General features: G+C 72.2%; 45 protein-coding genes, 1 tRNA gene and 3 pseudogenes (1 of these 49 running past the window's edge). 32 read left to right on the top strand and 17 right to left on the bottom strand.

Annotated features, from left to right (window positions below; genetic code table 11):
• The 7 genes and pseudogenes from DDW44_RS08850 to DDW44_RS08820 all read left to right on the top strand — a co-directional run.
• Positions 1–91, top strand: partial view of an amino acid ABC transporter permease gene (locus DDW44_RS08850; RefSeq protein WP_108906084.1) — the final stretch only. 356 nt of this gene lie to the left of the window's left edge; only the last 91 of its 447 coding nucleotides appear in the window; its start codon lies beyond the left edge, outside the window; it ends in the stop codon at positions 89–91.
• Positions 88–1,973: pseudogene (locus DDW44_RS08845) on the top strand (alpha/beta hydrolase). The gene DDW44_RS08850 and the pseudogene DDW44_RS08845 overlap by 4 nt, the downstream one beginning before the upstream one ends.
• Before the next feature lie 98 nt (positions 1,974–2,071).
• A complete protein-coding gene (locus tag DDW44_RS08840) occupies positions 2,072–2,575 on the top strand; it encodes a hypothetical protein (protein WP_108906083.1) in 504 nt (167 codons plus the stop codon).
• Between the two features lie 208 nt (positions 2,576–2,783).
• Positions 2,784–3,692, top strand: a complete 909-nt coding sequence (locus tag DDW44_RS08835; protein ID WP_108906082.1) for a serine hydrolase — start codon at positions 2,784–2,786, stop codon at positions 3,690–3,692.
• Positions 3,693–3,979: 287 nt separating this feature from the next.
• Entirely contained in the window at positions 3,980–7,771 is a 3,792-nt protein-coding gene (locus DDW44_RS08830; protein ID WP_244223986.1) for an ABC transporter ATP-binding protein, read from the top strand.
• 204 nt (positions 7,772–7,975) lie between these two features.
• Positions 7,976–8,356: a hypothetical protein gene (locus DDW44_RS08825; RefSeq protein ID WP_027731346.1), complete on the top strand. Its 381-nt coding sequence runs from the start codon at positions 7,976–7,978 to the stop codon at positions 8,354–8,356.
• Positions 8,357–8,456: 100 nt separating this feature from the next.
• On the top strand, positions 8,457–9,911 hold the full coding sequence (locus tag DDW44_RS08820) for a S28 family serine protease (RefSeq protein ID WP_108906080.1): 1,455 nt from the start codon (positions 8,457–8,459) through the stop codon (positions 9,909–9,911).
• 348 nt (positions 9,912–10,259) lie between these two features.
• Here DDW44_RS08820 and DDW44_RS08815 read toward each other — a convergent pair whose 3' ends face one another.
• The 3 genes from DDW44_RS08815 to DDW44_RS08805 all read right to left on the bottom strand — a co-directional run bounded on the left by DDW44_RS08815 (position 10,260) and on the right by DDW44_RS08805 (position 14,143).
• Positions 10,260–10,877, bottom strand: a complete 618-nt coding sequence (locus tag DDW44_RS08815) for an LppU/SCO3897 family protein (RefSeq protein ID WP_108906079.1) — start codon at positions 10,875–10,877, stop codon at positions 10,260–10,262.
• Positions 10,878–11,110: 233 nt separating this feature from the next.
• The gene (locus DDW44_RS08810) at positions 11,111–12,955 is read right to left on the bottom strand and encodes a glycoside hydrolase family 3 protein (protein ID WP_108906078.1); all 1,845 of its coding nucleotides are present in this window, start codon (positions 12,953–12,955) and stop codon (positions 11,111–11,113) included.
• 681 nt (positions 12,956–13,636) lie between these two features.
• A complete protein-coding gene (locus tag DDW44_RS08805; RefSeq protein ID WP_108906077.1) occupies positions 13,637–14,143 on the bottom strand; it encodes a hypothetical protein in 507 nt (168 codons plus the stop codon).
• Between the two features lie 272 nt (positions 14,144–14,415).
• On the opposite strand from DDW44_RS08805, the gene recD2 reads away from it, so the two are divergent.
• Both recD2 and DDW44_RS08795 read left to right on the top strand, forming a co-directional pair.
• Entirely contained in the window at positions 14,416–16,644 is a 2,229-nt protein-coding gene (gene recD2, locus DDW44_RS08800; protein WP_017944819.1) for an SF1B family DNA helicase RecD2, read from the top strand.
• A 168-nt stretch (positions 16,645–16,812) separates the two neighbouring features.
• Positions 16,813–18,102, top strand: coding sequence for a citrate synthase (locus DDW44_RS08795; RefSeq protein ID WP_108906076.1), 1,290 nt, complete (start codon positions 16,813–16,815; stop codon positions 18,100–18,102).
• A gap of 837 nt (positions 18,103–18,939) precedes the next feature.
• On the opposite strand, the gene DDW44_RS08790 is transcribed toward DDW44_RS08795, so the two are convergent.
• The 3 genes from DDW44_RS08790 to DDW44_RS08780 all read right to left on the bottom strand — a co-directional run bounded on the left by DDW44_RS08790 (position 18,940) and on the right by DDW44_RS08780 (position 20,933).
• The gene (locus DDW44_RS08790) at positions 18,940–19,254 is read right to left on the bottom strand and encodes a heavy-metal-associated domain-containing protein (RefSeq protein ID WP_108908773.1); all 315 of its coding nucleotides are present in this window, start codon (positions 19,252–19,254) and stop codon (positions 18,940–18,942) included.
• Positions 19,255–19,597: 343 nt separating this feature from the next.
• Complete coding sequence (locus DDW44_RS08785; RefSeq protein ID WP_017944822.1) at positions 19,598–19,795, bottom strand: helix-turn-helix transcriptional regulator; 198 nt, start codon at positions 19,793–19,795, stop codon at positions 19,598–19,600.
• 226 nt (positions 19,796–20,021) lie between these two features.
• Complete coding sequence (locus DDW44_RS08780; RefSeq protein ID WP_108906075.1) at positions 20,022–20,933, bottom strand: sugar phosphate isomerase/epimerase family protein; 912 nt, start codon at positions 20,931–20,933, stop codon at positions 20,022–20,024.
• A 130-nt stretch (positions 20,934–21,063) separates the two neighbouring features.
• On the opposite strand from DDW44_RS08780, the gene iolC reads away from it, so the two are divergent.
• Genes iolC through DDW44_RS08755 form a run of 5 tightly spaced genes read left to right on the top strand, consistent with a single transcriptional unit; the run spans position 21,064 to position 27,595 of the window.
• The gene (gene iolC, locus DDW44_RS08775; protein ID WP_108906074.1) at positions 21,064–22,224 is read left to right on the top strand and encodes a 5-dehydro-2-deoxygluconokinase; all 1,161 of its coding nucleotides are present in this window, start codon (positions 21,064–21,066) and stop codon (positions 22,222–22,224) included.
• Positions 22,221–23,111, top strand: coding sequence for a Cgl0159 family (beta/alpha)8-fold protein (locus DDW44_RS08770; RefSeq protein WP_108908772.1), 891 nt, complete (start codon positions 22,221–22,223; stop codon positions 23,109–23,111). The genes iolC and DDW44_RS08770 overlap by 4 nt, the downstream gene beginning before the upstream one ends.
• A 16-nt stretch (positions 23,112–23,127) precedes the next feature.
• The gene (iolB, locus tag DDW44_RS08765; RefSeq protein ID WP_108906073.1) at positions 23,128–24,174 is read left to right on the top strand and encodes a 5-deoxy-glucuronate isomerase; all 1,047 of its coding nucleotides are present in this window, start codon (positions 23,128–23,130) and stop codon (positions 24,172–24,174) included.
• Positions 24,171–26,069: a 3D-(3,5/4)-trihydroxycyclohexane-1,2-dione acylhydrolase (decyclizing) gene (iolD, locus tag DDW44_RS08760; RefSeq protein WP_108906072.1), complete on the top strand. Its 1,899-nt coding sequence runs from the start codon at positions 24,171–24,173 to the stop codon at positions 26,067–26,069. The genes iolB and iolD overlap by 4 nt, the downstream gene beginning before the upstream one ends.
• A 23-nt stretch (positions 26,070–26,092) precedes the next feature.
• Positions 26,093–27,595 (top strand): CoA-acylating methylmalonate-semialdehyde dehydrogenase, encoded by a 1,503-nt coding sequence (locus tag DDW44_RS08755; protein ID WP_108906071.1) that lies wholly within the window; start codon positions 26,093–26,095, stop codon positions 27,593–27,595.
• 329 nt (positions 27,596–27,924) lie between these two features.
• On the opposite strand, the gene DDW44_RS08750 is transcribed toward DDW44_RS08755, so the two are convergent.
• Positions 27,925–29,094 carry a S8 family peptidase gene (locus tag DDW44_RS08750; RefSeq protein ID WP_108906070.1) on the bottom strand — a complete coding sequence of 390 codons (1,170 nt, stop codon included), beginning with the start codon at positions 29,092–29,094 and terminating at the stop codon, positions 27,925–27,927.
• Positions 29,095–29,596: 502 nt separating this feature from the next.
• Between DDW44_RS08750 and DDW44_RS08745 the strand changes: the two genes are divergently transcribed.
• From DDW44_RS08745 to DDW44_RS08725, 6 genes are all read left to right on the top strand, one after another.
• Positions 29,597–32,461: an alpha/beta fold hydrolase gene (locus DDW44_RS08745; RefSeq protein WP_108906069.1), complete on the top strand. Its 2,865-nt coding sequence runs from the start codon at positions 29,597–29,599 to the stop codon at positions 32,459–32,461.
• Positions 32,458–33,351, top strand: coding sequence for an ABC transporter permease (locus DDW44_RS08740; protein ID WP_108906068.1), 894 nt, complete (start codon positions 32,458–32,460; stop codon positions 33,349–33,351). The genes DDW44_RS08745 and DDW44_RS08740 overlap by 4 nt, the downstream gene beginning before the upstream one ends.
• Before the next feature lie 399 nt (positions 33,352–33,750).
• Positions 33,751–35,268: a vWA domain-containing protein gene (locus DDW44_RS08735; RefSeq protein ID WP_244224194.1), complete on the top strand. Its 1,518-nt coding sequence runs from the start codon at positions 33,751–33,753 to the stop codon at positions 35,266–35,268.
• A 23-nt stretch (positions 35,269–35,291) separates the two neighbouring features.
• Positions 35,292–35,435, top strand: a complete 144-nt coding sequence (locus tag DDW44_RS32005; RefSeq protein ID WP_166802814.1) for a hypothetical protein — start codon at positions 35,292–35,294, stop codon at positions 35,433–35,435.
• An 84-nt stretch (positions 35,436–35,519) separates the two neighbouring features.
• Positions 35,520–35,906 carry a lipocalin-like domain-containing protein gene (locus tag DDW44_RS08730; protein WP_244223985.1) on the top strand — a complete coding sequence of 129 codons (387 nt, stop codon included), beginning with the start codon at positions 35,520–35,522 and terminating at the stop codon, positions 35,904–35,906.
• Positions 35,903–36,967, top strand: coding sequence for an ACP S-malonyltransferase (locus DDW44_RS08725; RefSeq protein WP_108906067.1), 1,065 nt, complete (start codon positions 35,903–35,905; stop codon positions 36,965–36,967). Before DDW44_RS08730 ends, DDW44_RS08725 begins: the two co-directional genes overlap by 4 nt.
• A gap of 429 nt (positions 36,968–37,396) precedes the next feature.
• Here DDW44_RS08725 and DDW44_RS08715 read toward each other — a convergent pair whose 3' ends face one another.
• The gene (locus tag DDW44_RS08715) at positions 37,397–37,888 is read right to left on the bottom strand and encodes a cupin domain-containing protein (protein WP_108906066.1); all 492 of its coding nucleotides are present in this window, start codon (positions 37,886–37,888) and stop codon (positions 37,397–37,399) included.
• Between the two features lie 459 nt (positions 37,889–38,347).
• Between DDW44_RS08715 and DDW44_RS08710 the strand changes: the two genes are divergently transcribed.
• The 3 genes from DDW44_RS08710 (at position 38,348) to DDW44_RS08700 (ending at position 41,393) form a co-directional block, all read left to right on the top strand.
• Complete coding sequence (locus tag DDW44_RS08710) at positions 38,348–39,235, top strand: alpha/beta hydrolase (protein WP_108906065.1); 888 nt, start codon at positions 38,348–38,350, stop codon at positions 39,233–39,235.
• 3 nt (positions 39,236–39,238) lie between these two features.
• Positions 39,239–40,567 carry an MFS transporter gene (locus tag DDW44_RS08705; RefSeq protein ID WP_108906064.1) on the top strand — a complete coding sequence of 443 codons (1,329 nt, stop codon included), beginning with the start codon at positions 39,239–39,241 and terminating at the stop codon, positions 40,565–40,567.
• A 313-nt stretch (positions 40,568–40,880) separates the two neighbouring features.
• Positions 40,881–41,393 carry a flavoprotein gene (locus DDW44_RS08700; protein ID WP_108908770.1) on the top strand — a complete coding sequence of 171 codons (513 nt, stop codon included), beginning with the start codon at positions 40,881–40,883 and terminating at the stop codon, positions 41,391–41,393.
• Between the two features lie 320 nt (positions 41,394–41,713).
• On the opposite strand, the gene DDW44_RS08695 is transcribed toward DDW44_RS08700, so the two are convergent.
• The gene (locus tag DDW44_RS08695) at positions 41,714–42,037 is read right to left on the bottom strand and encodes a hypothetical protein (protein WP_108906063.1); all 324 of its coding nucleotides are present in this window, start codon (positions 42,035–42,037) and stop codon (positions 41,714–41,716) included.
• The gene (locus DDW44_RS32000; RefSeq protein ID WP_166802813.1) at positions 42,034–42,243 is read right to left on the bottom strand and encodes a hypothetical protein; all 210 of its coding nucleotides are present in this window, start codon (positions 42,241–42,243) and stop codon (positions 42,034–42,036) included. The genes DDW44_RS08695 and DDW44_RS32000 overlap by 4 nt, the downstream gene beginning before the upstream one ends.
• 347 nt (positions 42,244–42,590) lie before the next feature.
• On the opposite strand from DDW44_RS32000, the gene DDW44_RS08685 reads away from it, so the two are divergent.
• Positions 42,591–42,818, top strand: coding sequence for a GntR family transcriptional regulator (locus tag DDW44_RS08685; RefSeq protein WP_108908769.1), 228 nt, complete (start codon positions 42,591–42,593; stop codon positions 42,816–42,818).
• 290 nt (positions 42,819–43,108) lie between these two features.
• Here the strand turns inward: DDW44_RS08685 and DDW44_RS08680 are convergent.
• From DDW44_RS08680 to DDW44_RS08665, 4 genes and pseudogenes are all read right to left on the bottom strand, one after another.
• Positions 43,109–43,385, bottom strand: a pseudogene (locus DDW44_RS08680) (VOC family protein); the annotation flags it as partial.
• Between the two features lies 1 nt (position 43,386).
• Positions 43,387–43,500, bottom strand: a pseudogene (locus DDW44_RS32650) (VapC toxin family PIN domain ribonuclease); the annotation flags it as partial.
• Entirely contained in the window at positions 43,490–43,759 is a 270-nt protein-coding gene (locus DDW44_RS08670) for a prevent-host-death protein (RefSeq protein ID WP_166802815.1), read from the bottom strand. The gene DDW44_RS08670 and the pseudogene DDW44_RS32650, both read right to left, overlap by 11 nt.
• A 144-nt stretch (positions 43,760–43,903) precedes the next feature.
• Positions 43,904–43,976: transfer RNA gene (locus DDW44_RS08665), tRNA-Arg, on the bottom strand.
• A gap of 310 nt (positions 43,977–44,286) precedes the next feature.
• Here DDW44_RS08665 and DDW44_RS08660 point away from each other — a divergent pair.
• From DDW44_RS08660 to DDW44_RS08645, 4 genes are all read left to right on the top strand, one after another.
• The gene (locus DDW44_RS08660) at positions 44,287–45,906 is read left to right on the top strand and encodes a dynamin family protein (protein ID WP_018890066.1); all 1,620 of its coding nucleotides are present in this window, start codon (positions 44,287–44,289) and stop codon (positions 45,904–45,906) included.
• Positions 45,903–48,029, top strand: coding sequence for a YfjP family GTPase (locus DDW44_RS08655; RefSeq protein ID WP_108906060.1), 2,127 nt, complete (start codon positions 45,903–45,905; stop codon positions 48,027–48,029). The genes DDW44_RS08660 and DDW44_RS08655 overlap by 4 nt, the downstream gene beginning before the upstream one ends.
• Positions 48,030–48,189: 160 nt before the next feature.
• A complete protein-coding gene (locus tag DDW44_RS33500; RefSeq protein WP_425275626.1) occupies positions 48,190–49,209 on the top strand; it encodes a single-stranded DNA-binding protein in 1,020 nt (339 codons plus the stop codon).
• Between the two features lie 261 nt (positions 49,210–49,470).
• The gene (locus DDW44_RS08645) at positions 49,471–50,829 is read left to right on the top strand and encodes a Cys-Gln thioester bond-forming surface protein (RefSeq protein ID WP_244224193.1); all 1,359 of its coding nucleotides are present in this window, start codon (positions 49,471–49,473) and stop codon (positions 50,827–50,829) included.
• Positions 50,830–50,914: 85 nt separating this feature from the next.
• On the opposite strand, the gene DDW44_RS08640 is transcribed toward DDW44_RS08645, so the two are convergent.
• A complete protein-coding gene (locus tag DDW44_RS08640; protein WP_108906059.1) occupies positions 50,915–51,445 on the bottom strand; it encodes an HAD domain-containing protein in 531 nt (176 codons plus the stop codon).
• A gap of 229 nt (positions 51,446–51,674) precedes the next feature.
• On the opposite strand from DDW44_RS08640, the gene ettA reads away from it, so the two are divergent.
• Genes ettA through DDW44_RS08625 form a run of 3 tightly spaced genes read left to right on the top strand, consistent with a single transcriptional unit; the run spans position 51,675 to position 54,454 of the window.
• Positions 51,675–53,339, top strand: coding sequence for an energy-dependent translational throttle protein EttA (gene ettA, locus DDW44_RS08635; RefSeq protein WP_017944848.1), 1,665 nt, complete (start codon positions 51,675–51,677; stop codon positions 53,337–53,339).
• 12 nt (positions 53,340–53,351) lie between these two features.
• On the top strand, positions 53,352–53,789 hold the full coding sequence (locus DDW44_RS08630; RefSeq protein ID WP_108906058.1) for an acyl-CoA thioesterase: 438 nt from the start codon (positions 53,352–53,354) through the stop codon (positions 53,787–53,789).
• The gene (locus DDW44_RS08625; protein ID WP_108906057.1) at positions 53,786–54,454 is read left to right on the top strand and encodes a DUF8010 domain-containing protein; all 669 of its coding nucleotides are present in this window, start codon (positions 53,786–53,788) and stop codon (positions 54,452–54,454) included. Before DDW44_RS08630 ends, DDW44_RS08625 begins: the two co-directional genes overlap by 4 nt.
• 334 nt (positions 54,455–54,788) lie before the next feature.
• Here DDW44_RS08625 and DDW44_RS08620 read toward each other — a convergent pair whose 3' ends face one another.
• Positions 54,789–55,193, bottom strand: a complete 405-nt coding sequence (locus DDW44_RS08620) for a globin (protein ID WP_017944851.1) — start codon at positions 55,191–55,193, stop codon at positions 54,789–54,791.
• Positions 55,194–55,375: 182 nt separating this feature from the next.
• Between DDW44_RS08620 and DDW44_RS08615 the strand changes: the two genes are divergently transcribed.
• Positions 55,376–56,383 carry a methyltransferase domain-containing protein gene (locus tag DDW44_RS08615; RefSeq protein ID WP_108906056.1) on the top strand — a complete coding sequence of 336 codons (1,008 nt, stop codon included), beginning with the start codon at positions 55,376–55,378 and terminating at the stop codon, positions 56,381–56,383.
• A 6-nt stretch (positions 56,384–56,389) separates the two neighbouring features.
• Here DDW44_RS08615 and DDW44_RS08610 read toward each other — a convergent pair whose 3' ends face one another.
• Positions 56,390–57,574 carry an FHA domain-containing protein gene (locus tag DDW44_RS08610; protein ID WP_108906055.1) on the bottom strand — a complete coding sequence of 395 codons (1,185 nt, stop codon included), beginning with the start codon at positions 57,572–57,574 and terminating at the stop codon, positions 56,390–56,392.
• Positions 57,575–57,671: the final 97 nt, after the last annotated feature.

Genomic DNA, 57,671 nt, shown 5'->3' with positions numbered 1-57,671 from the left:
GGCGGGCGGAGAGCTCGTCGGGGCGGACCACGGGGTCGCCGCCAGGACGACGAACGCCGTGCGGGTTCCCCACGGCGGTGACGCCACGTGACGTCGTCGCTGACCTGGCAGCAACTGCGGGACCTGAGGCTCGACGAACTGGATGACGCCGCCGACGGCTGGGGCGCCGTGTCACGATACGCCGACGCGGCCGAGGAGCGGATCAACGGCGACATGAGCGGCGCGCTGTCGAAGACACAGGAGAGCCAGTCCGCCGAAGCCGCCGTGAAGCGCCTTCAACGGCTGAGTCGCAACTTCGACTACATCAGGACCGAATGCGGTCTGCTGCGGACCACGGTCAGCGGACTGGCGGCCGAACTCGCCTCGCCGCAGCGCCGGGTGAAGGAGGCCCTGGCCGACGCCGCCGCCCACGCGTACACGGTCCACGAGGACGGGAGCATCGGCTATCCGGCCGCCGGCACGAGCGAACTGACGGGACCGGAGATCCCGGGCGGCCGGGCCTCGGGACACAACGGCCTGATCGGACCCGGTGCGGGTCTCCACGGACCCGTCGGCGGTCCCGGCCTCCTCGACTCGGCCGAAGGCTACCGAGGACCGAGCCTGACCAGCACGAACCCTCATCACGCCAGGGCACAGCACATCGCCGACCGCATCGCCCGGGCCCTGCGCGACGCGCAGGAGACTGACAGCCGCTACCAGAGCACGCTCGCCAGGCTCAGGGCCGCGCCGGGACTCACCGTGGACACCACGTCCTGGGCCGACGCTGCGGCCGACATGGCGGCGGTGCGCGAGGCCGCCCGCGGTCAGATCGATCGTGAGATCCCGCTCGACAGGTCGCCCGCCGACCGCAAGAGGTGGTGGGACGGGCTGACCGACGCACAGCGCGAGGACTATCTGGCGAGCTATCCGGACGTCATCGGGAACCTCGACGGCATCCCTGCCCTGGTGCGCGACGAGGCGAACCGGGAGAACCTTCAGCTGCTGATCGCGAAGTTCTCGGGCGAGGAGGGCGAGGTGGCCAACACCCGGTTAAGCGGACTGAAGGAGCTCCAGCACCAACTGGAAGTCAACGCCGCCACCCGGCTCACTGACCCCAGCGAGCCTCCGATGTACCTGCTCGGCATCGCCGACGAAGGCACGGGCCGGGCGATCGTGACCTACGGCAACCCGGACACCTCCCGCAACGTGGCGGCGTACGTCCCGGGGCTGGGTACGGCACTCGATGATCACTTCGCGGTGAACGACCTCAAACGGGCCCGGGACACCGCCATCGGTGCTCGTATTAACGACCCATCGAGCGCCTCCATCGTCTGGCTCGGATACGACCCACCCCAGCTCGGTGAGGTGGATGCCGAAACCCTGCTCTCCAACACCGAGGTCATGTCCGCCGTGCGGGCCGAGCGAGGAGCTCCCGCCTACAACTCGTTCATGAGCGGCCTGGGGGCCACGAACGAGCACGAAGAGCCGCATCTCACCGCGATCGGCCACTCCTATGGCTCCCGCCTCGTCGGCGCCGCGCCCAGGAGGACGGCGGAATTCCGGGCGCGGACGACATCGTGCTGCTCGGCAGCCCCGGCGTCGGCGTGGACAGGGCGGAGGATCTGGGTGTCGGCAAGGGCCATGTGTTCGTGGGCGCGGCTGAGAACGACCCGGTGAGCCGTCTGCCGTCGAAGAAGGAAACGATCGCCGGAGGTGCCTTGATGGGCGGCGGTCCTCTGCTGTCGTATCTGGCAGCCGATATCGCCGACCAGGGTGACGACGACATCTGGTTCGGCAGGGATCCAGCCAGCAGGGCCTTCGGCGCACACCGGTTCACGGTCGACGACGGGCCGCGACCGTTCATCGACGGTCAAGGCCCGACGCCCGCGCACTCCAACTACTTCGATCCCGTCAAGGACGAAGCGTCCGCCGCCAACATCGCCGCAGTCGTTTCGGGGCGATCCGATCTTGTCACCTCCGAGAGGCACCGATGAAACAACGCATGTTCGCAGTGGCCCTCAGTGCCGCTGTCGTCTCAGGCTGCGGCTTGATCGGGGACGGGGATAGGGCACCGAAGGGAAAGGTACCCAGCATGAACATGCAGGAGGCCGGCGAACGAGCCGAGCAGATGCTCGACGGCATGATCGGGTCCATCAAGCCGGGCGTCGATGTGCAGCGGGGACCGTCGAGTGATCCGATCTGCACGGACTTCAAGAACGACAGCACCGGGACCGGGCAGATCACACGCCGTCGCCATGTGATGACGATCATCTCGGAGGAGCGCCGCGGTAGCTTTCTCGGCGTCGTCGAGCGCCAGTGGAAGAGGGAGGGGTACGCGATCACATCCGTCCGCGAGCACAAGGAGATGCCGGCGATGTTCGCGACCAGTCCGGAAGGCTTTCGGGTAACGCTGCAGTTCGGCTTCAAGGGTCAGGCACACTTCAGCATCACCTCCCCCTGCGTCACCGAGTCCGAGGTCACCGAGCCCCCCAGGCAGCCGCTCGACCCGAGCTCGCCCGCGGCCGAGGGCTTCCCCTACATCCGCTCCGACTTCTGGTCGGCCGAAACCCCGGCGCCGATCCCGTCGGCGCGATGAGGTCCGCGTGAGCGCCCTCGGCCGTGCGGACGGAGGGGCGTGGGCGCACCGCCCACGCTCCCGTCCCGGCCGCAACCTCTCCCTTCCGTACAACCTTTGGGGGCCCGTACAACCTTTAAGGGCCCGCGGAGTCATGTGAGGCGTGAAGAGACACTCCATACCCCGCCGCCGCAGACGTGGGGCTCTCTGCGCGGCTGCCGCCCTCGCCGTGCTCGTACCGGTCACCGTCAGCACCACCATGGGTACGGCGGGCGCGGCCACCCCCGCCGTGGCCTGTACCTCGCAGAAGGCCGGACTCGCGGCCAAGCTCGTCAAGGACATCACCGCGGCCCTCAAGGGGCGCGTGTCGACGACCGCCGTGCTGGTCAACGACCGGGTCACCAGGACCAGCTGCGTGCTTCGCCCGGACCAGGCGTTCGACTCCGCCAGCGTCGTCAAGACGACGGTTCTCGCGGCCCTGCTCTGGGACGCTCAGAAGACCGGCCGCCAGCTGACCAGCACCGAGAAGTCACGTGCCACGGCCATGATCACCAAGTCGGACAACGACGCCACCAGTGCGCTGTGGCGGCAGCTCGGTCCGACAAGGATCAAGGGCTTCCTCGCCGCCGCCGGCATGACCAAGACCGTGCCCGGCGCGAACGGCTACTGGGGACTCACCCAGATCACCGCCCGTGACCAGCAGAGGCTGCTGGCGATCCTGACGGCCAAGAACCACGTCCTGACCGACGCCTCGCGCGGCTATGTTCTCCAGCTGATGAACGCCGTCGTGCCGGACCAGCGCTGGGGCACGCCCGCCGGCTCCCCCTCCACGGCGAGGATCCACGTCAAGAACGGCTGGCTCCCACGGGCCACGCACGGCTGGCGCGTCCACTCGATCGGTGCCTTCACCGGTACGGCGCACAACTACCAGATCACCGTGCTCACCCATGGCAACAAGACCATGGACGATGGCGTCGCCACCATCCAGGCCGTCGCCCGCGCCGTGCACCGAAACCTCAACCCCACGGCTCCCGCGCGCCTCGGCTATGTGCCGACGGGCACCCCGGAGGAGTCCGTTCCCGCCGTTCCGGGCCGCCCGGCCCAGGACGCGGCGCCGGCGAACCCGGCGCTCCGCTAGTCGCGGCGTCCGGCGCCCGGCGCCCGGCGCCCGTGAGCCCGGGCCCATCCGCAGCCCGGGCCCATCCGCGCGCAAGCGCACAAGCGCACAAGCTCGCGAGTGGGTGCGTGGGTGCATTGGGTGCACTGGGTGCATGGGCGAGCACACGAGCAGGCGCGTACCCGCGTACGGTCGCTGGTCCTAGGACCAGCGACCGTACTTTCCCCGCCCCGCCCCGCACCGGGATGAAATCGGGCCCGGTCCGCGTTGGTGCCTTCCGGCAGCTCAGGACGATGGGGAGGCATCTGGTGACGGCGGCGGCAGAGCGATCGTGGGCGCGGAGACTGGCCGGTTACGCCTGGCGGTACCGGCGGAACGTCGTGCTCGCGCTCGGCTCGTCACTCGCCGGCATGGCGGTCATGGCCATCGTTCCGCTGATCATCAAGGTCGTGGTCGACGACGTCATCGGCGATCACTCACGGTCACTGCACGTCTGGACCGGCCTGCTGATCGCCGCCGCGCTCGTCGTCTACGCACTCACCTACGTACGCCGCTACTACGGCGGGCGACTCGCCCTCGACGTACAGCACGACCTGCGTACCGACATGTTCCGGACGATCAGCCGACTCGACGGGCGCCGTCAGGACGAGCTGTCCACGGGCCAGGTCGTCGGGCGTGCCACCAGCGACCTGCAGCTCATCCAGGGCCTGCTCTTCATGCTCCCGATGACCATCGGGAACTTCGTGCTGTTCTTCGTCTCCCTCGGTGTGATGGCCTGGCTGTCGCTGCCGCTCACCCTCGTCGCCCTGGCCGTCGCCCCCGCCCTGTGGTTCATCGCCAGACGCAGCCGGGTCAGGCTCCACCCGGCCACCTGGTACGCGCAGCAGCAGGCCGCCGCCGTGGCCGGGGTCGTCGACGGAGCCGTCTCCGGGGTGCGCGTCGTCAAGGGTTTCGGCCAGGAGGACCAGGAGACCGGCAAGCTGCGGGACGTCAGCCGCAGGCTCTTCGCCGGCCGGCTGCGTACGGTACGGCTGAACGCGACCTACACCCCCGCGCTGCAGGCCGTGCCCGCGCTCGGCCAGGTGGCGATGCTCGCGGCAGGCGGCTGGCTGGCCACCCGCGGGCAGATCACCCTCGGGACCTTCGTGGCCTTCTCCACCTACCTCGCGCAGCTCGTCGGACCCGTGCGGATGCTGGCCATGGTCCTGACCGTGGCCCAGCAGGCGCGGGCCGGTGTCGAGCGGGTCCTGGAGCTGGTCGACACCGAGCCGGCGATCAAGGACGGCACCAAGGAGCTCCCGGCCGACGCCCCGGCGACCGTCGAGTTCGACGACGTCGGTTTCTCCTACGGAAGCGGAAACGGAAACGGAGACGGAGCGGGGGGTGGGGACGGCGATGGAGACGGGGACGGGAAGGGCACCCGGTCCGTCCTCGACGGCTTCTCCCTGGAGATCCGGCCCGGCGAGACCGTCGCCGTCGTCGGCTCATCGGGCAGCGGCAAGTCGACCGTCTCGCTGCTGCTGCCGCGCTTCTACGACGTGTCGCACGGCGCGGTCCTCGTCGGCGGTCACGACGTACGCGAGCTCACTCTGGAGTCGCTGCGGGCCGCCGTCGGGCTGGTACCGGAGGACAGCTTCCTGTTCTCCGACACCGTCCGCTCCAACATCGCCTTCGGGAAACCGGACGCGACGGACGAGGAGATCACCAAGGCCGCGCGTACGGCCCAGGCGGACCGTTTCATCAGTGAGCTGCCGGACGGCTACGACACCAAGGTCGGCGAGCAGGGCCTCACCCTCTCCGGCGGCCAGCGGCAGCGCATCGCCCTCGCCCGCGCGATCCTCACCGACCCCCGGCTGCTGCTGCTCGACGACGCCACCTCCGCCGTCGACGCCCGGGTCGAGCACGAGATCCACGAGGCGCTGCGCGGCGTGATGGCCGGGCGCACCACCCTGCTGATCGCCCACCGGCGGTCCACGCTCGGCCTGGCCGACCGTATCGCCGTCCTCGACGGCGGCCGGCTCGCCGACATCGGCACCCACGAGGAACTGCAGGAACGATCCGCGCTGTACCGGCGGCTGCTCACCGACCCCGACGAGCTGGGCGGGGTCTCCCCGGGCCACACCCTCCCCGTCGAGATCCCGGAGGACCGCACCCTCCGGGCCGAGATGGATGCCGAGTTCGACGCCGAGCGCGGTATCACGCCCCCGCTGTGGGTCCGCAAGGAGGAGGGAGAAGAGGACGAGGCGGTCGGTGCAACGCCCGAACTCCTGGCGCAGGTCGCGGCGCTGCCCCCGGCGGACGACACCCCGCAGGTCGACGAGGTCCGGGCGGTGACCCCCGAGGACGACGGGTACGGCCTGCGCAGACTGCTGCACGGCTTCCGGCTGCCGCTGCTCCTGAGCCTGCTGCTGGTCGCCGTCGACGCGGGTATGGGCCTGCTGCTGCCGGTGCTGATCCGGCACGGCATCGACGACGGCGTCGAGCAGGCCGCGATGTCCGCGGTCTGGGTCGCCTCCGCCCTGGCGCTGCTGACCGTGGTCGTCCAGTGGGCCGGCCAGATCGGTGCCACCCGGATGACGGGACGTACCGGCGAGCGGATCCTCTACGCCCTGCGCCTCAAGATCTTCGCCCAGCTCCAGCGCCTCGGCCTGGACTACTACGAGCGCGAGCTCACCGGCCGGATCATGACGCGCATGACCACGGACGTGGACGCGCTGTCGACCTTCCTGCAGACGGGCCTGGTCACCGCCTTCGTCTCCGTCGTCACCTTCTTCGGCATCATGGTCGCCCTGGTCGCGCTCGACCTCCAGTTGGCCCTCGTGGTCTTCGCGACCCTGCCCGTCCTGATCGTCGGCACGTACTTCTTCCGGCGGCAGTCGGTGAAGGCGTACGAGCTGGCACGGGAGCGGATCAGCGTCGTCAACGCCGACCTCCAGGAGTCGGTGAGCGGGCTGCGCATCCTGCAGGTCTTCCGGCGCGAGCGGTCAGGCCGCCGGCGGTTCGCCGAGCGCAGCGAGAGCTACCGCGATGCGCGGGTGCGCGGCCAGTGGCTGATCTCCGTGTACTTCCCGTTCGTGCAACTGCTGTCCTCGGTGGCCGTGGCGGCCGTGCTGATCGTGGGCGCGGGCCGGATCGAGGCGGGCACCCTCACCACCGGTGCGCTCGTCGCCTACCTGCTCTACATCGACCTGTTCTTCGCCCCGGTGCAGCAGCTGTCCCAGATCTTCGACGGCTACCAGCAGGCCACCGTGTCGCTCGGCCGGATCCAGGAGCTGCTGCGGGAGCCGACGTCGACGAAGCAGTCCACCGAACCGGCGCAGGTGTCGTCGCTGCGCGGCGACCTCGCCTTCGAGAACGTCTCGTTCGCGTACGGCGGCGGCAGGGCCGACGGTGCGGACAGCGCGCTCAGCGGCGTCGACCTGCGGATCCCGGCCGGGCAGACGGTCGCGTTCGTCGGTGAGACCGGCGCGGGCAAGTCCACCCTGGTCAAGCTGGTGGCACGGTTCTACGACCCGACGAGCGGACGGGTCACCGCCGACGGCACCGATCTGCGCGACCTGGACCTCACCTCCTACCGGCACCGGCTCGGTGTCGTGCCGCAGGAGGCGTACCTCTTCCCCGGCACCGTCCGGGACGCCATCGCGTACGGGCGGCCCGGGGCGAGTGACGCGGAGGTGGAGGCCGCGGCACGTGCGGTCGGCGCGCACGAGATGATCGCCACGCTGGAGGGCGGCTATCTCCACGAGGTCGCGGAGCGCGGACGCAATCTCTCCGCCGGACAGCGTCAGCTCATCGCCCTGGCCCGGGCCGAACTGGTCGACCCGGACGTGCTGCTGCTCGACGAGGCGACCGCCGCGCTCGACCTGGCCACCGAGGCACAGGTGAACCAGGCCACCGACCGGCTCACCGGCCGCCGCACCACCCTGGTGGTCGCTCACCGCCTCACCACCGCCGCCCGCGCGGACCGTGTGGTCGTCATGGCGGACGGCAGGGTGGTCGAGGACGGCACGCACGACCAACTGCTCGCGCGTGGCGGGCGGTACGCCGAGCTGTGGCGGACCTTCATCGGCGAGGCGGAGCCGGCCACGGCCCGGACCTGAGCCCGGAGGCCCGGTGCGCGCGACCCCGCCGGGTTCCGCCGGATCGCGCGCGACCCTGCCGGGTTCCGCCGTATCCCGTGCGCGATCCCGACGGATCCCGACGGATCCCGTGCGCGATCCCGCCCTCCCGGGCCCGGGCGGGCAACCGTCCGGGCCCCCACTGCGTCGTACGTCAGTACGGCTCGGCGCGGGAGGGGAGCAAGTGTGTTCGGGATGCTGGTGAGGCGAGTGCTCGCCGTGCTCATGGTCGTCGGCGCGGTGTCGCTGACGGGGCCGGGGGGTCAGCGGGCGGAGGCCGCATCCGTCTGCTCCGGCCGTCCCGCGAAGGCGGTCGGGTTCGCCACGGGAGAGCTGCGCGTCTACAAGAAGCGTCAGTACGTCTGCGCCCTCACGGTCGCCAAGCGACCCGGCTCCGTACGGCCGATGTCGGTCTCCCTGCAGCCGCGCGGCGGTCGCGCGGCCGTCGACAGCGGGCGATTCACCCGGCAGGCGGGTCCGGTCACCGTCTACGCCCTCAACCGCTGCGTCCGGGTGTCGGGGGCCGTCGCCGGGAAGCGCGCCTCGACCGGCTGGATGCTCTGCTGAGAGAGCCGGATTCCGCACCGCCCTTCAACTCACCCTGGCCATAGCGACCTTGCCCCGCTAGGTTCACCGCGACCGCTGTGAACCAAGGGGAGTGTGTTGCATGCGGAAAACACTCAGATGGCTGCTGTCGCTCGTGGTGCTCATAGGTGGCGCCGGGACGACGGCGAGCGCGGCCACCGCCGCCGAACCCGCCATCGGCTCGCCCGTGGCGTCCGAGGACGCCACGTCCCGGGACATCAAGGACCGGATCCTCGCGATCCCGGGGATGAGCCTCATCGAGGAGAAGCCCCACCCCGGCTACCGCTACTTCGTGCTCGGCTACACCCAGCCGGTCGATCACCGGCGCCCGGCCAAGGGCACGTTCCAGCAGCGCATCACCGTGCTGCACAAGGACACCACCCGGCCGACCGTCTTCCACACCAGCGGCTACCACGTCGGCACGACCCCGCGTCGGCGTGAGCCCACCCAGATCGTGGACGGCAACCAGGTCGACCTGGAGTACAGGTTCTTCAGCCCGTCGCGGCCCGACCCGGCCGACTGGTCCAAGCTCGACATCTGGCAGGCCGCCAGCGACCAGCACCGCGTCTTCACCGCGCTGAAGAAGATCTACGGCAAGAAGTGGATCTCCACGGGCGGCTCGAAGGGCGGCATGACCGCCACGTACTACGAGCGCTTCTACCCGCGGGACATGGACGGTGTCGTCGCCTATGTCGCGCCGAACGACGTGGACAACAAGGAGGACTCGGCCTACGACCGGTTCTTCGAGAAGGTCGGCACCGCCGAGTGCCGCGACAGGCTGAACGCGGTGCAGCGCGAGGCGCTCGTCCGCCGTGAGTCGCTGGAAGCGCGGTACACCGCGTACGCGGCCGAGAACGGCTACACCTTCCGTACCGTCGGCTCGCTCGACAAGGCGTTCGAGGCCGTGGTCCTCGACTACACCTGGGCCTTCTGGCAGTACAGCCTGGCGGCCGACTGCGCGTCGGTCCCGGTCGCGGCGACCGCCACCGACCAGGAGATCTGGGACAGCGTCGACGCGATCTCCGGCTTCTCCTTCTACACCGACCAGGGCCTGGAGCCGTACACGCCGTACTACTACCAGGCGGGTACGGAACTCGGCGCGCCGACCATCGCTCAGCCCCACCTCGAGGGCCTGAGCCGCTACGGCTACCAGGCGCCGCGCGACTTCGTGCCCCGGGACATCCCCATGCGCTTCAAGCCGTGGGTGATGGACGACGTGGACGGCTGGGTCCGCCACCACGCACGGCAGATGCTCTTCGTCTACGGCGAGAACGACCCGTGGGGTGCGGAACCGTTCCGGCTCGGCAAGGGCGCGCGGGACAGCTACGTCTTCACCGCTCCCGGCGCCAACCACGGTGCCAACGTCGCCGGCCTGAGAGCGGACCAGCGGGCGAAGGCCACCGCCCGGATCCTGGAGTGGGCGGGCGTCGCCCCGGCCGCCGTCCAGGAGGACCCGGCCAAGGCGAAGCGGCTGACGAAGCCCGACACGAAGCTCGACAGGCAGGACATCGAGCGGGAGCCGACGCTCCGTCCGTGACCGCCGTACCCGGTGACCGCCGGTGACCGCCGGTGACCGCCGAAGCCGGTGACCGCCGGTGGCCGCCAAACCCGGTGGCCGGTGGCCCTGGTGGCCCTGGTGGCCGGCGGTCACCGGGCCCCGGTGCCTGCTGACTCCGGTGCCTGCTGACTCCGGTGCCTGCTGAGGGACGGTCCCGACGTCCCCGGTGGCCGGTGGCCCGGTGACTGGTGGCCCAGCAACCCGTGACCCGTCAACAGCGACCCGGCGACAGGCGATCAGCGACCGGCGAGGGAGGCCCGTGGTCGCCGGGCCGTGCCCCGTCATCGGGGGCCGTGTCCCGTCGGCGACGACTCGCGATGCGCCGGGTCACAGACGGCGGGCACACCCCACCGGGGCTTCGCCGGCGGGCAGTTCCACGAACAGATCCGTCGACGCCGGGCACCGGGACCGGTCGCCCACGGCCGAAACCACCCTGAACTCCGGCCGGTGTGCGCCGGACCCGTCGCAGGCGGTCTCCTTCACCTGCCCCTCGCGGGCGGTGCGGAGGCAGTCGCCGACGACCGTGTGCGGGCCGCCGCCGCCCCCGGGATCGCCGGGGTGCGGCGGCTCCAGGTTGCGCATACAGGCGTATCCCCGCGGCACCGAACCGTCGCCGTCCTCGTCGCGCTCCGGGCGGTGCTCCGAGATGTGGAGCACGAAGTCCGTCACGGCGGGGCAGGAGGGTCCGTCCCTCCGCCGTCCGTCGTGGCGGGCGATCACGCGCGCCGCCGCCTTCTCACTGGTGCAGGGCACCTCGCGGACATCGGTGCGGCCCCGGCCGCTGCAGTCCCCCGGGCCGAGGAACAGCGCCCCGTGCGAGGCCGGTGCCGCGGCCGAGGTCTCCCGGGTCTCCGCGGGGACTTCGCTCCCGGTGCCGCCCGAGGCCGGCCGGCAGGAGACGAGCACCGCGCACACCACTCCCGCCCAAAGACGCCGTACATGCATGGATCCCCCTGCTCGGTTCCTCCAGGGTGACCCGCCGGGGCGGGCGCACGCCAGGGGAGCAGGGGGCTTTGGGTCGTGTGGGGGAGCGGGGCCGGTAGCGCGGCGTACAGCGCGCTACCGGCCGGGCGTGTCCGACGGCGGCTCCGCCGGTTCGCCGCTCCGTCGTTCCGCTGCTTCGTGGGTTCACTGCTTCGTGGGTTCACTGCTCCATCGGTCCGCGGCGCCGGGCAGGACTATCGGCGGGTGCCCCGATAGCTCAGTCCGTGTCCGACCGGGTACAGCACCCGCGCCGGGTCGTCCGCGCGCTGCACCGGGACGGGAAGCCGGCCGCGGGGGTCGGCCCCGCCCGTCATCACCCGTACCGCGGCCCGAAGTTCGACATCCGTCCAGCTGTACGTGGCGAGTGAGGCGGCGACGCCGGCACCGGTCAACTGTGCGACGTCGTACGGGTTTCGGATGGCGACCGTGACCACCGGGACGCCGGTCGCCACCAGCCGGGACACCAGGGTGCGCTGCGGACTGGTCGACGAGACGTTGTACGTGCCGACGACCACGACGTCCTTCCCGGCCGCGGCAGCCACCGCCTGCTCGATCCGGGCGGCCGTCGGAGTGATGCCGGTGGACAGTGCGGTGGCGGTGAAGCCGGCTTCGGTGAACGCCTTCGCGAGAGTGCCGGTCGGGGGTCCGGTGGTCCCGGACGGGGAGGCGGGGTCCGCGCCCACCACCAGCACGTCGCGGTGACCGCGGAGGGAGAGCGGCAGCAGACCGGCGGGATCGGCGAGCAGGGTCGTGGTCTCCGCGGCGATCCGGTCGGCGGCCGCCAGATGGGACGGCTTGCCCACGGTGCGGTCCACGCCTCCTGGGGTGACGAACGGGTTCCTGAACAGCCCCAGTTCGTACTTGAGCAGCAGAATGCGCAGGATCGATTCCTCGATGCGCTGCTCGGTCAACTCGCCGCTGCGCACGGCCTGGAGGACGGCGTTCCAGGCGACGCCCAGGTTCGGTGGGTTGAGCAACTGGTCGCAGCCGGCCTTCAGCGCCAGCACCGGAACCCGGTCGTCGCCGTACTTCTGCCGCACGCCCGCCATGTCGAGGGCGTCGGTGACGACGACTCCGTCGTAGCCGAGTTCCTCGCGGAGCATCCCCGTGAGGATGGGGCGGGAGAGCGTCGCCGGGTCCCCGCTCGGGTCGAGTGCCGGGACGACGATGTGCGCCGTCATGATGGAGCGGATACCCGCGGCGATCGCGGCCCGGAAGGGCGGGGCGTCGAGCTCCTCCCACTCCTCGCGGCTGTGGTGGATCGTCGGCAGCGAGTGGTGGCTGTCCGACACGGTGTCGCCGTGCCCCGGGAAGTGCTTGGACGTCGCGGCGATGCCCGCGCCCTGGTAGCCCCGCACCTGGGAGGCGACCAGCCCGGCCACCGCCTGGGGGTCGGAGCCGAACGAACGCACACCGATGACCGGGTTGGCCGGGTTGACGTTGACGTCGGCGACCGGCGCGTAGTTCTGCCGAATGCCCATCGCGGCGAGCTCGGTTCCCGCGATCCGGGCGGCCTTGCGGGCGTCGGAACGGGATCCGCCCGCCCCCAGCGCCATCGCGCCCGGCATGAGGGTGGCGGGCCTGCCGACCCGGGCGACGATGCCGTGCTCCTGGTCCGTGGAGATCAGCAGCGGGACGGGGGTGGGCTGGGCCAGGCCGGCTCGCTGGATTCCGTTGGAGAGCTCGGCGATCTGGTGCGGGTCACGGGTGTTGTGGGCCCAGACGAAGTAGATGATGCCGCCGACGTGGTAGCGCTCGATCAGCTCGGCGGCCGTACGGACCCCGATCTCCCTGAGGTTGGCGTCGATGTCCGCCTGGTCGGGCGCGGTGGCGGAGTGTCCGTACACCCGCATCACGAAGAGCTGGCCGACCTTCTCCTCCAGACTCATCCGCGAGATGAGCCGCTTGAGGCCGGCGCGGGTGGCGCCGCGGTCGGCCGGGCTCGCGTGCGCCGGGCTGGAGGCGAGCGCCGCCACCGCCGCACCTGCGGCGGTGGCGGCGAGAACGGAACGTCTGGACGGAGTGGTCCGGTCGGACACTGGTGCTCCTTCCCTGAAGGAAACTTCCAAGGGTCACGGATATCCGGAAAGTAACTGCCAGTCAAGGGATTCGTACGGATGGGCGCCCGATCGGGAGAGCGCCGACGGGGGCGGTGCGAGGCGCCACGGGGGTCGCGAAGGGTCGCCAAGGTTGCCAGGGGGGCGCGAAGGGACGCGAGGGGGCGCGAGGGCGCCGGATCGCTTGAGGTCGCCAGAGCTCTGGGGGGCTCGCGGGAGGAGGTAGGGGGAACGCACGGGAGGTCGGGGGAGCTCGCCGGAACGCACGGCAGGTCGGGGGAGGCCCGGGAACGCACGGGAACGCAAGCGAACGCACGGCAACCCACGGCAGCTCACGGCAACTCAACGGGAGGCACAAGGACTCGGGGAGGCCGCGGGAGAGAAGGGGCCGCCACCGGTGCTGGGAGGGGGCGCACTGGTGGCGGCGTGCCGCGGCCGCAGGCGGCCAGGGAGGGAGTCGGCGATCGCGGCCGGCAACGAGGGCCACGACGAGGGCCGACGACTCCGCTCTGCGGTGACTCGTCCACGGCACGGCCCTTGGACGCCGCGCCCTCGTCCCGGGTTCCCCGCCCGAGCGGAACTTCCCCGACCGACCCGCCGGGCCGACCGACCGACCCGCCGGGCCGTCGGTCCCACGGCTGCCCGCGGCGGGCGGTCACCCGCTCAGCGCCACTCCTGCACGTCCACGACCGTGCCCGACGCCAGATCCGGATGGCCCCAGAAGTCGCCGACCAGCGTGGCGACCACCAGCACCGGGCGCCCCCGGGCATCCAGGTGCGCGGTGAAGAACCCGAACACCCATGACGGCTCGGCGACCAGGTCGCGCGGGGGCGCCAGCCGGACCAGCTCCGTCCCGTCCGCCTCGTACACCACCGCGTTGTCCGTGGGTGTGTACGGAGCGTCGTCCAGCGCCTCCACGACGAGCACCCGGCCGGCCCAGGCCAGCGCCGCCTGTGTCGGCCCCGCGAAGTCCTTCCGCACGGTCCGGTCGCCGTGCGTCCAGCGGACGACGCGGTCGCCGTGCCTCCAGCCGGTGATGACGGGATCCCGGCCCTCCCCGGCCCGGATGCTCGTCGCCTCGCCGCTCGTCGCCCGGGAGCCCGCGCCTTCGGCGCTCGTGGCCTCGGCGCTCCTGCCCCGGGCGTTCGGGTCCTGAGGGTGCCGGCTCATGGGCGGTCTCCACGGGCTCCACGCGTCTGCCGATGCGTTCCAGCCTACTGCGGACGAACCGTCGGGTGATCTCTCCGGGCCCGGAGGCGGCGCTGTACGGGGCCGTCGTACGGTGTCGCCGCACGCGGCACCCGTCCGGGGCGGCCGGTGCTCTCCGCGAGCCGCGAGCCGCGAGCCGGGAGCCGGGAGCCGCGAGCCGCGCATCGGACGACAGTCCGCGGGGTTTTCCACAGGCCCGGCACGCTGTCCGAGCGGGGCGGTAGCGTCGGTGCATGTCCAATCTGGCAGTGCTCGAAGGGGTCCTGGAGCGGATCACCTACGCCAACGAGGAGAACGGCTACACCGTCGCCCGGGTCGACACCGGGCGCGGCAGTTCCGACCTCCTCACGGTGGTCGGCTCGCTCCTCGGCGCGCAGCCGGGGGAATCGCTGCGGATGGAGGGCCGCTGGGGTTCCCACCCGCAGTACGGCAAGCAGTTCAGCGTCGAGAACTACACCACCGTCCTGCCCGCCACCGTCCAGGGCATCCGGCGCTATCTCGGCTCCGGTCTCATCAAGGGCATCGGGCCCAGGATCGCCGAGCGCATCGTCGACCACTTCGGCGCCGACACGCTCGACGTCATCGAGCGTGAGCCCGGCAAGCTCGTCGAGGTTCCCGGCCTCGGCCCCAAGCGCACCAAGATGATCGGAGCCGCCTGGGAGGAGCAGAAGGCCATCAAGGAGGTCATGGTCTTCCTCCAGGGAGTGGGTGTCTCCACGTCCATCGCCGTGCGGATCTACAAGAAGTACGGGGACGCGTCGATCTCCGTCGTGCGGAACCAGCCGTACCGGCTCGCCGCGGACGTCTGGGGCATCGGGTTCCTCACCGCCGACCGGATCGCCCAGGCCGTGGGCATACCCCACGACAGCCCGGACCGGGTCAAGGCCGGTCTGCAGTACGCCCTGTCCCAGTCCACGGACCAGGGGCACTGCTACCTGCCGGAGGAGAGGCTCATCGCGGACTCCGTGAAGCTCCTCCAGGTCGACACCGGTCTGGTCATCGACTGCCTGGCCGAGCTCGCGGCCGAGGAGGAGGGAGTCGTCCGGGAGCAGGTCCCCTCCCCGGAGGGCGGGGACCCGGTCACCGCCGTCTACCTGGTGCCCTTCCACCGCGCGGAGCTGTCCCTGGCCGCCCAGCTGACCCGGCTGCTGCGCACGGACGAGGACCGTATGCCGGCCTTCCAGGACGTGGCCTGGGACAAGGCGCTGGCCTGGCTCGCCGACCGCACGGGCGCGGAGCTCGCGCCCGAGCAGGAGCAGGCCGTCCGTCTCGCCCTCACCCGGAAGGTGGCCGTCCTCACCGGCGGCCCCGGGTGCGGCAAGTCGTTCACGGTCCGCTCCATCGTCGAGCTCGCCCGCGCCAAGAAGGCCAAGGTGGTCCTCGCGGCGCCCACGGGGAGGGCGGCCAAGCGGCTCGCCGAGCTGACCGGCGCCGAGGCGTCCACCGTGCACCGGCTTCTGGAGCTGAAGCCGGGCGGTGACGCGGCCTACGACAGGGACCGGCCGCTCGACGCCGACCTCGTGGTGGTCGACGAGGCCTCCATGCTGGACCTGCTGCTCGCCAACAAACTCGTGAAGGCCGTGGCGCCCGGCGCTCATCTGCTGCTCGTCGGCGACGTGGACCAGCTGCCGAGCGTCGGCGCCGGTGAGGTCCTCAGCGATCTTCTCGCCGACGGCGGTCCGGTTCCGTCCGTCCGGCTCACCCGCATCTTCCGGCAGGCCCAGCAGTCGGGAGTGGTCACCAACGCCCACCGCATCAACTCCGGAGCGCAGCCCCTCACCCAGGGGCTGAGCGACTTCTTCCTGTTCGTCGAGGAGGACACCGAGGAGGCGGGCCGGCTGACCGTCGACGTGGCCGCCCGGCGGGTCCCGGCGCGGTTCGGGCTGGACCCGCGGCGCGATGTGCAGGTCCTGGCGCCCATGCACCGGGGGCCCGCCGGCGCGGGCACCCTGAACGGACTGCTGCAGCAGGCGATCACCCCCGCCCGCCCGGATGTGCCCGAGAAGCGGTTCGGCGGCCGGGTCTTCCGCGTCGGCGACAAGGTCACTCAGATTCGCAACAATTACGAGAAGGGAAAGAACGGAGTCTTCAACGGCACGGTCGGCGTGGTGACCTCACTCAATCCCGTCGATCAGCGGCTGACGGTGCTGACGGACGAGGACGAGGAGGTGCCGTACGACTTCGACGAGCTGGACGAGCTCTCCCACGCCTACGCCGTCACGATCCACCGCTCCCAGGGCAGCGAGTATCCGGCCGTGGTGATTCCGGTCACCACCGGGGCCTGGATGATGCTTCAGCGGAACCTGCTCTACACGGCCGTGACCAGGGCGCGGAAACTCGTCGTGCTCGTCGGTTCGCGCAAGGCGATAGGGCAGGCGGTCCGCACCGCCTCGGCAGGCAGGCGCTTTACCGCGCTCGACCACCGGCTGATAGGTGGAGGCTTCGTGGGAAAGATCACCTGACACTTCCGGAACCGGGGCGAAGGGGGCAGGATGGGCGGGCTGGGCGGCACTGAGTGCCGCTGACCGGGCTAATGGTCGACCCCGAGTGCACTCTCCTCAGCCAAATGGGGGATGGTAGAGACAGTCAGGGCACCTCGAAGAAGAGGCACTACGTCGGTGAGGGATGACGTGAGCGACAACTCTGTAGTACTGCGGTACGCGGACGGTGAATACACCTATCCGGTGGTCGAAAGCACCGTCGGCGACCAGGGCTTCGACATCGGGAAGCTCCGGGCGCAGACCGGTCTGGTGACCCTGGACAGCGGCTACGGCAACACCGCCGCCTATAAATCCGCGATCACCTACCTCGACGGCGAGCAGGGCATCCTGCGCTACCGCGGCTACCCGATCGAGCAGCTGGCCGAGCGCTCCAGCTTCCTGGAAGTGGCCTACCTGCTGATCAACGGTGAGCTGCCCACCGTGGACGAGCTCGCGGCGTTCCGGGGCGAGATCACCCAGCACACGCTGCTGCACGAGGACGTCAAGCGCTTCTTCGACGGCTTCCCGCGCGACGCCCACCCGATGGCCATGCTGTCGTCCGTGGTGAGCGCGCTCTCGACGTTCTACCAGGACAGCCACAACCCGTTCGACGAGAAGCAGCGCCACCTCTCCACCATCCGGCTGCTGGCGAAGCTGCCGACGATCGCCGCCTACGCCTACAAGAAGTCGATCGGCCACCCGTTCGTCTACCCGCGCAACGACCTCGGCTACGTGGAGAACTTCCTGCGGATGACCTTCTCGGTCCCGGCGCAGGAGTACGAGCTGGACCCGGTCGTGGTGGCCGCGCTCGACAAGCTGCTCATCCTGCACGCGGACCACGAGCAGAACTGCTCGACGTCCACCGTGCGTCTGGTCGGCTCCTCGCAGGCGAACATGTTCGCCTCCATCTCCGCCGGCATCTCCGCCCTGTGGGGCCCCCTGCACGGTGGTGCCAACCAGTCCGTGCTGGAGATGCTCGAGGGCATCGCGGCCGGCGGAGGCGACGTCGACACCTTCATCCGCAAGGTGAAGAACAAGGAGGACGGCGTCCGCCTGATGGGCTTCGGCCACCGGGTCTACAAGAACTTCGACCCCCGCGCCAAGATCATCAAGGCTGCCGCCCACGATGTGCTCTCCGCCCTGGGCAAGTCCGACGAGCTGCTGGACATCGCCCTCAAGCTGGAGGAGCACGCGCTGTCCGACGACTACTTCGTCGAGCGCAAGCTCTACCCGAACGTGGACTTCTACACGGGCCTGATCTACCGGGCCATGGGCTTCCCGACCGAGATGTTCACCGTGCTCTTCGCTCTCGGCCGGCTTCCGGGCTGGATCGCCCAGTGGCACGAGATGATCAAGGAGCCGGGCTCCCGCATCGGCCGCCCGCGCCAGATCTACACGGGTGAGGTCCTGCGGGACTTCGTCCCCGTCGAGGCCCGCTGAGGCGGCCTGACCGCAGTTCCGGCGGGACGGGCCCGGCATCGGCCCGGTACGGCGAGAAGCGCCCCGCTGCCGATCCCCCCACGGGTCGGCAGGCGGGGCGCTTCCCATATCCCCGGTGCGGATTCCCCCCACGGGATCCGGCCGGGCGTCTGCTGGTGTCCAGCAGAAGCTCTCCGCGAGGCGGTCTGCCGGGGTACGTATCCACGGGAGGGCCGCTCAAAGCTTCCCGGTCGTACGTGCCCCGGCCAACGCTTGCCTGGGACGTCCCCCAAGACATCCCATGAGCGTCCCCCAAGACGCTCTGGCATCGCCCACTTAGACTCGCGAAGAGCCCGAATGGTTACCCATCAATATCTGTGATCTGGGTCTCGTTGTGAAGGTCCTGTGTACCACGTGAAGGATCGCAGACGCAGCCTCCCGCTGGCCACGGAAACGGATGAGTAGGTCCCGGCAATTCCCGAGGTCGCCGGATTCCCGGCTCCGGGGGCGGGTCGCGGTGGGGTTGACGGCGGGGCGGGGCGCACCTCGGAGGATTTGGCCGGGGCCCCGCGGCGGCCGCCAGGGGCAGGGCGGAGCCCGGTGAGGGGCCGGGGCCCGGCCGCACGGGCCGGTGGGACGCCGAAGGCCGCCCCGGCGAGGCCTGGGGCGGCGAGTGGCGTGCTGGCGGGCCTTCCGGTCCCTCTGGTCCCTCCGGTCTTCCGTCCGAACCTCTGCGGCCCTTCCGGGCTCCTGTCCGGCCGTCTCCTGTCCGGCCGTCTCTTGTACGGCCCGGTCCCGGTCTCCGGGGTCGGGCGGGGGCTCTTCCCCGGGGGAGTCGACCGCTGGAGTCCGCGACGGTCAGGCCCGCCCGGCGAACTCGTAGCCCGCCTCGTCGACGGCCGCGCGTACGTCGGCCTCGTCGAGCGGTGCGGCCGAGACCACGGTGACCTGCCCGGTGGCGGCGAGGGCCTTCACCGAGGCGACGCCGTTGATCGCGGAGATCTCCTCGGAAACGGCGCCCTCGCAGTGGCCGCACGTCATGCCCTTCACCAGGTAGACGGCGGTGGTGCCGCCCGGCTCCGCGCCGGCCGTGCCGCCGCTGTGGCCCGAACCGGTGGGCGAGCAGCGGGATCCGGTGTCCTCGACGGTGCCGGCATTCGTCTCGGCGGTCATGGCGTTCTCCTCTGTGCGGATCTGTCGCTTGGCGAACACTTGGTACGGCGTCGTGTCGTGCGCCGAACTCATGGTGCACCGGGCCGCCCGTGGCTGCGCAGGGCCTCCCCGGCGCCCACTTTATACCCCTAGGGGGTATCCATGGGAGCCCTCGGCGGGAGACCGTGCCACGGCCGGTGGCCCGCGTCGGAGGTACGCCATGGTCCCGAGTCCGTCCGGTCCGTCTCGGACGCGTCCCGCACGGGGGCGGAGTCGCTGACCGGGGCGAGCGCTCCTTCGCTGGCCGGCGTGGAGCCGCTGACCGGCCCCGCAACCGGGAGCCCGGTGGTGCGGGGCCGCGGATTCAGGTTCTGCCTCCCCTGTTGCCCGGCCGGTTCGCCACCCAGACCCGGATGGTGTCGGCATACCAGTAGGGCTTGCCCGCCTCCACATGGTCCGGCGGGGGCAGGAGTCCGTGTTTGCGGTACGAACGGACCGTGTCCGGCTGCACCTTGATGTGCGCGGCGATGTCCTTGTAGGACCAGAGTCTTCTGTCGGTCATCTGTGGCACCTCCCTGCACGCGCCGCAGCGGCGGCCGGGGGAGCCGTCGGGGGAGCCGGGGCGCGTGCGCTGGCGATCACTCAGCCTGTGCCCGTTGAACGACGCAGAGTGACGGCAGGGGAGGGGCTGTCGAGGTCCTGTGACGTAAGACCCGCGTAACGAAGACATCTGTGACGCGAAGGCCACGCTTGTGACGGGGTGGGGTCGAGGAGGCGGCGGGCGCGGGTCACGCGCCGCAGGAGCGGAGGAAGCGCCGGGTGCGCTCGGCGATGGGGAAGGGCTGGTCCGCGGGGCAGGGGTACATGTCCTGCTCGACGATGGCGAAGAGCTCGGCGCCGAGTCGCCGGGCGGCGGCCAGTACCGGCTCCAGCGCGGGCACTCCGGCGGGCGGTTCGCACATCACCCCGCGCGCCACCGCGGGGCCGAACGGCACCTCGTTCGCCACGACGTCGGCGAGGATCTCCGGGTCCACCTGCTTGAGGTGGAGGTAGCCGATCCGCTCTCCGTAGGTCTCGATGAGCTTGACGCTGTCGCCGCCGCAGTACGCGTAGTGGCCGGTGTCCAGGCAGAGCGAGACCAGGTCCGGGTCGGTGGCGTCGAGGAAGCGGCTGACGTTCTCCTCGCTGTCGATATGGGTGTCCGCGTGGGGGTGGACCACGATCCGCAGCCCGAACCGGTCTCCCACCTCCTGCCCCAGGCGCTCGGTCTGGCCGGCGAGATGGCGCCACTGCCCGGGCGTGAGGGTCCGGTCCTCCAGCACCTCGCCGGTCTTGTCGTCGCGCCAGAAGGACGGGATGACGACGAGGTGGTCCGCGCCCATCGCACGGGTGAGCGCGGCGACGCGGGCGACATGGGCCCAGGTCCTCTCCCACACGGCCGGGCCGTGGTGGAGTCCGGTGAAGACCGTGCCGGCCGACACCTTCAGTCCCCGGGAGGAGGTCTCCTCGGCGAGCCGTGCGGGGTCCGTGGGGAGGTAGCCGTACGGGCCGAGTTCGATCCACTCGTACCCGGCCCGTGCCACTTCGTCGAGGAAGCGCCGCCACGGGACCTGCCGGGGATCGTCGGGGAACCACACGCCCCAGGAGTCCGGGGCCGACCCGATCCGGATGCGGTTGAGCGAGGCTGCGGAGGAGGTCATGGCGGCCAGCTTCCCGGCCGCCGGAGAAAGGTGTCAAGCTTTCGTCCGAATGTAAGGACAAAATGTTGACAGTGTTCCGGGCGGGGGGCTAGACCAGGGGACAGTCGGACGTGGAACCGAAGGGACCCGTATGCCTCAGCCGTACGACCTCATCACGATGGGCCGGATCGGAGTGGACCTCTATCCCCTGCAGACCGGGGTACCGCTGGCACAAGTCCAGACGTTCGGGAAGTACCTCGGCGGCTCCGCCTCGAACGTGGCGGTCGCGGCGGCCCGGCTCGGCCGGCGCACCGCGGTCGTCACCCGCACCGGCCGGGACGCCTTCGGGGACTACCTCCACCAGGCGCTCCGCGAGTTCCGGGTCGACGACCGCTGGGTGACGGCGGTGCCGGGGCTGCCCACCCCCGTGACGTTCTGCGAGATCTTCCCGCCGGATCACTTCCCGCTGTACTTCTACCGGCAGCCCAAGGCCCCCGACCTCGAACTGCGCGTCGGCGAACTGGACATGGACGCGATCGGCGGGGCGGGTGTCTTCTGGGCGACCGGCACCGGGCTGTGCGCCGAGCCCAGCAGGGAGGCCACGCTCGCCGCGCTCGAGCACCGGGCGAAGTCCGGGACGACCGTCCTCGACCTGGACTGGCGCCCCATGTTCTGGGAAAGCCCGACCGGTTCGGCGGCGGACGAGGCCCGGCCGCACTACGCGAAGGCGCTCGCGCACGCCACCGTCGCCGTCGGCAACCTCGAGGAGTGCGAGATCGCCACCGGGGAGCGGGAACCGCACGCCGCCGCCCGGGCGCTGCTCGACTCCGGGGTCGAGCTGGCCGTGGTCAAACAGGGGCCCGGGGGCGTGCTGGCGGTGCGCCGGGACGGCACGACCGCGGAAGTGCCGCCGGTGCGGGTCGAGGTGGTCAACGGACTCGGCGCGGGGGACGCGTTCGGCGGCGCCATGGTCCACGGGCTGATCGCCGGATGGGAGTTGGAACGGGTGATGCGGTTCGCCAACGCCGCGGGGGCGATCGTCGCCGCCCGCCTCGCATGCTCATCGGCCATGCCGTACGCCACCGAGGTGGAAGCCCTCCTCGACGGCCACGCGCCCGGTCCCGAGCCCCGCAGTGAGCCCCGCTCCGAGCCCCGTTTCGAGCCCCGCGGTGAAGCCCGTCCCGGTCCCGGTCCCGAATCTCGCCCCGATGCCGGTCCCGATCCCCGTCCCGACTCGTGGCCCGGGCCGGATGGCGGCCCCGGACCGGCAGGCGGCCCCGGACCGGCGGGCGCGCCCGGAGCGGTGCGGTGACCCGCGTCGACCCCACCGACCTCGTCAGGATCAGGGTCCGCCACCCGGAGGCCGTGGCCGAGGCGGCGGCCCGCCGCCGGCGGCGGCCCCTGGTCGGAAGCAGCGGACGAATGATGATCGTCGCGGCCGACCACCCCGCCCGCGGCGCGCTCGCCGTCGGCGACCGGCCGTACGCGATGGCCAACCGGCTCGACCTCCTGGAGCGCCTGTGCACCGCCCTCGGGCGTCCCGGCGTGGACGGCGTCCTCGCCACCGCCGACATCCTGGAGGACCTGCTCCTGCTCGGGGCGCTCGACGGCAAGATCGCCATGGGGTCCATGAACCGCGGCGGACTCGCCGGTGCCGCCTTCGAACTCGACGACCGGTTCACCGGTTACCGTGCCGAGGATCTCGCGCGGCTGGGCTTCGACGCCGGCAAGCTGCTCCTGCGCATCGACTACGACGACCCCGGCTCCCTGGCAACCCTGCACTCCACCGCCCGCGCCATCGACGCGATGGCCGCCCACCGGCTGCCGGTCTTCGTCGAGCCGTTCATCTGCCGCCGCGTCGACGGCGTGCTGTGCAACGACCTGTCGGCCGAAGCGGTCACCCGCTCCATGGCCATCGCCTCCGGCCTCGCCGGCACCTCGGCCTACACCTGGCTGAAGATCCCCGTCACGGAGAACCCCGACGACATGGCACGGGTGATGGAGACCTCGACACTCCCCGCGGTGCTCCTCGGCGGCGATGTGGACGACACCGCGGGCGGGCGGGCGGCGGTGTACGGGAAGTGGCGCGGCGCGCTTCGGCTGCCCACGGTCCAGGGCCTGGTGGCGGGCCGTTCACTGCTCTATCCGGCCGACGGCGACGTCACGGCTGCGGTCGACACGGCCGTGGGCCTGCTCTAGGGGGTACGCAAGACTCATGGACCACAAGCATCACAGGGCCCCCGAGAACCACGAGGCCCACGAGGACCACAGGGACCACAGGGACCACGAGGACCACGAGACCCACGAGGACCATGAGGCTCGTAACGATCACAGGCACCACGGGGATCGCGCGGACCACGGGGATCGCGCGGACCACGGGGATCGCGCGGACCACGGGGATCGCGCGGACCACCATGACCACAGGGCCCACGGGGATCGCGAGAACCGGACCGCACACGACCGGCACCTCCCGGCCGGGACCGCGGCCGACGGTCCGTACGCGCTCGCCGTCGACCCCGGGAGGGCCGGCTGGGAGTACTCCGCGCTGCGGATCCTGGAGCTGGCCCCCGGCGCCTCCCACCGACTCGACACCGGCGACAGCGAGTGGATCGTGCTGCCGCTGGCGGGCGGGTGCACGGTGCGGACCGAGGACACGACCATGGAACTGGCCGGCCGAGCAGGCGTGTTCGCCGGAGTCACCGACTTCGCGTACGTCCCGCGCGACGCCCGGGTGCTGATCGCCTCCGCCGCCGGAGGCCGCTTCGCCCTGGCCGGAGCGAGGTGCGAGCGGCGGCTCCCCGCGCGCCGCGGCCCCGCGCCGGACGTCCCGGTCGAGGACCGCGGTTCGGGCGGCTGCGCCCGCCGCGTGCGCAACTTCGCCGCCGCCGACACCTTCACCTGCGACCGCCTCATCGCCGTCGAGGTGCTGACCCCGGGCGGCAACTGGTCCTCGTACCCGCCGCACAAGCACGACGAGCACCGCCCCGGCGAGGAGACCGAACTCGAGGAGATCTACTACTTCGAGATCGAGGGCGACCACGGCTTCGGCTACCAGCGGGTGTCACCGTCCCGTCCAGGGGGCACCGATCTGCTCGCCGAAGTCCGCAGCGGTGACGCCGTCCTCGTCCCGGACGGCTGGCACGGCCCGTCCATCGCCGCCCCGGGCCACGACATGTACTACCTGAACGTCATGGCCGGCCCCGGGCCGGAGCGCGCCTGGCGGATCTGCTTCCACCCCGACCACACGGAGGGCTACCGATGAGCGGACGGACACTGACCGTCGCCCAGGCACTGGTGCGGTTCCTGGCCCGCCAGTACACCGAACGGGACGGCCGCAGGCAGCGGCTCGTCACAGCCATGTGGGGCATCTTCGGCCACGGCAACGTGGCCGGGATCGGTCAGGCCCTCGTCGAGTCCGGGGACATGCCCTTCGTCCAGGGACGCAACGAGCAGGCGATGGTGCACGCGGCCGTCGGCTACGCCCGCCAGTCGAACCGGCTGTCCACGCACGCCGTCACCACCTCCATCGGCCCGGGCGCCACCAACCTCGTCACCGGAGCCGCCCTCGCGACCGTCAACCGGCTCCCGGTCCTGCTCCTCCCCGGCGACATCTTCGCGACCCGCCCCGCCGACCCCGTCCTCCAGCAACTGGAGGTCCCGTACGCGGGCGATGTGTCGGTCAACGACTGCCTGCGCCCGGTGTCCGCGTACTTCGACCGGATCACCCGGCCCGAAGCGCTGATCCCCGCCGCCCTCGCCGCCGCTCGGGTCCTCGCCGACCCGGCCGCCACGGGGGCGGTCACGCTCGCGCTGCCCCAGGACGTGCAGGCGGAGGCGTACGACTGGCCCGAGGAGTTCTTCGCCGAGCGCGTCTGGCACGTGCGCCGGCCGCAGCCGGATCCGGAGGAGCTCGCCGCGGCCGTGCTCGCCGTGCGGTCCGCCCGGCGGCCCCTGCTCGTCGCCGGCGGGGGAGTCCACCACAGCGGGGCCGAGGGCGCGCTGCGCACCCTCGCCGAGGCCACCGGGATCCCCGTCGCCTCGACCCAGGCCGGGAAGGGCTCCCTCCCCTACGACCACCCGGCGGACGTGGGCGGCATCGGCCACACCGGCACCGCCACCGCCGACGAACTCGCCAGGACCGCGGACCTGGTCATCGGCGTCGGCACCCGGTACACCGACTTCACCACCGCCTCGTCGACCCTGTTCACGCATCCCGGTGTCCGGTTCCTCAACCTCAACATCACCGGCTTCGACGCCCACAAGCTCGCGGCGCTCCCGCTCGTCGCGGACGCCCGGGCCGGACTGGACGCACTGACCGGGGCGCTGCGCGGACACCATGTCGACCACGGCTACGAGTCGGAGTACGCGGAGGACAAGGAACGCTGGGAGCACCGGGTCGACGCCGCCTACGACGCGCCCGACGAGAACGTCCGCCCCACCCAGACCCAGGTCCTCGGCGCGCTCGACCGCCTGGTCACCGGCGACGACATCGTGGTCAACGCCGCGGGCTCGCTCCCCGGCGACCTCCACAAGCTGTGGCGGACGCGCTCCCGGGACCAGTACCACGTGGAGTACGGCTACTCCTGCATGGGCTACGAGATCCCCGCGGCGATCGGCGTCGCGATGGCCGCGCCCGGGCGTCCGGTCTGGGCGCTCGTCGGCGACGGCACGTATCTGATGAACCCCACCGAGATCGTGACGGCGGTCCAGGAGAACGTCCCGATCAAGCTGGTCGTGCTGCAGAACCACGGGTACGCGTCGATCGGCGGTCTCTCCGAGGCGGTCGGCGCCGAGCGGTTCGGCACGGCCTACCGCCACCGGGAACCGGCGCCGTCGCGGGCCGGGGAACCCGGAGGGGGCGTTTACACCGGGGCGCCGCTCCCGGTCGACCTCGCCGCCAACGCGGCCTCCCTCGGGATGCGGGTGATCCGCGCCAAGACCGTACGTGACCTGCGCGAAGCCCTGGCCGAGGCCCGTACGGCCGACCGCCCCACATGTGTCTACGTCGAGACCGAAACGGCAGACACAGTGTCGGGCGCGCCCCCGGCGCAGGCGTGGTGGGATGTTCCCGTGGCCGAGACCGCGACCCGGCCGTCGGCGGTCAAGGCCCGGGAGGAGTACGACCGGCAGGTCGCAGCCCGGCGCCGCCATCTCTGAGGGACCCGAAGGAGCTATCCGTCATGACGAAGACCGTCCACCACTGGATCGGTGGCAAGACCGTCGAGGGCGAGTCCGGCGACTGGGGACCGGTCACCGACCCGGCGACCGGTGCCGTGACCACCCGGGTCGCGCTCGCGTCCGTCGAGGAGGTCGACCGTGCCGTGGCCGCGGCCAGGATCGCCTTCCAGACCTGGGGCACCTCCTCCCTGGCCCAGCGCACCTCGATCCTCTTCCGCTTCCGCGCGCTGCTCGACGCCAACCGCGACGCGATCGCCGAACTGATCACCGCGGAGCACGGCAAGGTCCACTCCGACGCGCTCGGCGAGGTGGCCCGCGGTCTGGAGATCGTCGACCTGGCCTGCGGGATCACCACGCAGCTCAAGGGCGAGCTGTCGACCCAGGTGTCCAACCGGGTGGACGTGGCGGCGATCCGCCAGCCCGTGGGCGTCGTCGTCGGCATCACGCCGTTCAACTTCCCCGCGATGGTGCCGATGTGGATGTTCCCGCTCGCCATCGCCTGCGGCAACACCTTCGTCCTCAAGCCGAGTGAGAAGGACCCCTCCGCGTCGCTGAAGATCGCCGAGCTGCTCGCCGAGGCGGGCCTGCCGGACGGTGTCTTCAACGTCGTCCAGGGCGACAAGGTCGCCGTCGACCGCCTCCTGGAGCACCCGGACGTCGCGGCCGTCTCCTTCGTCGGCTCGACCCCGATCGCCCGCCACATCCACACCACCGCCTCGGCCAACGGCAAGCGCGTGCAGGCGCTGGGTGGCGCCAAGAACCACATGCTGGTGCTGCCCGACGCCGATCTGGACGCGGCCGCGGACGCCGCCGTCTCCGCCGCCTACGGCTCCGCGGGCGAGCGCTGCATGGCGATCTCCGCGGTGGTGGCCGTCGGCGCCGTCGGCGACGAGCTCGTCGACAAGATCCGCGAGCGCGCCGAGAAGATCAAGATCGGCCCGGGCGACGACCCGGCGTCCGAGATGGGCCCGCTCATCACCAGGGCCCACCGCGACAAGGTCGCCTCGTATGTGCACGGCGCGGCGGAGCAGGGCGCAGACGTCGTCCTCGACGGTACGGGCTACACCGTCGACGGCTACGAGGACGGCCACTGGATCGGCCTGTCCCTCCTGGACAAGGTGTCCACCGACTCCGACGCCTACCGCGACGAGATCTTCGGCCCCGTCCTGTGCGTGCTGCGCGCCGACACCTACGAGGAGGGCCTCGCGCTCATCAACGCCTCGCCGTTCGGCAACGGCACGGCGATCTTCACCCGCGACGGCGGCGCCGCCCGGCGCTTCCAGCTGGAAGTCCAGGCGGGCATGGTCGGCGTCAACGTGCCGATCCCGGTCCCGGTGGGCTACCACTCCTTCGGCGGCTGGAAGGACTCGCTCTTCGGCGACCTGCACGTCTACGGCAACGACGGCGTGCAGTTCTACACCCGCGGCAAGGTCGTCACGACCCGCTGGCCGGACCCCTCCGAGCCGCACGGCGGCGTGGACCTCGGCTTCCCGCGCAACCACTGACGGCCCGCGCCGGGACACCCGGCGCAGCCGGCGGCCCGCGACGCCACGCGGGCCCGTACGGAACCCTCACCCGTACGGGTCTTCGTGCGGCTCGCGGGCCGCTCCGGGTTTCGGGTAGGCCCGCCCGGCGGCTGATGCCGAGGACGGGGCCGACCCGCGCGGGTCGGCCCCAGAGCGGGCCTGCCCCGCCGGGGAAGGGCTCCTCGGGCATCCCACGGTCCCGGCCCAGCCCGGCCCGGCCGGAGCCGTCGCCGTCGTGACGGCGGACACCGGCCGGATCGGGCAGCCCGATCCGGCCGTTCGCCCCGATCGGGCCGCTGCCGCGGGGATCAGAACAGCGAGTACAGCAGCTTGTTCGGGGAGCCCGAACGCGGGTCCGTGACCTTGCCGCTGGTCGCGTTGTTCACCAGGGCGTCGCGGACCTGGGCCGGGGACGCCGTGGGGTTGTTCGCCAGGTAGAGCGCCGCGGCACCCGCGGTGTGCGGGGTGGCCATCGACGTACCGGAGATGGTGCTCGTCGCGCTGTCGCTGTCCTTCCAGGCCGAGGTGATGCCCACCCCGGGGGCGAACAGGTCCAGGCAGGTGCCGTAGTTGGAGAACGACGCCCGCCGGTCCGTGCTGTCCGTGGCGCCGACCGTGATCGCCTCGGGGACACGGGCCGGCGAGTAGTTGCACGCGTTCGCGGGAATGCCGACCAGGATGCCGTTGCCCGCCGCGATCGAGTAGCTGACGCCCGAGGCGATGGAGCGGCTCACCGCGTCGTCCAGGGCCGCGCTGGCGCTGCCGCCGAGGCTCATGTTGGCCACCGCCGGCTTGGCCGCGTTCGCCGTCACCCAGTCGACACCGGCGATGACGCCCGCGGTCGTACCGGAGCCGTCGCAGCCCAGGACGCGTACGGCGATCAGGTTGACGCCCTTGGCGACCCCGTACGTCTTGCCGCCGACCGTGCCGGCGACGTGGGTGCCGTGGCCCTGGCAGTCCTGGCCGTTCTGGCCGTCGCCGATGGTGTCCGTGCCGACGCTCGCCCGGCCCGCGAACTCGCTGTGCGAGGTGCGGATGCCGGTGTCGAGGATGTACGCGTTCACGTTCGACGCCGTGGTGCCGTACGTGTACGTCGTGGACAGCGGCAGATCGCGCTGGTCCACGCGGTCCAGGCCCCAGGTGGCGTTGTTCTGCGTCTCGTTGAGGCGGACGACGCTGTTCTGCTCCACGTACGCCACCCGGGGGTCGGCGGCGAGCCGTTCGGCCTTGGCCTTGGGCATGGAGGCGGAGAATCCGTTGAGCACCGACCGGAAGACGCGCTGGGGGGTCACATCCTCGTCGGCGGTCACCTCGGAGACCTTCGTGCTGCCGTCCTTGAGGACGACGATCCAGCTGTTCTGTACGGCGGTTGCAGTGGGGGCGAGACGAAGATCGCCGATCGGCGCACTGTGCGCTGTGGGGGTGACGGCGAACTGGAGACCGGCCGCGACGACGACTGCGGGGAGCAGCGCGCCCATGGGTATGAAGCGGCGGGCAGTGAATCTCATCTCGTGCACCTGACCTCTCTATTTGATCGGAACACGACAAGCGTCCGCGCGGCGGTGCGGACGCCGGCACAGCCTCTCGTGAGGTGATGCGGCACACAAGGGGTTGCTACCGATCAGTTGGAGCAAAACCGCAGGTGGCATGGGCAATTTGGCGGACATCGGCGACATCTGCATTGTGCACACGCCCACTTGGGGCCACTGTGCATATCCGGATGAATCCCCCGGGGATGAACTGTCATGAAGTGCCCCTCCAAGAGGGCGCAATACGCCGATCGGGGATCACATCCGGCGCCCGGCCGCGCCCCGGCTCCGATCCGTTCCCCGCGCACCCGGCTCCGTGTTCCGGCTGGAGTACGGCTCCGTGTACCGCGGCTGGAGTACGGCGGTGACCCCGGGTACTACCCGAGGAGGTCACACGGTTCAGCCCGGCGGCAGCGGCAGCCGGGACCGCCGTCCGCTTAGGGTTTCGGGCATGAGGATCCGACTCCCCGGCCGAGCCGTGCCGCCCCGGCGCCGAAGGCGGCTGCTCACGGCCGTCGCCGCCCTCGCCGTGCTGGCGGGCGCGGGCACCTGGACCGCCGCCGCCTCGGGCGAAGAGCCCGCCGTGCACCGCGAGGACCGGATGCTGGCCGTGCCGGGCGCGAGAATCGACACCTCGTACTTCACCTCCGGGGAGGGCCGCCGGCCCGCCGTGCTGATCGGGCACGGCTTCGGCAGCAGCAAGGACGCCGTGCGGCAGCAGGCGGAGGCGCTGGCGAGGGACGGTTACGCCGTCATGACCTGGTCCGCCCGCGGCTTCGGCGCGTCCACCGGCACCATCGGGCTGAACGACCCCGAGCGCGAGGTCAGGGACGTCTCGCGGCTGATCGACTGGCTCGCCGCCCGGCCGGAGGTGGAGCTGGACGCCGAGGGCGACCCGCGCGTGGGGATCACCGGCGCGTCCTACGGCGGCGCCGTCTCCCTGCTCGCGGCCGGCCAGGACCGCCGGGTCGACGCCATCGCTCCGCAGATCACGTACTGGAACCTCGCCGACGCGCTGTTCCCGGACGGCGTCTTCAAGAAGCTCTGGGCGGGGCTGTTCTTCACGGCCGGTTCGGCCGGCGGGTCCGGACTCGTCCCCGACTCCGCCGTACCGCCGGCCGACGCTCCCGCCGGGGACGGCGCCGGCCCAGGGGACGGCTCGGGCTCCGGAGCGGACTCGGGGGCGGGGACCGGTGCCGACTCGGGCCCGGTCACCGGTGCCGGCGCCGGGGCCCCCACGCAGTCCGGCGCCACCGGCCGGGGCAGCGCACGCGACGCCTCCGCCGGGCAGCCCGCGCCGGCCTGCGGACGCTTCGAACCCGCCCTGTGCGCCATGTACGAGCGCGTCGCGACCAGCGGCAGCCCGGACGCCGAAGCCCGGGCCCTGCTGGAGGCCCGCAGCCCGTCCGCCGTCGCCGACCGGATCAAGGTCCCCGCACTCATCGTCCAGGGGCAGTCCGACTCGCTCTTCCCGCTCTCGCACGCCGACGCCATGGCCCGGGCGATCGCCGGCAACGGGGCGACCGTCGCGGTCGACTGGATCGCCGGCGGCCACGACGGCGGCGATCTGGAGACGGCCCGGGTCCAGCAACGGATCTCCGCCTGGTTCGACCGGTACCTGAACGGGGACAAGACCGCCGACCCCGGCCCCGCGTTCCGGGTCAGCCGCACCGGAGGCGTCGACTCCACCGACGGGCAGGCAACCCTGCGCGGCGCCACGGCCGACGCGTACCCGGGCCTGGGAGCGGGACGCCGCGAGGTCGTACTGACCGGCGGGACGCAGCACTTCCGCAACCCGGCCGGAGCCGGACCGCCGGGGATCTCCACCGTGCCCGGACTGGGCGGCGGGCTCTCCGGGCTCTCCTCGCTCGGCGTCGGCCTCTCGCTCGACTTCCCGGGGCAGCACGCCCGCTTCGACTCAGCGCCGCTCGACCGCCGCACCCGGATCACCGGCTCGCCCACCGTCCGGGTGAAGGTCACCTCGGACAACGGAACGGCGGTCCTCTTCGGCAAGGTCTACGACGTTGGCCCGGACGGCCGGCAGCAGGTGCTTCCCGCCCAGCTCGTCGCCCCCGTCCGGATCGAGGACGCCAAGGCGGGCAGGACCGTCGAACTGACGCTCCCCGCGGTGGACCACGAGGTCGAGGCGGGCCACCGGCTCCGGCTGGTGCTCGCCGCCACCGACCTCGCCCACGCCTCGCCCGCCGCCCCGGCGGCCTACTCGGTCACCCCGGCCGGACCGCTGAGCGTGCCCACCGCACCCGGTGTCACCACCCAGGCGGCGGGCCTGCCCTGGTGGGTGTGGGGCCTGCCCGCCGCGGGCGCGGTGGCAGCGGCGGCGCTGCTGCTGACCGCGCGCCGCCGGACCGCCGCACCGGCACCCGATCCCGCGCTCGCCGACGTACCGCTGGAGATCACCGGGCTCACCAAGCGGTACGCCGGATCGGCCGACCGGTACGCGGTGCGGGACCTCTCCTTCCGCGTCGAGAAGGGCCAGGTGCTGGGGCTCCTCGGCCCGAACGGCGCCGGCAAGACCACCACCCTGCGCATGCTGATGGGGCTCATCGCCCCCGACGACGGCGGGATCAGGGTCTTCGGACACGCCGTCAGGCCCGGAGCGCCGGTCCTCTCCCGGGTGGGCGCCTTCGTCGAGGGCGCCGGCTTCCTGCCGCACCTGTCCGGCAGGGAGAACCTCGAGCTCTACTGGCGGGCCACCGGCCGCCCCGCCCAGGACTCCCATGTGGAGGAGGCCCTGGAGATCGCGGGCCTCGGCGACGCCCTCGCCCGCGCGGTCCGCACCTACTCGCAGGGCATGCGGCAGCGCCTCGCCATCGCCCAGGCCATGCTCGGGCTGCCGGATCTGCTCATCCTGGACGAACCGACCAACGGGCTGGACCCGCCGCAGATCCGCGAGATGCGGGACGTGATGATCCGCTACGCGGCCGGGGGCCGGACCGTCATCGTCTCCAGCCACCTCCTCTCGGAGGTGGAGCAGTCCTGCACGCACCTCGTCGTCATGGACCGCGGCCGGCTGGTGCAGGCGGGACCCGTCGCCGACATCACCGGCGCGGGGGACACCCTGCTGGTGACGACGGCCGAGGAGCCGTCCGCACCGCTCGTGGAGAAGATCGCGGCCCTGCCCGGGGTGGCGTCCGCCTTCCGCACCGACGGCGGCCTCCTGGTCCGCCTGGACGGTGCGGGCGCGAGCTACCTGGTCGCCGAACTCGTCCGGCTGGACGTGCCGGTGACCGGAGTGGGACCGCACCGGCGCCTGGAGGACGCGTTCCTCACCCTGATCGGAGGAGCATCCGCATGAACACCACCCCCGTGCGCACCGGGGCCGTTGCGGTGAGTGTGGCGGCCGCGCCCGGATACCGGGCGCGGCGCACCCTGCCGCTGCGCGTCGAGACGGTGCGCCAGCTCAAGCGGCGGCGGACGCTGGTGATGGGCGCCATCCTGGCGGCCCTGCCGTTCGTGCTGATCACGGCCTTCGCGATCGGCGGCTCACCCGAGGAGCGCGGCGACGGCGGCGGCCGGATCAACCTGATGGACACGGCGACCGCTTCGGGCGCCAACTTCGCGGCCACCTGCCTGTTCGTGTCGGCCGGATTCCTGCTGGTGGTGCCGGTCGCGCTGTTCTGCGGCGACACCGTGGCGTCCGAGGCGAGCTGGTCATCGCTGCGCTACCTGCTGGCGGCGCCGGTACCCAGGTCGCGGCTGCTGTGGTCGAAGCTCGCGGTCGCACTCGGCTTCAGCGCGGCGGCGATGCTCCTGCTGCCGCTGGTCGGACTGGCGGTGGGGACCGTGGCGTACGGCTGGGGGCCGCTGCGCCTCCCGACCGGCGGCTCGCTGCCGACGGAGGACACGCTGCCCAGGCTCGCACTGGTCGTCGCGTACATCTTCGTCTCCCAACTGGTCACCGCCGGACTCGCGTTCTGGCTGTCCACCAAGACCGACGCACCACTGGGCGCGGTCGGCGGAGCGGTCGGGCTGACGATCATCGGCAACGTCCTGGACGCCGTGACGGCGCTGGGCTCGTGGCGCGACTTCCTGCCGGCGCACTGGCAGTTCGCCTGGGCGGACGCTCTTCAGCCCCAGCTCGAATGGGGCGGGATGCTGAAGGGCACGGCGGTGTCCGTGACCTTCGCCCTGGTACTGGTCGCCCTGGCCTTCCGCGGGTTCGCCCGCAAGGACGTCGTGTCCTGACCGCCGCGGCGAGCCGCCCGCGTACGGAGCCGGGCGGCGTCACCCCGGGTCTCGCGCCGGGCGCGCCCGCGCCAACCGGCAACGGCGCCGGGGCGGTAGGCCGTTGCCGCATCGAGACCCATCCGCAACGCGTTCGTCTGCTCCTCCCGGCCGCCCCGGCACGTCAGATCCACAGATGCCGGCGATTTCAGGGGGCGGATCATGACGGCGTGGACGAGTCCGCGGGCGACTGCGCGTGCGAGTGCCGGTGCCAGCACGAGTACGAGTACGAGTACGGGTACGGGTACGGGTCCGAATGCGCGAACGCAGACGCGGAAGCGAACGGCGGAGTCGGCGGAGTCGGCGGAGTCGGGGGAATCGGGGGCATGCGCCCGCAGAACGAGGGCGCTGCTGGTGGCGATGCTCGCCGGGGCCGTACTGCTGACGGGCTGCGGTACGGGAGCGCGGGCCGAACGCACCGTTGAGGACGGCGGCCGGAGCCGCGCGGACGGCGCCCCGGCACCGGTGCCGCCCGACGGGAGAGGACGCCCCGCCGAGGACGATCGGGACGGCGGAGCAGCCGACGCGAAGGGCGGGGATAAGCGGGATGCCGCCACCGCGCCGGACCTCGTGTCCACCTTCGCCCTGGACGTGGACACGGCATCCTACGGCTACGCTCGCCGGACGCTCGCCGGGGGACGGGTGCCGGAGCCCGAATCGGTGCGGCCCGAGGAGTTCGTCAACAGCTTCGACCAGGACTATCCGCGCCCCGAGGGCAACGGCTTCTCGGTGACCGTGGACGGCGCGAGGGTGGAGGGCGGCGGCGGGGACTGGTCGCTGCTGCGGATCGGACTGGCCACCCGCCCGTCCGGCAGGACCGCCGAGCGGCCTCCGGCCGCACTGACGTTCGTCGTCGACGTCTCCGGGTCGATGGCCGAGCCGGGTCGTCTCGACCTGGTCAAGGAATCCCTCGGCATCCTCACGGACCAGCTCCGCGACGACGACTCCATCGCGCTGGTCACCTTCAGCGACGAGGCCGAGACCCGGCTTCCGATGACCCGGCTCGACGGCAACCGCGACCGGATCCACGACGCCGTCGCCGCCCTGGAGCCCACCGACTCCACCAATGTGGAGGCCGGTGTCAGCACGGGATACGACGTCGCCGTCGAGGGACGCAGGCGGGGCGCCAACAACCGCGTCGTGCTCCTCTCCGACGCGCTCGCCAACACCGGCGAGACCGAGGCGGACGCCATCCTGGAGCGGATCGGCGGCGCCCGGAAGGAGTTCGGCATCACGCTCTTCGGCGTCGGGGTCGGCAGTGAGTACGGCGACCGGCTCATGGAACGGCTCACCAACCGCGGCGACGGACACACCACGTACGTCTCCACCCCGGCCCAGGCCCGGGACGTCTTCGTCGACCGGCTGCCCGCCCACCTGGAACTGCGCGCCCGGGACGCCAAGGCTCAGGTGGCCTTCGATCCGGGAACGGTCCGGGAGTTCCGCCTCCTGGGATACGAGAACAGGCACGTCGCGAACGAGGACTTCCGCGACGACCGCGTGGACGGCGGCGAGGTCGGCCCCGGCCACGCGGTGACCGCGCTGTACGCGGTGCGGCTGAGGGACGGCGCGTCCGGCCGGGTCGCCACGGCGACCGTCCGCTGGCTCGACCCGCGCACCAGGGCGCCGCACGAGGCGGTCGGCACCGTCGACGCGGCCGGGATGGACCGCGACCTGTGGGCTCCCGGCACCTCGCCGCGACTCCAGGTCAGCGCCACGGCGGCGTACTTCGCCCAGCGCCTCCGGGGCGCTGAGACCCCCGGCGCGCCGCGGCTGGGCGACCTGGCGGAACGGGCCGACGGACTGGCGCGCCGCACGGAGGACGCCGCCGTGCAGCGGCTCGCCGAGTCGATCCGCAGCGCGGACCGGCTGATGGGGTGAGGGGCCGAGGACCCGGGGTCTCGGTGCCGGCACGGCAGGTCTCCGAGGCGCGCGGCGTCGCGGAGAAGCGGCTGTACGCCACGGTCGCCAGAGCCGCCGCACGCGCGGACCGGGAGTTGCCGGGGCAACTGGTGGCCACGCTCGCGGTGCCGGAGGCCACGGGGTGATCTTGAGTTGTCGAGTGCCGTCCGGTTGTGTCTGACCGCGGCCCGGAGCGGGAAGCCTCCCTCGGCGAACAAGACGGAGGCCACATGCACACAGCGTCAGACACCGGGATTCACCGGGTGCTCGGAGCCTGGCAGGCAGTGTCGTTCACGGCCGAAGGGCCCGACGGGACCGAATACCCTCTGGGCCGGCCCGTCCAGGGACTGCTGATCTACACCGTGGACGGCCAGATGTCGGTCCACCTCTCCGGCCCGGGCGGCTACATCGGCTACGCGGGCACCTACCAATGGCTGGGGGACCGGGTGGTCCATCGCACGCTGCTCGGGACCCCTCCCGAGTGGGCCGGAGCGGAATTCCTCCGCTGGGCCACACTCACCGACAACCAGCTGGTCCTCCGGACACCGCCGGATCCCAACGGCACCGTCCTGACCGTCGTCTGGCACCGGCCACCAGGCCTGGAGTCAAACCGATGACCACCAGCCGTCCCACCGGCATCGAACGGGCGTCTCACGACGCAACGGTCTTCCTCTTTCCCGGCCAGGGCAACGACCCCCGAGGTGCCCTGACAGGGCTGCGCCGGGCCATCGCCCAACACCGGCCGACACTCTGGGACAAGGCGGATCAGGTACTCGACGACATCGACCGTACCGCCGCGGCGCACGGCTACGGACCAACCCGCGCCGTACTGCTCGCCGCACGCCCGACCGCCGACCTCGATTACGGCATGCCGCAACTCGCGCAGTTCGCCGCCTCCACCGTCCTCTCCCACCTCCTGCAAGACAGCGGCCTGCGCCCGCAGACCATCGTGGGACAGAGCCTGGGTGAATACTCCGCTTTGATCTGTGCCGGCGCCTTCACCGTCGCCGAGGGAACCCGCATGGTCTGCGTGATGAACACGCACTACCGCGAATTCGTGGGACGCGGTGCGATGGTCCTGGTCCGGGCAGACGAGGAGGCCACCCGCACGCTGCTGACCGCCACCCACCCAGACCTCGCGGTGTCCTGCCTGAACGCACCGCAGCAGACCATCGTCAGTGGCCCCACCGAGGCCATCGCCGCCCTGCTCGCCCGTAATGCTTCCGGCGCACCGCGTCTGCACAAACTCTGGCTGCCCTATGCCTCACACCACCCGTCGCTGCGGAAGGTCCTCGACTTGTTCCTCGACGACACCAGCGACCTGCGACAACGCCCCCTGCGTATCCCCGTCATCTCTCCCACCCTCCGACGTGCCTACACCGACGCCGACGATTTACGCGAAGGCATCATCGAGAACACCATCAAACCCCTATACCTGATGGAAACCCTGCACAGCTTCGACCCTCCCGGCCAGCGGCTGTTCGTCGAAGTGGGAATCGGAGACAGCCTCATCCGCTGCCTCAAGACACTGCTGCCCGCCGCCCGCACCTTCACCCCTCTCACCACGCAGTCCAACGGAAACCAGACGAACTTCCTGGCCCGCCTGGCGAACGAGGCACAGATTCGGACCGCGGATGGACCGGGGGATCTAGGCCTTCTCACAAATGACCATCTGTGAGAGTTCTGCGAGAGCCCCCGGAGCGATCACATTTCCGCAGGTCGCCACTCGCAAAAGACCTCTCGAAACCGGCGCGTTGTGCGAGGCACTTCTGAGCGGCCGCCGCCATGGATTTGACGCCCGATCAGGCGGCATCGGCGGTAGAACGTCACGACTGCCCGAACTGTGACGCGCCCGCTGGCAGCGCCTGCCGGATCCGCGGCGGCGAGACCGCCGCGAAGTACCACACCCCCCGATTCGTCCGCGACGGACGACGACCTGCCGCTGAGGCCCAAGCCCGTCCGCATCCGCCGACCCGAGGTCCCGCTCACCCCCGAGGGGATCGACCTCCGCAACCGCCTCCAGGCGCAGCCGCACCCGAACGCCGGAGACTCCCGTGGCGCCCGGATACGGCCGCCGGTCCAACGGGGAGGCACCCGCCGGAACGGTTCACCGGCCGGGCAGCTCCTCCCCGCAGCGGCTGCAGTAGCGGGCGTCGGACTCGCCCGCCAGGCGCCCGCACTCCGTGCAGACCCGGCCCAGCAGACACGCGGCCTCGCCTCCCCCGGGCGCCCCCGCGGCCGCCTTGATGGCCAGTCCGGGACGCCGGCGGTGCACGCTCAGCTGCACCAGGCCCCCGGGCCCCGCCCGCAGCGCCCGTCGGCTGCCGCGCGGCAGCCAGACCACCGAGCCGGCGGCCACGTCCTGCGACCGGCCCTCCATTTCCAGGACCCCGTCACCCGCGGCCACGTACAGCAGCACATCGAGGTCGGGTTCCACATGTCCGGCTATCCGGCCGCCGGCGGGCAGGCGCACCACGTTCGCGTCGAGCTGGCGGGACTCCTCCGCCAGGCGCCACAGCGCGCCGGCCCGGTCCGGGGGCAGATCGGCGGTCAGCTCGTCCAGCAGTGCGAGCACGCCCGGCCGGGGAGTGGGCGCCATGTGTCGTTCCTTCCGCGCTTGTGTCCCCATGGATCCCTCCGGACCCCAAAGCCCCGCATGCTACCCCCTGTTGCGCACCCGGCCGAGCCGTGCAGGCCACGCCCGCCGCCCGCACCGGGAGCCCTCGGGGACGGCCGCCCTTCGGCCCGCGCTGGGCCGAGCGGGTGAGCCGCCCCGCCGTGGCCGTGCCGTGGTGACGGTGCCGTGCGGAGGGATGCGCATACGGTCGTCTCGTGCTCTTTACCGTCCGCACCCCACACCGCGGTGCCGCACCCCGCTCCGGAGCCGCGCCCGAGCCCGACTGCGGAGCCGGCCCCGCGTCCCGCCCCGGAGCCGCCCCGCCACGACCGGACAGCCCGCCGCACGCCGCCCCGTGAGGCTCCGGGCAAGCCCGGCTCCCGTCCCGTACGCCGACCTTTCCGAGGAGCCCCCGTGTCCCGTCCCCTCCACTCCCGAGGAGTGCGGCGCATCACCCTGGACGCCGCCGGTCTGCCGCTGTCCGCTCTGCTGGCCGTCCCGGCGGGCACGCCGCGCGCCACGGTCGTCGCGCTGCACGGCGGCGGCATGAACGCCGGCTACTTCGACGGCCAGGCGGATCCCGGCCTGTCCCTGCTCACTCTCGGGGCCCGCCTCGGGTACACCGTGCTCGCCCTGGACCGCCCCGGCTACGGCGCCTCCGCCGAACGGCTGCCCGAGGGCCAGACCCTCGCCGAGCAGGCCGCGTCACTGAGCGCCGCGCTGCACGGCTTCACCGCCGGTCACCCGTACGGAGCAGGCCTGTTGCTGCTCGCCCACTCCTACGGCGGAAAGCTCGCGCTCACCGCGGCCGCGCGGTCCGTCCACGACCGGCTGCTGGGGCTGGACATCTCCGGCTGCGGTCACCGTTACGACGTCACCCCGGAGGAGCTGCCCGACGAGGGCGCCCACGGAAGCCGCAGACTGAACTGGGGTCCGCTCGGCCTGTACCCGCCCGAGACCTTCACCGCCGCCGCCTCGGTCGTGGCCGGGATGCCCGTGCGGGAGCGTGTGGAAGCGGCCCGCTGGCCCAAGGAGTTCCCCGCCGTCGCCGCGGACGTCCGCGTCCCCGTCCGGCTGACCTTCGCCGAGTTCGAGGCCTGGTGGCGCCATGACGAGGAGGCCGTCACCGAGCTGAGGGCGCACCTCGCCGCGCCGCGTGTCGTCGTGGACCGGCTGCCGGGCGCCGGCCACAACATCAGCCTTGGATGGGCGGCACGCGCCTACCATCTGCGGGCGCTGGGCTTCCTGGAGGAGTGCCTGCAGTCTTCCGCCGGCGGTGTGCCGGACGCGTCCGGCACACCGCCCGAGCCACGCGCGGCGGCGGTCTGATCCGTGACGGGCCCGTTCCGTTCGCTGGCGGTACGCAACTTCCGGCTCTTCGCCGCCGGACAGGTCGTGTCCGTGGCCGGCACCTGGATGATGATCGTCGCCCAGGACTGGCTGGTGCTCGGCCTGACCGGCGACTCGGCCCGTGCGCTCGGCATCGTGACGGCCCTTCAGTTCGCCCCGCTGCTGCTGCTGACCCTCCTCGGCGGCCGCCTGGCGGACCGCCACGACAAGCGGCTCCTGCTGACGGCGGCCAACGCGATCTCGGCGGTCCTCGCCCTGCTCCTCGCCGGCCTCGTGCTGAGCGGGGCGGTACGCCTGTGGCACATCGGGCTCTTCGCCCTGGGCCTCGGTGTCGTCAACGCGGTCGAGGTGCCCGCCAGGGTGTCGTTCGTCAGCGAGATGGTCGGCGCGGATCTGCTGCCGAACGCGTCGGCCCTCAGCGCCGCGTACTTCAGCACCGCCCGTGTCGCCGGGCCGGCCCTGGCCGGGCTGATGATCGCCGCCCTGGGGACGGGCTGGGTGATGCTGCTGAACGCGGCGAGCTATCTGGCGACGGTGGTGGCCCTGCGCATGATGCGGCCGGGGGAGCTGCACCGCGGCGCCCCCGAGAGCCGGGCGCGGATCGTGGACGGGCTCCGTCACGTCCTGGCCCGGTCCGACCTGGTGCTGCCGCTGGCGCTGCTCGCGGTCGTCGGGCTGTGCGGGCTCAACTTCCAGCTCACCCTCCCGCTGCTGGCGAAGACCGTGTTCGGTGCGGACGCGGACGCGTTCGGGCTGCTGACCGCGGCGTTCGCCGCCGGCTCACTCGCGGCCGCGCTCGTCACCACCGCCCGCCGCGGCCGCCCGTCCGGCCGGACGGTGGTCGTGTCGGCGCTCCTGTTCGGGGCGCTGGAGACGGTGGCCGGGTGCTCGCCCGGGTTCGCGGCCGCCATGGTGCTGCTCGCGCTCACCGGCTTCGCCTCGATCTACTTCGTACAGGCGGCGAACCACCGCATCCAGCTGGGCAGCGACCCTCGTTACCGCGGCCGCGTCATGGCGCTCTACGCCCTGATCCTCCAGGGGTCCACCCCGCTGGGCGCGCTGGGCACCGGATGGCTCGCCGAGCGCTTCGGAGCCCGCTCCGGGCTCGTCGTGGGCGGACTGGTGTCGCTGGTGGCCGCGTTCGCGGCGCTGCTGGCCGAGCGGGCCACGGGGCGCGACGCCGACCGGGACGGAACCGGAGCGGCGGATACCGCACCCCGCCCGCCCCCGGCGCAGGAGGCACCGGAGCCGTCGCGGCATCCCGAGCCCCCGGACGGGCCGGATCTCAGGGAACGGGACCGGACGGCCTGACGGGTCCGCCGTGCGCGGACGGGAACCGGTCCGAGGCATCGCCGGGCTCAGCGGACGGATCCCCGTGCACCTCCCGTGCGGAAGGGGCCGCACGGCCCAGCCGGTGCGCATACGCTGCGTGGGGCGCACTGCCTCAGCCGACGACCGGGGAACCCACGTGAGCGACGAACTGACCAAGCCCAGCGCACCGGCGCCGCCCGGTCGGCCCCGGCGGAAGCCCGCCGTCGGCGGGTCGTCCGCGTCCGGCGGGTCGTCCGCGTCCGGCGGGTCCTCCGCATCCGGTGAGGGCTCCGCGTTCGGCGGAAAGCCGTTCCTGTACGTCGTCGTCTGCGCCGCGGGGGTCGCGGGCGGTGTCGGCAAGCTCATCACCGCGGCACAGGAGCGGAACTGGGACGTCGGGGTCGTCGCCACCCCCCAGGGCCTGGAGTTCATCGACCGCCAAGCGGTGGAGGCCCAGACCGGACACCCGATCCGCTCGGCCTGGCGGCGGCCCGGCGACCCTCGCCCGCTGCCTCCCCCGGACGCGATAGCGGTGGCCCCCGCCACCTTCAACACCATCAACAAGTGGGCGGCGGGGATCTCCGACACCCTGGCGCTGGGCATCCTGTGCGAGTCGTACGGCTCCGGTGTCCCGGTCGCCGTGCTGCCGTGCCTGAACGCGGCGCAGGCCGCCCACCCCGCCTATCGGCAGAGTCTGGAGCGGCTGCGGGCGATGGGCGTGCTGATCGGTTCCCACGAGCCGTCCGTGCGGCCGGAGACCGGCGGAGCCGACGTGTTCCGCTGGGAGGAGGCCCTCGAACTGCTCGCGCCGGAGCGGGCTCCCTGATGCAGAGGCCGCGCGGCCGCCGTACCACTCCCGGTACGGACGGGCATCCGTTTGCCCGTTCGTCCATTCGTCCGCCCGTACGAACGGGCGGGCTGAACCGGCAGGCCCCCGAGCCGGGTCTGCGACCGTCAGCCCGGGTGCTGACACGGCCCCCTCCGCTTCCCGGCCCCGACGCCGTGTGCGTCCGGCCCGGGCGTGACACACCGGAGAGGCGCGCCAGGCGTCCTCCCACTCGTGGATCGGCGTCGGCAGCTCATAGAGCCGTCCGGGTCTCGTGGCTCTCCTCCTGGGGGTCTCCTCCTGGGACTCTCCTCTTGGGGTTACTCGACGGCCGGCGACCGGTCGTCCGGCTCGTCGTAGGGCGGGATGCGAGCGGCCCTGCTCTCCGCGATCTTCAGCAGGTCCGTCACCGCCTCGCACAGGCGGCGGGTGATGAACAGGAGCTCTTGAGGCGTGGGATCCACATGGTCCACGACCATTGAGAGAGCCAGGTCACGCAGGACGGCGGCCGTCTCGATCTGCTCGGCCTCCACCCTGTCGGCGAGACGCGAGAGCATCGTGGACGTTCCGTCCGTGACGAGATGCGCAGGGTTGCCCTCCGGGCCAGGCCAGGGAAGCAGCGGGATCCGCCGGATTCCGCTCATGCCGTCGCGCCGTGGAAGTCGACGCCGGCCGCGAAGTCCTGGCCGAGAGCCGCCAGCACGGTGGCACGTCGGCGGTCCCTCCGCCCTCGCCGCTCCTGCTCCTGCTCCCATGCGATGAGGTACGGACGGACCAGCGCCCCGTCTTCCCCGCGCAGGATCTGTGCGCGCAGGGCGGTGAGGGGAGGCCAGTGAGCGGGACGTTCCACACCCAGCGGTCGGCGAGTGACGATCAGGCGCCGGGCCCGGGTGTCCGCCGTGCCGCGGTTGGGCGGAGCGTGAGTACCCCTCGGCGCGGTCCGTGCCCGGCGCTTGCCGGTCGATGGCATGAGCCATGAGAGGAGGAGTAGGGCCAGTAGAGTTCGCACGTCTGCACTCTCCTTGTTGCTGTGCGGGCCATGCCCCGGGGCCGCTTGCATCGGTCGCCGGGCTCCTTTCGTTGGTGCTGGGCGTGCTGCGTACTCCCTCCCAGCTTACGCGCTACCGCGTTACCGCACTAGCGCACTAGCGCGAAACCGCGATAGCTCATTGTCGCGATAGCGCGGAGTCTGGAGTGATGAACCTTGATCGCTCCGTGCCGGTCTGGCCGCAGGTTGCGGACGACCTTCGCCGCCGACTCGACGCGGGGGAGTGGGGGCCAGGCGACCGCTTCCCCGGCACCGTTGACATCGCCGCTCAGTACGACGTCAGCCAGTCCACTGCGCAGAAGGCGGTAGCCGCCATCCGCTCCGAGGGCAGGTTGAGGACCGTCCTGGGGCAGGGCTCGTTCGTCTGCGAGAGCTGATCCCCACCGCCTGCTCCACAGGGCCCGATGCGGCCTCGGCGGCCTGGGGCTCGCCGGGTGGGCACCTCGGCGGCTGCCGGATTGCCTCTGGCGAGCGCCGGACCGGACAGCCGGTCGACCTGCGCGGCGGGTACGGAACGCGGTGTGCCCACCTGTGTCTTCGCTGGTCACTCGCGAACGAATGCCGTCAAAACGCTTGGCCTCAGCTCCGGGGGGCCTTTGGCTGACTACCGCCCCTCCTGCCTTCGTCCCGGCTCATGGGGACCGGGGGAAGCCACGTTCGCGGCATCTCAGTCGACACAGAACTCGTTGCCCTCGATGTCCAGCATCGGGATGCACGCGTCATTGCCGTCGTACAGCGTTCGCACGTGTACCGCACCGAGCGGGACCAGGCGTGCGCATTCCGCCTCAAGCGCGGCGAGGCGCTCCTCGCCCACGAGGCCGGTGCCGACCCGTACATCAAGGTGCACCCGGTTCTTGGCGGCCTTCCCCTCGGGGACGCGCTGGAAGTGCAGCCGCGGGCCCACACCTGAGGGGTCGAACGCAGGCGAACCAGGAATCCCGCTGCCGCGAGAGTGACGGCGCTGATGGCCATCTCGGCGGGCAGTTCGTCGGCGTCGATCCACTTGCGCAGGATCATGATGTTGGTATCGAGCAATCCCTGCCGGTGCTCAACGGGTATAGGGGTCTTCCAACTCCTGCTCGACGGCGGCGTCCTGGTCTTCGCGGAGGGCGTCCAGTGAGATGTCGGGGGTGGTGCGTGACATGGCCGCGAACTCGGCACGGGGGACGAAGCGGCGACGGCGGCGGAGCGGGATCAGCTCGCAGGCACGGTGCCCGTCGCGGGTGACGGTGAACGCCTGTCCTCCCTGGACGGCGTCCATGATCTCCTTGGAGCGGGTGCGCAGATCGCGCTGAGTGATCTCCGGCTGCGCTGCCATGCTGTCCACGATAGCGAGGGTGTGCTACCCGGTGCTACATCGTTGCCCGCGGTCGTGAACAGGCGGAGGCGCCTGCTCGTGGAGCGGTGTGCATCCGGACATGAAAGAGCCCCTCACGCGTTTCCGCAGGTGAGAGGCTGTATGCGCCCCCGGCAGGACTCGAACCTGCGGCCAAGCGCTTAGAAGGCGCCTGCTCTATCCACTGAGCTACGGGGGCCGGATGTGGCCTCGGCGGCCTGGAGCCCCGGGTCGACCGTGACCTTGCCGGGACAAGGATAGGGCTCCGATCGCCCTGCCCCGGATGCTTCACCTGCGTGGCATCATGTGGAGGTTCGGTGAAGCGAACCGATAATCGCAGGCAGATGCGATTCTCGCAGCGGTTTTTTCGCCTCACACCTCGGGTGTTGTGCACTCGTTATGCCTGCACCCCACTCGTCCCGTCTGTCCCGTTGTTCTGATCGGCGCGCAGGGGGGCTCATACGCTTCAAAAAACCTCCAAAATTGGGCATTCTTCGCATGTGGTGACCATGGAAGTACGGCCTCAGCTCATCGACGCACTCTCCGCCCTGCGCGACCGAGTCGCAGCCGTGCGTCTTCCACTCCCCATTCCCGGAGCTCCGCGGGCGCGGCGGACGAGAGCCGAGCTGCTCGCGCAACTCGACGACTATCTGGTGCCCCGGCTGAAGGACCCCGACGCGCCGCTGCTCGCCGTCGTCGGCGGATCGACCGGAGCCGGCAAGTCCACTCTGGTCAACTCGCTCGTCGGCCGGCGGGTGACCGAGGCGGGGGTGCTGCGGCCGACCACGCGCACGCCCGTGCTCGTCTGCCACCCGGACGATCGCCACTGGTTCGCCGACATGCGCGTACTGCCGGACTTCACCCGCGTGTGGCTCCCGCAGCAGGACGAGACGGAGCAGCCGCCCGGAGCCGCCCGCGACCGGACGAAGACCAAGGCCAAGCCCGAGGAAAGGGCGCTGCGGATCGAGACGGCGGTGTCCCTGCCGCCCGGACTGGCCCTGCTCGACGCGCCCGACATCGACTCCCTCGTCGTCGAGAACCGGATCATGGCCGCCGAGCTGATCTGCGCCGCGGACGTATGGATCATGGTCACCACGGCCTCGCGCTACGCGGACGCGGTCCCCTGGCATCTGCTCCGTACGGCGAAGGAGTACGACGCCATGCTGGTCACGGTGCTCGACCGGGTGCCGCACCAGGTGATCAACGAGGTGTCCCGGCAGTACGCGGCCCTGCTGACCAAGGCCGGGCTCGGGCACGTACCGCGGTTCACGATCCCCGAACTGCCCGAGTCCGCGGGCGGCGGCCGGGGGCTGCTGCCCGACACCGCCGTCGCCGCGCTGCGCGACTGGCTGGCACACCGGGCCCTGGACCCCGCCGCGCGTCAGCAGACGGTCGTGCGCACCGCCGCCGGGGTCATCGACTCGCTGAACGCCCGGATGCCGGAGCTCGCGGGTGCCGTGGCCGCACAGTACGCCGCCGCCGTCCGTCTCGCCGCCGCCGTCGAGCAGGCCTACGGGGTGGAGACCGAGCGGGTGCGCAAGCAGGTGCAGCGCGGCGCCGTCCTCACGGGCGACGCACGCACCCGGTGGCGGGGCTATCCGCGCGACAGTTCCGCGGGCGAGCTCCTCGACGCGCTCGCGGAGGGCCTGACCGCCCTGCTGCAGTGCGCGGTCGCCGCCGCCGACGAGCGGCTCCAGGAGGCATGGCGACGCGAACCGGCCGGTCCCGCCCTGGCCCGGCACTCGCGTGCCGACGGGGAGACGCCGGAGCGCATCGGCATGGCCGTACGGCGCTGGCGGCGGGTCCTGGAGGAACTCGCCGAGGAGGAAGTACGCGGTATGGAACGCTCCGCGGCGCCCGACCCGGAGGTGGTCGCCGCGCTGCTCGCCACCGCGCTGCTCGGCGGCCGGAGGGCCAGGGCCGCCGGGGACCTGCTGGCGGAGCGGATGGGTGCTCAGGGCGCTCTCCGGCTCCGCGACCGGGGCGGGGAGCTGGTGACCACGTACATCGAACGCGTCGTGAACGAGGAGCGTGACCGGCGCCTTGCGCCGCTCGACTCCCTTGAACTGTGCCCGGAGCCGCAGGCCGAGTTGATCGCCGCGCTGTCCGTACTGCAGAAGGAGAGGTGACCGCGGTGACGGCAGTCACAGGCGAGACCGAGGGCCGTAGCCCGGGGTCCGGAGCCGGGCAGGGGGCCCCGGATGCGTCCGGGGCGGAGAGCGAGCCGGGCGACCGGGACCACGCCGCGGCCGATGCCCCGGCCGACTCCACGGCTGACTCCCCGGCCGGCTCCGTGGCCGGTTCCGCAGCCGGTTCGGCGGGCCACTCCGCGGCCGAGGCACCGGCGCCCGGCAGCCGCCTCGACGAGGAGGGCCGCCCCGAGGGCGGGCACGCGACCCCCCGGGGCGGGGCGCGGGCCCGGGCCGCCGGCGAGGACGGCACGTCGGACCCGGAACCGCGGAGCGCGGAGAGGGACGCCGATGCGGGGAACGCCACCGAGGGGAAGAACGGCGGCGCGGAGCGGAACACCGTGGGGGAGGGCGGCGTTCCGGGGGACGACGACGAGGACCGGTGGGACGACGGACTCATCGCGCGCCGTGCCGCCGAACCGTCGGAGCTCGCCGGGGACGACGGGTCGCTGGTCGGGGACGAGCGGCACGTGCCCATCGGCGGCCCGTACGCCGCCCCGCTGCGCGGCAGACTGGACGCGCTCCGCGAGCTCGTCGGGCTCTCCCGCACCCGCCTCGACGAGAAGGCCCTGGCCGAGGCGGGCCGGGTGCTCGACGAGGCGGCGGCGCGGCAGCAGCTGTCGGCGCGGCACACCGTCGTCGCCATCGCGGGCGCCACCGGCAGCGGCAAGTCGACGCTCTTCAACGCCCTTGCCGGGGTGCCGATCTCGGAGACCGGGCTACGCCGTCCGACCACGTCGGCACCCATCTCCCTCAGCTGGTCCGAAGGAGCCGCCGGGCTGCTCGACCGGCTGGCCATTCCGCCCCGGCTGCGCCGCAGGCCCCTCGCCGGCGGAAGCGGCGACGAGGCGCTGCAGGGCCTCGTCCTGGTGGATCTCCCCGACCACGACTCCGCGATGACGGTGCACCGTGACCAGGTGGACCGGGTCCTGAAGCTCGTCGACGCGGTCATCTGGGTCGTCGACCCGGAGAAGTACGCGGACGCGGCACTCCACGAGCGCTATCTGCGGCCCCTCGCGGGGCACGCCGAGGTCACCTTCGTCGTCCTCAACCAGATCGACCGGCTGCCGGGCGACGCCGCCGACCAGGTGCTCGACGACCTGCGCAGACTGCTCGACGAGGACGGGATGGCGGTCGGCGAGCACGGCGAGCCCGGCGCGACCGTCCTCGCGCTGTCGGCCCTCACCGGGGAGGGCGTCGGCGAGCTGCGCGAACTTCTCGGACGGCTCGTGCAGGAGAAGACCGCCGCGGCCCGCCGGGTCTCCGCCGACATCGACGCGGCAGCGGACCGGCTGAAGCCGATGTACGTCGCCGACGGCCGCCCCGGGCTCAGTGAGCGTGCCCGGGACGACTTCACGGCCAGGCTGGCGAACGCCGTCGGCGCCACCGCCGTCGGCGAGGAGGCCGAACGCCGGTGGCGCAGGAACGCAGGGCGGGCCTGCGGGACACCGTGGCTGCGGCTGTGGCGCTGGTACGGACGCGTGCGCATGCCCGGCGGGAGTCTGCCGCAGCCCGAGCAGCCGGCGGAGGAGGAGCTCACGGCCCGTCAGCGGGTCGAGCAGGCGGTACGGACGGTGGCCGACGACGCGGCTCACGGACTGCCGGCTCCGTGGGCGCAGGCCGTGCGCGAGGCGGCGGTGCGCGGTGCGGACGGACTCCCCGAGGAACTCGACGACCTGGCCGCCGAACTGGGCACGCCCAGCGGCCGTCTGCCCCGGCCGGCGTGGTGGCCGGCGGCCGTGCTGGTGCAGGTGTGCATGACCCTGCTGCAGGTCTTCGGTGGTCTGTGGCTGGTGGGTCAGATCATCGGGGTCCTGGAGCCGGGGCTCCTCCCGCCGGTGCTGGTGATGCTCGCCGGGATCATCGGCGGGCCGCTGGTGGAGTGGGCGTGTGCGGCCGCCGCCAGGGGACCGGCGCGACGTTACGGGCAGGACGCGGAGCGGCGCCTGCGGGAGGCCGCGGCGGCGTGCGGCCGGGCGAAGGTGCTGGACCCGATCGCGGCGGAGCTGCTCCGCTACCGGGAGGTGCGGGAGCAGTACGGGGCGGTGTCCTTCAGACGCTGAGTCGCGGACCGGCGCGCGGTGCGTGCCGGTGAGGGGGGCCGGGCCCGTGCCGTTGAGGGGGGCCAGTCGCGTGCCGGCGAGGGGTGAGGGCCGGTGCACAGGCTGAGGAGCGGCAGTCGCACGGGCCGGTGTACGGACTGGTGGACCGGCCGGTGTACGGATGGCGGGTGGCGAACGCGCTTCAGGTCCTGCCGGGAACAGCCGGTGGGATGTGGCCGGGAGCCTGCCGAGCCTGTGGAAGCCCGTCGGGAGCACCCTGTCACCCGGGAGAGCGGCGGGGTTTTCCACAATCCCGCTCCCGTCCACAGGCGGCAGCCGGAATGCTCCTCGCGGCCCAGTATGGGATGCGTCGGCGCGACGGTGCGCGGACGCCGGACACGGGCAACGAAACAGGGGGAACGTCATGACCGACGTGATGGTGACGCTGGCGGGGAATGTCGCGACTGCCGTGGAATACCGGGAGTCGGCGACCGGGGGCAGGGCGCGCTTCCGGTTCGCCGTCCCCTCGCGGAGGTGGGACCGGCAGCGGGACGGCTGGGCCGACGGGCCCACGAGCTTCTACACGGTGTGGGCCTGGCGAGCGCTGGGGGCGAATCTCGCGGCATCGGTCGCGGTGGGTGAACCACTGGTCGTGCACGGTCGTCTGAGGGTGCGTGAGGAGGAGTGGGAAGGCAGGCTCAGGACGTCGGTCGACATCGATGCGGTGGCGGCCGGGCACGACCTGGCACGCGGGACGTCGGCATTCCGCCGTGTGACGAGAGCGGAGGCACGGCTGACGGGACGGCAGGCCGTCACGACGGAGGCCGCGGCCCCGCCGCCTGCCCCGCCGCCCGGCGCGCCCGCAGCGGTGCCGCCGTTTCCGGCGGCCCCGGCCGAGTCTGCGCCCCCGACGGTCGCGGCGGATGTGCGGGGTCTCTCCGCTCCTACGGCTGCCGTGTCTCCCGCCGAGGCGGCAGGGGATCCGTTCGGGCCCGGCCCGTCGGACCCGGTGGGCCGGAGCCCGGGCCGGTCGGGTGCCGCCTCGGGGCGGGCGCGTGGGCGCGCGCGAAGTACCGGTAGCACCGTGACCGGTCCGGAGCCAGTCCCGGGTCGGGCAGCCCATGCCGGGCGGGGAGACGCTTGCGGCAACGCGTCCGGCGCTCGCATCGCGGAGCCCGCGGGTGTCCCCGGTCCGCCCTGAATCGCGACCGTGGAGATTTGTCGACAGCCGAAGGGGTGCGCCGTCGGTGATAACGATTCCGATTCGGAATGGTTGTCTGACGGTATGACGGGGGATCGGGCCGCATCACATCCTTAGGATTCCTCAATATTCACGGGGCACTTGAGTCTGCCGGCGAGGCACTCCCCCCACGCACCCCACGCCAAAGGGCCTCGCTCGAAGGGGAATTCTGTGTTGACTGCGCTCTCTGTACGCGGGCGGGGCGCCGCCCGGCTCGCCGTGATGGCCCTGGTGTCCGGTCTGCTGGCGGCGGGCGGCATGGCCTCAGCCGGACCGGCGGCCGCCGAGGACCTCCCCCAGCACCAGGGCGGCGCGACGGCGACGCTGGACGGCCTGACCACCTTCGACCGGGCCGTCCTGCACGACGGCGGACGGCGGCACGAACTGCCCGCCGGGATGTTCGAGATGACCGTCGACGGCGGGGGCAGACTCAAGACGTACTGCGTGGACATACACAACCCCACGCAGGAGCAGGCCAGATACCTGGAGACGCCCTGGGAGCAGACCTCGCTCGGCGCCAACGGCGCCGCGGGGAAGATCCGGTGGATTCTGCAGCACTCCTACCCGCAGGTCGACGACCTGACGGCGCTGGCCGAACGGGCCGGTAGCGGACCGCTGACCGAGCGGACCGCGGCGGCCGGCACCCAGGTCGCGATCTGGCGGTACTCGGATGGAGCCGAGGTCGAAGCAGTCGATCCGGCGGCAGAGCAGCTGGCCGACTGGCTGGAGAAGGAGGCCGAGGACGTCCAGGAGCCCCGTGCCTCGCTGAGCCTCGAGCCGAACGCGGTCTCGGGGAAGGCCGGCGGGCGGCTCGGGCCGATCACGGTACGCACCGACGCCGACCGCGTCACCGTGACACCGCCCGCGGACTCCGCGGCCAGCGGCGTCATCGTGACGGACGAGGCGGGAAGCCCCGTCAGTACCGCGGTCGACGGCAGCAGGCTGTACTTCGACGTGCCGGACGGTGCCACCGACGGCAGCGCCGCGCTGAGTCTGCAGGCCACCACCAGTGTGCCGGTGGGGCGGGCGTTCTCCGGGGTGACCAAGAGCCAGACTCAGATCCTGGCAGGCTCCAGCCGTTCCAGCGTCTCCGCGACGGCCACCGCCACCTGGGCCGAGCAGGGCCCGATACCCGCTCTCACGGCGAGGAAGAACTGTGCCGGGGGCGGCATCGACATCACGGCCACCAACAAGGGCGACGAGAAGTTCACCTTCACCTTGCAGGGGCTCGAGCATGCGATAGCCCCCGGTGAGACCCGCACCGTGACCGTCCCCGTCCCCGAGGACCAGGCCTACGACTTCACGATCACCGGGCCGGGTGGTTTCTCGAAGAACTTCAAGGGCGTGCTGGACTGCAAGACCACCGGCAGCGCCGTTCCGGTCCCGGAGGAGCCGGCGCCCCAGCCCAGCGCCTTCTCGGCCGGCGGCACGGGCATCGACGACAACCTCGCGGCGACCGGCGCCTCCGGTGCCACCCCGGTCATCGCGGGCGCAGCCATCGGACTCGTGGTGGTCGGCGGCGCCGTGATGCTGTTCGTACGCAGGAGGAAGGCACCCTCCGCGCCCACCACGGAGGACTGAGAGGACCGCCGGGGCGCCTTTCGCCGCGCAACGTCTTGCGGTGGGCGACGACGAGACGGAGCGAACCGCGTGTGCAGCAGGCTCCTCATCTTGGCGCGAGCGTTTGGAGCCAACCGGTGAGCGCGGAGAAGTCGGCCTCCTCCAGGCCCCTGGCCGGGTCGACACGGTGAAGAAGCGACGGCCCGGGGTGGCCGGCGGCGACCCACTGGCGGTCCATCGCGCCGATCTCATCGTCGACCCAGATGAACGGCCGGCCGTTGGCCCACTCGACAAGGCGGCGGGTCTTCCAGTGCAGGCCGCGCGGGCCCTTCCCGGCATCCATGTCGGCATCCACGTCGGCGTCCATGTCCGGCCAATGCGCCACGGGCAGCTTGGGCAGTCCGATGCGTGGGGCGACGGTCTGGTTGGCCTCCTCCATCCACGTCGTGGCCCATACGAGGTGGCAGCCCAGAGCCATGAGACGCGCTCCGATCCCCGGGTCGAGCCGCATCAGCAACGGATTTCCCTGATCGGCAGGCACAGCGGCGCCGTGCCGGTGGCCAGGCGATGCCCCGAACGGGATGAGCGGACCATCGACGTCGAGGAACAGGAGGGGGCTCTCCGTGGGGCCTGTCACGTTGGCACGATAGCCGGGGCGGCCTCGGGCCAGGCCGTCCGCGGGCCGTCAGAGGGCCGTCCGCGGCGGATCAACTCCGGCGTCGGATACAGGGAGTGATGGACTGGCTACCCGCAGGGTGGCGAAGGGGCAGGTCGCGGGCGCCGCGCCATACGGGTTTCGTTCCCGGGGTGGCGGTCAGGCAAGATGGGGTGTATCTGCCCACTCACTGATTGCCGGACGGTTTCTCTTGGCTGAGTACATCTACACCATGCGCAAGACGCGCAAGGCGCACGGCGACAAGGTGATCCTTGACGACGTCACGCTGAGCTTCCTGCCCGGTGCGAAGATCGGTGTGGTTGGCCCGAACGGCGCCGGCAAGTCGACCGTGCTGAAGATCATGGCCGGTCTTGAGCAGCCCTCCAACGGTGACGCCTTCCTCTCGCCCGGTTACAGCGTCGGCATCCTGCTGCAGGAGCCCCCGCTCGACGAGAGCAAGACGGTTCTGGAGAACGTCCAGGACGGCGTCGCCGAGGTCAAGGGCAAGCTCGACCGGTTCAACGAGATCGCCGAGCTGATGGCCACCGACTACTCCGACGCGCTGATGGAGGAGATGGGCAAGCTCCAGGAGGACCTGGACCACGCCAACGCCTGGGACCTCGACGCGCAGCTGGAGCAGGCCATGGACGCGCTGGGCTGCCCGCCCGGCGACTGGCCGGTCAACAACCTCTCCGGTGGGGAGAAGCGCCGCGTCGCGCTCTGCAAGCTGCTGCTGGAGGCCCCCGACCTGCTGCTGCTCGACGAGCCCACCAACCACCTGGACGCCGAGTCCGTCCAGTGGCTGGAGCAGCACCTCGCCAAGTACGCGGGCACCGTCGTCGCCATCACCCACGACCGGTACTTCCTGGACAACGTCGCCCAGTGGATCCTCGAGCTGGACCGCGGCCGCGCCCACCCCTACGAGGGCAACTACTCCACGTACCTGGAGAACAAGGCCGCGCGTCTGAAGGTCGAGGGCCAGAAGGACGCCAAGCGCCAGAAGCGCCTCAAGGAAGAGCTGGAGTGGGTCCGCTCCAACGCCAAGGGCCGGCAGGCCAAGTCCAAGGCGCGGCTCGCCCGTTACGAGGAGATGGCCGCCGAGGCGGAGAAGACCCGGAAGCTGGACTTCGAGGAGATCCAGATCCCGCCGGGCCCGCGCCTGGGCAGCGTGGTCGTCGAGGTCGAGAACCTCAGCAAGGCCTTCGGCGAGAAGGTCCTCATCGACGACCTGAGCTTCACCCTGCCGCGCAACGGCATCGTCGGCGTCATCGGCCCGAACGGCGCGGGCAAGACCACGCTGTTCAAGATGCTCCAGGGCCTGGAGAAGCCCGACGCGGGCCAGATCAAGGTCGGCGACACCGTCAAGATCAGCTACGTCGACCAGAGCCGCGAGAACATCGACCCCAAGAAGACGCTGTGGGCCGTCGTCTCGGACGAGCTGGACTACATCAACGTCGGCCAGGTCGAGATGCCCTCCCGCGCGTATGTGTCGGCCTTCGGCTTCAAGGGGCCGGACCAGCAGAAGCCCGCCGGTGTGCTCTCCGGCGGTGAGCGCAACCGCCTCAACCTCGCGCTCACCCTGAAGCAGGGCGGCAACCTGCTGCTCCTCGACGAGCCGACGAACGACCTCGACGTGGAGACGCTCTCCTCGCTGGAGAACGCCCTCCTCGACTTCCCGGGCTGCGCCGTGGTCGTCTCGCACGACCGTTGGTTCCTCGACCGGGTCGCCACGCACATCCTGGCGTACGAGGGCGAGTCGAAGTGGTTCTGGTTCGAGGGCAACTTCGAGTCGTACGAGAAGAACAAGATCGAGCGGCTCGGTCCGGACGCGGCCCGTCCGCACCGCGCCACCTACAAGAAGCTCACCCGGGGCTGAGGCAGGCTGCACGTGGCTCGCCATATCTACAGCTGTCCCCTGCGCTGGTCGGACATGGATGCCTTTGGGCACGTCAACAACGTGGTCTTCCTCCGCTATCTGGAGGAGGCCCGCATCGACTTCATGTTCCGGCTGGCGCCGGGGAACGGCTCCCCGTCGTTCTCCGGCGGGTCCGTCGTGGCCCGTCATGAGATCGACTACGTACGTCCGCTCGTGCACCGCCACGAGCCGGTGACCGTCGAGTCCTGGGTGACGAAGATCGGCGCGGCGTCGCTCACGATCGCCTACGAGATCAAGGACCCCGGCCAGGTGTACGTACGGGCCTCGACCGTCGTCGTCCCGTACGACCTGGCGGCCGGGCGCCCGCGCCGGATCACCGCCGAGGAGAAGTCCTTCCTCCGGGAGTACCTGGACGAGGGCCGGGGCGTGAAGGACGCGCTCGCGGCATGACCGCGCCCGTGCAGACCCTTCGGCTGGCCGACGCCCGGGAGGCGGCGGACCTCGCGGCCTTCCTCGGCCGCCTGATCCACTACGACCGGGCGGCCGCGGTGCGGCTGCAGGCCGGCGGGGGCGCGCTGGCCGTGTTCGGCCGGCCGCCGTCGTTCGAGGTCCTCGCGATCCGGACGGCGCGGCTGGCGGAGCCGGTCGAGCTGGACGTCACGGTGTCGGCGGGCGAACTGCTGGAGTCCGTCGAGGGCTCGACGCTCGCCGTGCCGCCCGCCGTCACCGGACCCCCGTGGGCCGGTGTGCTGCCTCCCCGGCGGGGCTGGCGAGAGCTTCCGGGCCTGCCCGCCGCAGACCGGCTGCGGGGTGCGGTGGCCGCGGCGGTCGCCGAATTCCGCGCACGGGACGAGGCGTTGCCCGCCGGGCGGCGCACCCGGGCCGAACGCGACCGGATCGGCCGCGAGATCTGGTCCAGGCCCCTCGGCGACACGGGGCTGCCGCTCCGGGCCGTCCACGCCGCCTGGTCGCTGGGCTTCCTGCGCCCCACCCCGGACGACGCCCCGGGGCCCGCGCTGCTGGCCGCGGGCGGCTGGCTCAGGCTGCGCACGCCGTTCGGGTCGGTCGCGGTACGCGGGGCGGGGCTCGGCGGCCTCAACGTCACCCCGGTCTGATCCCGGTCTGATCCCGGCCCCGCCGGCCCCTTCGGCCACGCCCGGTTCGGGCGCGGCTCCGGCACGTCCGGACCGGAACCGGGCGCCGGTCCGCCCGCCCGCCCACCGGCCGGTCCGGCTCCGGTTCCGGAGGAGGCCGCTCAGGTTGCCGCCTTGCCGCCTCGTCGCCGCAGTCCCGGTTCCGGCCGTCCGCAAGCCGGCCGGCGGTGGCCCGGAGTGACCGGGCGGTGCCGACTCGTGCCGGTCCGGGGAGCGGTGACCTCTTGTGCGGGGAGCCGATTGCGCAGAGTGCCGACTGCGCGGAGGGCCGATTGCGCGGAGGGCCGTGGGAGGGTCAGCCCGCCGTGTTCACCATCGACGCCGCGGCGTAGGTGAGGTAGTCCCAGAGCTGCCGCTCGTGCTCCTCGGAGAGGCCGAGTTCGTCGACGGCGGCCCGCATGTGCCGGAGCCAGGCGTCGTGCGCGGCCCTGTCGACGGTGAACGGGGCGTGGCGCATGCGCAGGCGGGGGTGGCCGCGGTTGTCGCTGTAGGTGCGCGGCCCGCCCCAGTACTGCATCAGGAAGAGCGCGAGGCGCTCCTCGGCCGGGCCCAGGTCCTCCTCCGGGTACATCGGCCGCAGCAGCGGGTCCTCGGCGACGCCCTCGTAGAAACGCCGCACCAGGCGGCGGAAGGTCTCCTCGCCGCCGACCTGCTCGTAGAAGGTCTGCTCCTGAAGCGTGCCCCGCGGAATCTCGTTCACCGCTCCATGGTCTCAGACGGACCGGAGGAGGACCCGGGCCCTAGGACCCCCGGCGGGCAGGCGCACGCGGAGCGGCATCGGGCCACCGGGCAGGGTCCGCCGCGGCCGGGCGGGGACCGCCCGGCGCCGTGGTGAGCGCAGAGGTGCTCGCCTCCCGTGCCGGCCCGCAGCACAGTGGAGGCATGGGAGCGGACCAGGACGCGCGCGGGGTACGGGACCCCTGTGCCGGGCCCGCCGCCGAGGCGCGCGCGGCGCTGGTGCGAAGGATCGCCGCGACCGGGGTGCTGCGGGACCCGGCCTGGCGGGCGGCCTTCGCGGAGGTGCCGCGCCATCTGTTCGTGCCGTACTACTACGTGCCGACGTTCGCCGGGTACGAGCGGCTCTGGTCGGGCGACCCCGATCCGGGCCGGCGCGAACGCTGGCTGAGGGGCGCGTACGCCGACGGACCCCTCGCCACCCGCATCCGCGAGGGCGAACTCGTCTCCTCCGGAAGCCGGCCCTCCCTGATGGCCCGGATGCTGGACGCGCTGGAGGCGGCGGACGGGCACCGCGTGCTGGAGATCGGCACCGGGACCGGCTACAACGCCGCGCTGCTGGCGCACCGGCTCGGGGACCCGCTCGTGACGACCGTCGACGTGGACCGGGAGATCGCCGACTCCGCGCGCGACCACCTCGCCGCCGCCGGATACCACCCGGCCGTGATCACCGGGGACGGTGCCGGCGGCTGCCCCGGGCGCGCCCCGTTCGACCGCGTCATCGCCACCTGCGCCCTGCCCTCGGTGCCGCGCGCCTGGCTGCCGCAGTGCGTGCCGGGCGGGCTGGTCCTCGCCCCGCTCGCCAACGGGCTGGCCGTGCTGCGGGTGCGGGACGAGGGGCACGCGGAGGGGCGCTTTCTGAACTCGCCCGCGTACTTCGTCCCGCTGCGCGGAGGCGGGCAGGTCAGGACAACCCCGCCGCATACCGGCGGGCTGCCGCGACGGGTGGTGGAGAGCGAGCAGTTCCGTTTCCTGCTCACCCTGACCGCGGGCGTACTCGACCCGCACGAAGCGCTCGCGCTCTGGCAGCGCGAGGGCCGGCCGGAGCGGGAGCGCTTCGGGGTCACCGTGAGCGGGGACAGCCAGTGGGCGTGGCTGGACGACCCCGAAGGGCCGTACGCCTGGCCCCTCGAAGCGCCCGGCTCCGCCGGGTGACCGGGCTCAGCCCCGGCGGATGGTGATCGTCGTCCAGGCGCCCACATGCACCCGGTCGCCGTCCCTCAGGGGCACGGGGACGTAGGGCTGGATGGGGTCCTCGGCGCCGTTGACCGTGGTGCCGTTCGTGGAGTTCTGGTCGACGACGGCCCAGGAGCCGTCGGGCTGCTGGACCAGTACCGCGTGCTTGTGCGAGACGCCCGGGTCCTCCGGCGGCACCGACAGGTCTATGTCGGGCGACTCGCCGGTGGAGTGCCGGCGGCGGCCGATGGTGATCTGGTCGCCGGAGAGCGCGAGCTGCTGCTCCGGCGAGTACGCGGGCAGGTTCAGCCCGGCCGCCTCGGGGCCGCTGCGCTGCATCATCGCCATGAAGTACTCGCGGTCGGGAGCGATGACCGCCGTCCAGCCCGCGGGCTCGTAGGGACTCTGCGGCGGTGGGGGTGCCTGCGGCTGCCCCCCCGGCCGCTGCGGGGCGTGCGACTGCGGGGGCGGAGACAGCATCCAGTCGTCGTCACCGGCGCCCCGCGGCTGCTGCGGCGGAGCGGGGACGGCCTGCGGGAAGCCGGCGGGCGCCGGCGGGCCGGACGGGAACCCGTGCTGCGGCGGGGCCGGCAGACCGAACTCGGGCGGGCCCGGGGGGCGCTGCTGTCCGGGCGACTCGGAGACGTCCTCGGAACCGGACGTCCCCGGCCGCGGGAACGGTGGCGGGGGCGGGGGTCCTCCCTGCGGCGGGCGGGGCGCCGGGGGTTCGCCGCCGAGCGGCTCGGCGGGCCGGTTCACCTGCGAGGGCCGCGAGCTCTGGTACTCGAACGGGTCCGGCGGGCGCGGCGGTTGCTGTGCCTGGAAGCCGGGCGGCAGGTTCAGCCCCGACGGCGGACCGCCGTGGCCCGGCCGGTGGGGCGGGGCCACCGGGGTGTACGACGTCGCCGTGTTCGTGAGGAAGTTCCAGCGGCACTCCTCGCAGAACGGGGCCAGCGGCTCGCGCGGCGTGCGGCACTGCGGGCACAGCTCCGCCTGGGCGGTGGCGTTCGGGTCTCCGGGACCCGGGTACCCGTAGCCCGGTGCGGGCGGCGGCGAAGGGGCCGGCGGCGGAACCGCGCCCGCCGGAGCCCCCGCCCCGGCCATGCGATGGCCGCAGACCTCGCACCAGTCGTCGGAACCCGACTGGTGTCCGTTCGGGCAGGTCGGCATGTCGGCGCTTCCCCCTCTCCTCCGTCCGGCGGCGGGCCGGACTCCTTGGTGCACTCTTTCGTTTGTCGACCGCTGTCGGCTGGTCGGTGATCGCTGC

The organism is Streptomyces tirandamycinicus (assembly GCF_003097515.1).
GTDB classification, from domain to species: domain Bacteria; phylum Actinomycetota; class Actinomycetes; order Streptomycetales; family Streptomycetaceae; genus Streptomyces; species Streptomyces tirandamycinicus.
Note: the sequence above shows the minus strand (reverse complement) of the source record. Positions and strands in the feature narration are given on the sequence as shown.

Excerpts from the sequence above, each read along its gene's own strand:
- DDW44_RS08840 (WP_108906083.1), top strand. The coding sequence starts at position 2,072 with ATGAACATGCAGGAGGCCGGCGAACGAGCCGAGCAGATGCTCGACGGC.
- DDW44_RS08820 (WP_108906080.1), top strand. The coding sequence starts at position 8,457 with ATGCGGAAAACACTCAGATGGCTGCTGTCGCTCGTGGTGCTCATAGGT.
- DDW44_RS08815 (WP_108906079.1), bottom strand. The coding sequence starts at position 10,877 with ATGCATGTACGGCGTCTTTGGGCGGGAGTGGTGTGCGCGGTGCTCGTC.
- DDW44_RS08805 (WP_108906077.1), bottom strand. The coding sequence starts at position 14,143 with ATGAGCCGGCACCCTCAGGACCCGAACGCCCGGGGCAGGAGCGCCGAG.
- recD2 (WP_017944819.1), top strand. The coding sequence starts at position 14,416 with ATGTCCAATCTGGCAGTGCTCGAAGGGGTCCTGGAGCGGATCACCTAC.
- DDW44_RS08790 (WP_108908773.1), bottom strand. The coding sequence starts at position 19,254 with ATGACCGCCGAGACGAATGCCGGCACCGTCGAGGACACCGGATCCCGC.
- DDW44_RS08785 (WP_017944822.1), bottom strand. The coding sequence starts at position 19,795 with ATGACCGACAGAAGACTCTGGTCCTACAAGGACATCGCCGCGCACATC.
- DDW44_RS08780 (WP_108906075.1), bottom strand. The coding sequence starts at position 20,933 with ATGACCTCCTCCGCAGCCTCGCTCAACCGCATCCGGATCGGGTCGGCC.
- iolC (WP_108906074.1), top strand. The coding sequence starts at position 21,064 with ATGCCTCAGCCGTACGACCTCATCACGATGGGCCGGATCGGAGTGGAC.
- iolB (WP_108906073.1), top strand. The coding sequence starts at position 23,128 with ATGGACCACAAGCATCACAGGGCCCCCGAGAACCACGAGGCCCACGAG.
- iolD (WP_108906072.1), top strand. The coding sequence starts at position 24,171 with ATGAGCGGACGGACACTGACCGTCGCCCAGGCACTGGTGCGGTTCCTG.
- DDW44_RS08755 (WP_108906071.1), top strand. The coding sequence starts at position 26,093 with ATGACGAAGACCGTCCACCACTGGATCGGTGGCAAGACCGTCGAGGGC.
- DDW44_RS08750 (WP_108906070.1), bottom strand. The coding sequence starts at position 29,094 with ATGGGCGCGCTGCTCCCCGCAGTCGTCGTCGCGGCCGGTCTCCAGTTC.
- DDW44_RS08745 (WP_108906069.1), top strand. The coding sequence starts at position 29,597 with ATGAGGATCCGACTCCCCGGCCGAGCCGTGCCGCCCCGGCGCCGAAGG.
- DDW44_RS08740 (WP_108906068.1), top strand. The coding sequence starts at position 32,458 with ATGAACACCACCCCCGTGCGCACCGGGGCCGTTGCGGTGAGTGTGGCG.
- DDW44_RS08735 (WP_244224194.1), top strand. The coding sequence starts at position 33,751 with ATGCTCGCCGGGGCCGTACTGCTGACGGGCTGCGGTACGGGAGCGCGG.
- DDW44_RS08730 (WP_244223985.1), top strand. The coding sequence starts at position 35,520 with ATGCACACAGCGTCAGACACCGGGATTCACCGGGTGCTCGGAGCCTGG.
- DDW44_RS08725 (WP_108906067.1), top strand. The coding sequence starts at position 35,903 with ATGACCACCAGCCGTCCCACCGGCATCGAACGGGCGTCTCACGACGCA.
- DDW44_RS08715 (WP_108906066.1), bottom strand. The coding sequence starts at position 37,888 with ATGGCGCCCACTCCCCGGCCGGGCGTGCTCGCACTGCTGGACGAGCTG.
- DDW44_RS08695 (WP_108906063.1), bottom strand. The coding sequence starts at position 42,037 with ATGAGCGGAATCCGGCGGATCCCGCTGCTTCCCTGGCCTGGCCCGGAG.
- DDW44_RS08685 (WP_108908769.1), top strand. The coding sequence starts at position 42,591 with ATGAACCTTGATCGCTCCGTGCCGGTCTGGCCGCAGGTTGCGGACGAC.
- DDW44_RS08670 (WP_166802815.1), bottom strand. The coding sequence starts at position 43,759 with ATGGCAGCGCAGCCGGAGATCACTCAGCGCGATCTGCGCACCCGCTCC.
- DDW44_RS08660 (WP_018890066.1), top strand. The coding sequence starts at position 44,287 with ATGGAAGTACGGCCTCAGCTCATCGACGCACTCTCCGCCCTGCGCGAC.
- DDW44_RS33500 (WP_425275626.1), top strand. The coding sequence starts at position 48,190 with ATGGCGGGTGGCGAACGCGCTTCAGGTCCTGCCGGGAACAGCCGGTGG.
- DDW44_RS08645 (WP_244224193.1), top strand. The coding sequence starts at position 49,471 with ATGGCCCTGGTGTCCGGTCTGCTGGCGGCGGGCGGCATGGCCTCAGCC.
- DDW44_RS08625 (WP_108906057.1), top strand. The coding sequence starts at position 53,786 with ATGACCGCGCCCGTGCAGACCCTTCGGCTGGCCGACGCCCGGGAGGCG.
- DDW44_RS08615 (WP_108906056.1), top strand. The coding sequence starts at position 55,376 with ATGGGAGCGGACCAGGACGCGCGCGGGGTACGGGACCCCTGTGCCGGG.
- DDW44_RS08610 (WP_108906055.1), bottom strand. The coding sequence starts at position 57,574 with ATGCCGACCTGCCCGAACGGACACCAGTCGGGTTCCGACGACTGGTGC.